Here is a 57671-nt window from a genome sequence, read left to right on the forward strand (position 1 = left end):
GCGTTGGGCAATGATGCCATCTAATGCATTATTATGTTTTTCTGTGGGTTTTGTTGTGTTTTCCATAAAAGCCTCTATGAAAAAAGCCGCCGCAATCTGCGCGGCGGCTTTAATAAATCTAGTTCCCTTTTGCAAGTAAATCAACTTACTTTTTGTGATAAAAAATTCCGGGACTAGGATTCGAACCTAGAATTAATGTTCCAGAGACATTCGTGTTACCATTACACCATCCCGGATTAACATGTACATTCTACCATTTGTAGAGGAGAGGTGCAAGGGGCATTGTTTTTTTAGCCAAGCTAATGCGTAATTTGTTATAATAAAGTTAGTTAAGCGCCTATAGCTCAATTGGTTAGAGCAGCCGACTCATAATCGGCCGGTTTCAGGTTCAAGTCCTGATGGGCGCATTTTTTTTTAGAAATTTTACGGGGCATGGCCCAATGGTAGGGCGTCCGCTTTGGGAGCGGAAGGTTCCGAGTTCGAGTCTCGGTGCCCCGATTTTTAGTATTAGGTTTTGAGATGAATTGTGCAGCAGTCAAACTGCCATACCTTACCTTTTCTCACCGTCCGTGCCGCGGTTATGAACTGAGCGGGGACGGGGCGGAACATATCATCTTGTCTCCTGTTTTAGAATCCCCTGTTTCCTTTTCTTCTCTTGTTTTATCGGTAGATTTTGTCGCTAAGGGCCAAGACTGGCTGATGAGTGAGGTGCAGATTTGCCAAAATGAACAGTGGAGCCCTTTTTACAAATTGGCTATCTATTCCCAAAAATTAAATCATAGTTTTGATGAACAAGAAGACGAATTTGCCAAAGTATGTGTAGACGTTTTGCAACTTAAACAACCGGCTCAAGCCTATCGCTTTCGTTTGACGATTGGGGGGGAGGCTTCTTTGCCTAAAGTGACGGTATGCTTGACCGATGCACAAGCGCGATATGATGTTTGCGATGCTTTGCTGCCGGAAGGGAAAAAAGAAATAGAAGTTAAGCCCATTTCTCAAATGCGTTTAAACGTGACAGAAAATGATAGAGTGCGTTTGTGTAGCCCAACTTCTTTGACGATGGCTTTAAACACGTTGGGCATTGCAGCTGACCCTTTGCAAACGGCGGAGTCAGTGTATGATGAAAAAGCCGCTATTTATGGGAATTGGACTTTTAATACTGCTTATGCTTGCCAAAAAGGGGCAGATGCTTTTGTGACACGTTTTCAGCGGTTGAGTCAATTAAAGGAATTTGTAAATAAAAACAGTTTAGTGTTGGCTAGTATTGCTTTTAAGAGAGGAGAATTACAAGGCTCGGCCGTACGGCAAACTCCCGGACATTTGGTGTTAATTTGTGGTTGGAATGACGGTAAAATACGGGTAGCCGATCCGGCGGCTTCTTTGACCAAAGAAGTAATCCGCTACTACAATGCGGAAGAATTTGCCCGCGCGTGGCTGGTGCGCAAGCGCGGCTTAGCATATATTGTGAGGAAAAAATGAAAAAAGTATTAATCGTAGTATTAGGGTTATTTTGTTTGCAGGCATGCCAAAAGCAAGATGATAAGCAGACGCTTGTGGTGGCACATACCGGAGAAATGCAATCTTTAGATCCGGTATATTCTTATGACGGTGTCACGCAAGGCATGATGATTAATGTATATGATACTTTGCTTAAGTTTAACGGTAGTTCCATGACGGACTTTTTGCCTTCCGTATCTGAAAAAGTGCCTTCAGTGGAGAACGGACTCATTTCCAAAGATGGGTTAACGTATACATTCCCTATAAGAAAAGGAATTAAATTTCATGATGGAACGGAACTTACCCCCGAAGATGTGCGTTATTCTCTTTTGCGTTTTATGATTTCGGATATTTCCGGCGGGCCGTCTAGTTTGTTGTTGGAGCCAATTTTGGGCATTACTTCTACGCGTAATGAAAAAGGGGAAATAATTCTGGATTTTAAAAAAGCCGAAAAAGCCATAGAAATAAAAGAGAATAATGTAATTATTCATTTACAACAGCCTTTTGCCCCTTTTTTGGGAGTGATTGCCCGTTGGGGGTATATCGTGCCGAAAAAATGGGTCGTGCGAAACGGCGGTTGGGACGGAACAGAAGAAACATGGAAAAATTTTAACAATTTTGAAAAGCAAAACTCTTATCTTTTTGATCACATGAACGGCAGTGGTCCTTTTAAATTGGTTCGTTGGGATAATTCCGCTCGCCGTTTGCAGTTGGCTGCCCATGAGGATTATTTTGAAGGGGCTGCCTCCATTAAAAATATTCATATGATGACAGTGACCGAAGCCAGCATGCTGCGCTTAATGCTGGAAACGGGCGATGTTGATATTTCTGAGATTCAGCCTCAATTTGCCGATCAACTTCGCGGCAAAGAAGGGGTGATAGTGTACGACAATTTGCCCCGTTTACGCACCGATCCGGTGATTTTCTTTACGTTGGATATTAATACAAAAGCAAACCCGGACGTAGGCTCCGGTAAGTTGGACGGTGCAGGCATTCCGGCTGATTTCTTTAGCGATGAAGATGTGCGAAAGGGGTTTTCTTATGCCTTTGATTATGATTCTTTCTTAGATGAAAGTTTAAACGGCAGAGGGACGCGTGCCTATGGCCCAGCACCGGAAGGCTTGCTTCATTATGATGATGCCGACCCTCATTATGAATTTGATTTGAAAAAAGCCGAAGAACATTTGCGAAAAGCCTGGGGTGGGCAAGTGTGGGAAAAAGGTTTTGTATTTACCATTACCTACAATAACGGCAGTACACAACGGCAAATTGCTGCTGAAATGTTGAAAAGAAATATAGAAAAGTTAAACCCCAAATTTAAAGTAGATGTGCGCGGTGTAATGTGGGCTTCTTTCTTGGAGAAAACTATCTCTCGTCAAATGCCGGTATGGGTGCGCGGTTGGGTGGCAGATTATGCAGATGCGCATAATTTTTACTTTGCCTTTATGCATGGGGACGGCCGCTATGCTATTTCTCAAGGATATAAAAATCCGAAAGCAGAAGATTTAGTCAAAAAAGCCGTTGTACAAACTAATCCGGAGAAACGTGTGGCGCTCTACAAGCAGTTGCACCGTATCGCTTATGAAGATGCTATGCAAATCTATACCATTCACCCTACGGGCTTGTGGGCGATGAGAGATCGGGTAAAAGGTTTTGTAGATAATCCGGTGTATATGGGGCTATACTTCTACCCCATGTATAAATAAAGCAGAAAGGATTGTTCGGTTATTAATATTTTGCATCTACAGGGTAAAACTTTCCGTTTTGCCCTGTGTTGCTTTTGTACTCAAGCATTTTCCGAATTTAAGTCCTTTGCCGTTTCTTTGTATTTATATATCTGGCACTACAGCACGCTTATACTTGCGTTTTCTCATTGCCCAGAAAAAAGCAGAGTTTAGCTAAATCTTTTTTGCTACAATTTTGGGGTCGAGCCGGATAGTCTGATATTAAAATTTGTTTGATTAGTCTTAAATACGTTTAAAAGGAGATAAAAATGAAAAGAGGTTTTACTTTGATAGAACTGTTAGTCGTAGTGTTGATTATAGGTATTTTGTCTGCGGTAGCACTGCCAAAATATACTATAGCGGTAGAAAAATCACGCGTGGCAGAAGCATTGACCATGCTGAAGTATATGCAAAAACAACAAATAATAAATTTTATGGAAGGGGGAAACGGTCTCGGAGAAGAGATTATGGACCTTTCCGGCGGGGAGTGGAATGAGAATGGTGTAGAATATTGCACTAAAAACTTTCTCTACGTAAATGATGAACTACAGTCCGTAGGCGCATATCGTACAAAAAATTGTAGTACAGAAAGTGCAGAATATGAAATTTCCTTATTCACTCCTTTTGATGGAGAAGGTTGGGAAGATGGAACTTGCAATGCAAGAGAAACAGAGATAGGCGAAAAAATATGCAAGGGTTTGCAAGCACAAGGGTTTCGTTTTGAGAATTATCTATAGTTTGTTTGTTATGTAAGGCGGAAAACTAAAATTTGCAACACTTGCACACTATTTGCTATAATAAAGTGCGGGGTAGAGAAGCCTGGTATCTCGCAAGGCCCATAACCTTGAGATCACTGGTTCAAATCCAGTCCCCGCAATAGATTTTATAACCGCCCGCCAGGGGGCGGTTTTTTTATATATAAATTCTTTGCTACAATTTATATAAATAATTTTCAATAGCATCAAACAGCAGGGAGACGATTATGAAGTATGTGGTATATGTTGGACATCATAAAACTTTTTCGGGACTTCGGTTAGGGGTTCGTTTGGCCCAAAATTTGGCTTGGAACGGAAACGACGTGATTTTGGCCGGTCCTAAGGGGAAATTGCCTGATTATACAGGGCTGAAAACAATTGAATTTGCCCCTACCGCCACCACTAAAAAAATGGCGGAAATGCTGAAAAAAGAAGAAACGGAAAAAGTGCTTTCAATAGCTGCTTTACCTATTTGCGAAGCGGCTATATTAAACAAAGTGCCTTTTGTATATTGTGAGCCGGAAAACTTTAAAGAAGAAAAAGCCGTAAAGAATAAAAAAACTATTTTGAAGAAAGCCAAAAAGGTGGTTGTGTTAGCACAAACGGAAAAACCGTTGGATAAAAAAATCTACGGTTCCAATGCCGTACGTGTCATCAATCCTGCCGTTTGGGTGGAACACTTAAATCATAGCAGACCGTCCTGTTTTAAGAAAGAAAACAACATCTTGGCTTCCGGTAAATTGACCAAAACGGGCGGTTTTGATGTGTTGATAAAAGCCTGGGCGCGTTTATCGGTGGGGCACCCCTCTTGGCATTTAACAATTGTCGGCGACGGCCCGAGCAAAACCTCTCTCAAAAAATTTATTGAAAAAAATAATCTCTCTGCCGGTACGGAAATTATTGCCGCCGGAAGTGACTTGTATAGTCTTATGCGCAGTGCCGATATTTATGTAAATCCGGCTCGCGAAGCGGAAGATGTGAACGAACTTTTAGATGCGATGGCCAGCAAATTGCCGGTTATTTCTACCCAAGTTGCAGGGGCGGATGTCTTGATAAAAGATGCAAGAAACGGTTTGTTGGTGCAGGCAAAAGAAGACGAAATGGCCGCTGCTTTAGATCTTTTGATGATTGATTGGGGAAAAAGGGTTTCTCTGGCAGTGGAGGCTTCCCGTTTGAAAGAGCGGTATCCGTTTGAAGCCTTTATGGCCTTTTTTGAACAAGATTAATTATGCACTATCACAGCGAGCAAACGCGGCTTTCTTTACTCAGAATGCAATCTGCCGTAGAAATGTATGGTAGAGATTGCCGCGTGGTTCGTTGGGCATATATATATCGTCGATTACGTAATAAAATTTGGTGGCAGTATCGCCGTCAGTTCTTATCTTTGTTTACCAAAGGACCGGTGCAAGATAATCGCTTACACGTTTTTTGGCATTTGCGCGGTGGCGTAGGCGATGTGGCAGCGGCACGTTTGGCGGTGTTGGCGATGCGTCAGCAATTACCGCACGCAGTATTTTATTATCATGCCGATTCCGCACAGGCTTGTTCGGCTGTATTTGTGCAAGATGAAAAAAATATATTTTTACCCTCAGGTGAACCTTTGTGGTATAAATATGATATTGCCTTTGAGTTGTGTCAAAGTTTCCAACTGGTCCATATCAAACAGAAACGAGTGGAAGTTTTGGCTCCGGATTTTTTGCCGATATTGGAAAAAATCCAACAACGCCAAAAGGATTTTTCTTTCTTTTTAAAAGATAGTTATTTGTTGGAAGATTTGTTAGGACAATGGATGTGGAATCAAGGGCTAAAACGATTGGATTTGCACAGTTATTTGAGCGGTTTGGATTTTGATGTGGAGGCCACACCTGCTTTACCTGCCGGACTTATTCATCAAGAAATCCTTAAAAAATACAACCTGTCGGGAAAAAAATACATTACACTTCATGATGGGATTGATGCTGGTTTTCAGTTAAACGGTGCACGCGCACTAAAATGTTGGAGTATTGAAAATTGGAGAGATTTGGCCCGTCTTATTAAAGCCGCTTATCCGGATTTTCTATTGGTACAATTAGGGGGGAAAAACAGCCCTAAATTTGATTTTGCAGATATTTGCCTGGTGGGGAAAACGGCTTTGGCGGATTTGCCATCTTTGTTAAACAGTTCTTCCCTGCATATAGACGGAGAAAGCGGGTTGGTGCAGTTATCTCGTTATTTACAAAATAAGTGTCTGGTTTTGTTTGGCCCTACGGATAAACCGTACTTTCAAATCTCTAAAAATATAAATGTAAAAGAAAATGCCTGCCAAAGTTGCATGTGGTTGTTTGGTCCTCAATGGCATACCCAGTGTGTACTAGGACATGAAACCTGCCTTAATATGAAAGCCCTTACCTCTTCCCATGTTTTTCAATTTGTGAAAGATGTTTTAAAATAGATTTTTCGCAATTTTGGAAATTTCCGTAGATTTAAGGAAAAGTTCCAAATCTCTACTCTTGTAAGAAATTAAAAGCAAGACAGTCATGTATAAAGAACCGCAGAAAAGTAAAGTCCAAAAATAATTCATCTCCGGCAATAAAATCCGCAGAATTGCCGCCGGTACGAGCGAAATAATATTAATGGCGAGCAATCTTAGCAACTCCCAGAAAGAGCGGAAATAATTTACAAATGGAAAGTGTTTGCGAAACAAGAAATAATTAAGCAAAAAACCAAATATGGTGCTTGCCAATAAAATATAAGGATAACTGAAGGCCCCCCATTTCGGAAGTAAAAACCAAACGGCTCCCGTTAAAGCTAATGAGGATACAATTGCATAAGGGAAACTTTCTTTCATTTTTAACCAAGCGGCAATCGTGTTGTTTTGCAAATAAGCCGGCACTAATAAAATAAGCATAAAAATCATGGGCCGCAAAAAGCGAACGGTATTTTGCGCATCTTGAAGGTTAAAAGCGCCCCTTTCAAAGAAAAGACCTACAATATCCAATGCAAAGTAAGAACTAAATACAGCTACAGGGGTCAGTAAAAACAGCAAGAGATGATTAGTGGATAAAAAGTTTTTATTAAACACATTTACTTGCCCTTTAGAGGCATTTTCCGTTAGTTCTATTTTAGATACATTGGCTACGCGGATAGTGATAATTTCTGTCGGGGAATCGCTGAGTTGCTTGCAGTAGCTTAAAGCGCTTACAATCCCATACCCCATACCGCTGATTAAGAAAACCGGTAAAAGATTGTTTATGATGTCTATAATGGCTAATGTTTGTCCGGTGATCATGTTTTTTTGAGCGCGCGGATGAATGGAGCAGGGACGGGGCGTAAAATCCCAATGCAAATGTTTGTGCATCAACCACATCAGCAACCCGATCTGAAGAATATTTGCCGCCAAAAAGCCATAAATCATACAAATAATACCAACCGTTTTTCCCAACAATAATAGACTGATAAGCGGAAAAATAGCATTTAGAGGGCCCAATAAAGATGTGGCAAAAAATTTATGCATTTCGGCAACGGCCAACAAGTAATAGTAAATCATGTGAGTGGCAAAGAGGAAAAAAGCAGCACAGATTAAAAACTGTTCGGACTTCAGTAAAGCCGGATCAAACCGAGAAAAAGCCCCCACCAATCCCACCGGAAATAATAATCCCAGCACGCACAATCCCAGCGCCAAAAGTACATAAAAATAAAAAATCATGGTTAAAAAGCGGCGGCTTGTTTGTTCGTTTTCTTCTGCCAAGAACATAGCCTCCGGAATCAAAACACTTCCGTTCAATTTAAGCATGAACGTAATCCCGAAACCGATTAGCATGAGAAGATAAAAATAAACGTCCGTATCCGCGCTGGCCCCGAAATAAAGGGCCACCAAAATACTGCTGGCCAGAGAAGCCAATTTCCAAAAACCCGTAGCTACCACCGCTAAGGCAGCACCCGCTTTGTAAGAAGTAGTCTTAAAAATAGATAACATATTTGATATTATAGTATTTTAGGAGATAAAGCCAAGTGACTACACAATTTGAACCCGTTATCGGACTTGAAATACACGTACAACTGGCAAGCAAAACTAAAATGTTTTGTTCTTGTCCCAACGGCATGGACGAAAGTTCCGGCCCGAATAGTGAAATTTGCCCCCGCTGCAGCGGTCAGCCCGGCACTTTGCCCGTTATCAATTTAGGAGCGGTGCGTTTGGGGGTGAGGGCAGGTTTGGCCTTGAGTTGCCAAATCAATGAAATTTCTTCTTTTGAGCGCAAGCATTATTTTTATCCGGATTTGCCCAAAGGATATCAAATTACCCAAAATCTTCACCCCATCAACGGACGGGGAGAAATAGAAATTACCTTCGGTCCTAAAGAAAATTTGCAGAAAAAGAAAATTGGCATCCATCATGCCCATTTGGAAGAAGACGCTGCCAAATCTTCTCACTGTGCCGACTATTCTTTGGTAGATTACAATCGTTCCGGTTGTCCGTTGTTGGAAATTGTATCCATGCCGGATTTGCGCTCAGCCGATGAAGCTTATGCTTATTTGACGGAGATTAAACGTTTGATGCAGTGGGTGGATGCTTCTAACTGTGATATGGAAAAAGGCGAACTGCGCGTAGATGTAAACGTTTCTTTGCGTCCTGTAGGGCAAGAGACTTTCGGCACTCGTACCGAAATCAAAAACTTAAATTCCTTTAAAGCAGTTCGCGATGCGATTAACTTTGAAATCAATCGCCAAACAGAAGTATTGAATAAAGGTGAAAAAGTGGTGCAACAGACGTTGCTATGGGATAAGGAAAATAATATTACCAAACCTATGCGTTCTAAAGAAGATGCATTAGACTATCGTTATTTTCCGGAACCGGACCTGCCTGCTTTGATCCTGCCGAAAGAACGCTTGGAAACGTTGCGTGCGGAAATGCCTGAGTTGCCCGCCTCCAAAGAGGCCAAATTTGTCGGGTTAGGATTATCTGCTTACGATGCAGGCGTATTAACTATTAGCCGTTCTATTTCAGAATATTTTGAATCGGTACTGCAAGCCGGTGTTCCGGCAAAAGCCGCCGCCAATTGGATTACTACTGACTTGATGGGGCTTTTAAATGCCGATAAAAAAGATATTGCTCAAAGTCCTGTAGCAGCGGAAAATTTGGCTGAGTTGATTGGATTAGTGGAAAGTGGAAAAATTTCCAGGAACCAAGCCAAAACCGTCTTTGAACAAATGTATAAAACAAAGGAAAAAGCCTCCGTATTGGTGGAAAAATTGGGTCTTTCTCAGGTGAGTGATGAAGGGCAGCTTTTTGCTTGGGCGCAAGAAGCCATCAATGAATCCCCCAAAGCAGTGGCTGATTTTAAAAAAGGAAACCGCGCCGCAGTGGGTGCGTTGGTGGGTGCTGTAATGCGTAAGAGCAAAGGCAAAGCCAACCCTAAGAGAATGAATGAAATTTTGGTGGAACTGTTGAGTAAGTAAAAGTGAGTTTTTCATCAATTTCACAAAGCACAAGATAACCTCTTGTGCTTTGTTTTTCTAATCTAAAAAAGAACTGTCAAAAAATGAAACGATATGATATAGAATAATTAGACACATAAATAAATGGGGAAAAAGAAAAGGGGGGATTTGTCGCCGATAAAGAGCGGTTGACCCAAAACCTAAAAGTCTGCTATTATTTATGTGTAGAAATAAATCTATAAATGCAACAATGGAGACACACAAATGAAGAACTTGTTGAAACTGACCTTTGTGCTCGCTTTGGCCGCCGGCTTAACCGCCTGTAGCAAAAACGTCAAAGACGATGCCAATGCCGATGCCACCTTGCCGGCTGATACCACCACTGAAATGGTGTTAGAAGAAACCACGGTGACGGAAGCTATTCCTGCCCAAGTAGCTTTGGGTGTGGTGCACTTCGCGCTGGACAAATCCACTTTGACCGCCGAAGCTCGCAAAATTGTAGAAGCCAACGCTAAAGCCATCAAAGCTGTGGGAGACAACTACAGCGTAGTGGTAGAAGGCAACTGCGATGACAGAGGCACCATTGCTTACAACATTGCTTTGGGTGAAAAAAGAGCCAACGAAGTAAAAGCTTACTACGTTCGCTTGGGTATCCCCGCCGAGAAAATCAGCACCGTTTCTTACGGTAAAGAAAAACCGGTTTGCTATGAAGCCACGCAATCCTGCTGGGCTAAAAACCGCCGCGCTGATACCGTCTTGACGGCCAACTAATTGTTTTGAAAAAGGGGCCCGAACTGTTATGAACAGAAATATAAAAATCTTTTGTTTAGGCGGTTTGGGCCTTTTGTTGTCCGGCTGCATCGCCAGCGAGCGTGATATGGGTACGCTCAAATTGCAGCTGAAAGAATTAAGCGAAACGATTGCTGTTATGCAGGTTAACCAAGCAGAGCTTGCCAGCAAAATGGAAGAACTTAATCAGAATTTATCAGTGTCTAACGAGAATCTTTCCCAATTAGATGCGCAAATTTTTAATTTATCTGCCAAATTAGATGATATTAATGTTGCCGTAAAATCCGGCCAAAGCGGTGCGGAAAGTACGGCTGAGCAAAAAGTCTTGCTTCCTTCCGATATCTTTAACGAAGCCAAAAATCACTTAAACAAACAATCCTATGATTTAGCGGTGACGGGTTTTAAACTTTACATTGATCAATATCCGGAAGGAGAAAATATTGAGCAAGCCTATATTTATATGGGGGATGCTTATTTTGCTCTAGAACAAGCTAAGCCTGCGGCTATTGCGTATGCCACTGTGCTACAAAAATTTCCTGAAAGTAAAATTATTCCTACCGCGCGTTTAAAATATGCGCGCAGTATTATCCCATTAGGCAAGACGGAAGAAGCAAAACGCTATTTTAGTTCCGTCGTGCAGGACTTCGGCTCTAGTCCGGAGGCCCGTCTGGCCAAAGAAGAACTGGCTAAATTGAAATAAATTATCATGAAAAAAACTGTTAAATTGGTGCTGACCGCCTTGTTGGGTTTGTGTGGCGCGGGTGCTTTGTTTGCGGCTGCGCAGACGGACGTTTATATTGGTATTACGTCTTCCGGAGGAAAAAAACTCCCTACGATTGCTATGCCTGCTTTTGTTGCGCCGGAAACGGCCCAAAATGCAGCCCAAAAGGTACACGATGTACTACGTGCCGATATTTTGTACGGACGTTATTTTGACGTATCTGAAGACGGGCCTGTGTTTGATTCGAAAAATTTAAAAGACACGTTGAAAGGTTGGTCCCAAAAAAGAGCCAACTATATGATTGGTGGCAATATTTCCTATGAAGATCCCTATTATACAATTCGGCTATATGTATATGATGTGGCCACGCAATCGCCTGTATTTGCCAAAGCCTTCAAAGGAAATGAATCCAGCTTGCGTCGTTTAGCGCATATCGCCTCAGACCAAATTATCCAAACTTTGACGGGTCGGCGCGGTATTGCCGATACCAAAATTGCTTTTGCCAACAACTCTACCAAACATAAAGAAATCTATGTGGTGGATTATGATGGTCAAAATTTGAAAAAATTAACCAATGACCGCAGTATTTCTTTGCTTCCGCGTTGGAGCAAAGACGGGCGTATTTATTATACGACGTATCGTTATAAAAATCCGGACATTTTTGCCATTGATTTGAAAGCCGGCAAAATCGCCCCTGTTATTATTCGCGGTGGGTTGTCTTTGATTGGTGGTGTATCTCCGGATGGAAAAGCGTTGGTTTTTACTAGTTCTAAGGGAGCCAACCCCAGCATTTATATTTATAATTTGGAAACGGGTGAGAAAAAACAAATTACCAATCGTCACTCGGTAGATGGTTCTCCGTCTTATTCTCCGGATGGTAAATTTATTACTTTTGTGTCCAATCGTGCCGGAAATCCTCAAATTTATGTGATGGAGTTGGCTACCGGGCAAACTCGTCCGTTGACTAAAACGTTCAACTGGTCCGATAGTCCGCAGTGGTCTCCTACCGGAGAGTGGATTGTATTTGCAGGTCGTGAATCGCCATACCATCCGTTCGATATTTTTCTGGTGGACTTGACGGGTACGCAACTTCGTCGTTTGACCACTGATGCCGGATCTAATGAAGACCCGACATGGTCTCCCGATGGGCGGTTTATTGCCTTTACCAGCACGCGAGACGGAGGCCGCCGCAAACTATATGTGATGGATTCTGACGGAAGTGCACCGCATTTAGTGGCCGATTTGAAGGGAGATAGTTTTACACCGCATTGGTCTTTTTAATAACTCTTTAGTAATAAATATTTTTATACACAGGAGAAAATACAGCGTTTTCTCCTGTGTTGTTTTTATCAAGAAAATCTGAAAAATGAACAATTAATTTTTAGTGGTTAAAAAGAAATACCTATACGGCCATGTTGTTTTTTCTTGTCAAAGAAAACAATCATTAACTTTTTTTGCCAAAATTCTTTAGAGGGGAAATTAATAGAAGCGGTAGTTTTTGCTATTATATGGATTAAAACGAACTTGCAAAAAACCCCCACCGATTTGGTGGGGGTTTTTAGTTAATGCTAAAATTTACTCACAAACAGGTACGGATATATTTTGACAATTCTCTCCGGGATAAATTTCACAACATACCTCTCCGTCCGGTTTGGGTAAATGTAGAACGTAGGCTTCTGCTGCTTCATCTTGGAATAATGCCCAATAGCCCGCTTCATCTTGAAAGAAAGTCACTTCATTTTGGATAATAGGCTCTGTTAAGGGTTCCTGATCCTGTGCCAAAACAGGAAGAACAGAACGGGCAATTTGGCTTTTCAATAAAGTAGGATTAGCCATTTTGCTAAGAACCGTTAAAGAAAATATTGCAAATACGAAAGCCAAAACCGCTACAATGGTGAAAAATATTCCCAAACGGTTGGGGGTATCGGGCAGAGGGTCCCCCGTTTGAAAACTGGCTTTTACAACATGAGTTTGTGCAATATAATCGTGTAAGGCTTTTTTTCGATTGCTAAAAGGAGCCATCAAAAAGCCCAAAGTAAAAATAAAATAAGACAAGGTTTTTGAGAACGTTCTTCCGGTGGCATGAGCAAAACCGATAGAAAACCCCTTTTCGTTAATGACTTTTATTTTCATCAAACGTTTACCAAAGGTTGCTTGATGTTTGCCGCCTTCTTGAAGGGCAAAATAAAGCCAAAAGGAAATGGCACCCAATATATTCCATGCCAAATAGGTAGAAAGAATGGCAAGGCTATATCCACTGGGATCTTGACCCATTTGTTCGCTAAGAGCGGCTTTATTGCCCAAAAATAACATGATAGGGAAACATATCAAAGCCGGAATAATAGCAGAGAACAAGACGTCTAGCAGAAATGCTATGGCTCTGCGGAAAAATCCTGCATAAGGGATAGAAGCGAGTTGCTGGCTTTCTTCCGGCAAGACCTCTTCTGTCCAAGGAGTTGCTAAAGTATTTTCTTGGTTCATTTTGCTTTTCTCTCTTTTGGTTTTCGGTAGCAGCGACGGCAACGAGCTTGGTAAGCATCGGTCGTTCCTACTACAATGCGCTTGGTATCTTTGGTCATGCGCTGGGTAAAAGTGGCAGGGTTGCCGCATTTGGTGCAAACGGCATGGTTTTTCATTACAAATTCTGCTTTAGCCATCAAAGCGGCGGTCACTTCAAAGGGTTCTGCTCGATAGTCCGTATCCAATCCGGCCACGATGACGCGTTTGCCTTGATTGGCCAACTTTTCGCATACTTCCACAATCCCTTTATCAAAAAAGTTTACTTCGTCGATGGCAATTACTTGGGTGTCTTTTTCTACAAGCGGTAAAATTTCGGTTGAATTTTTAACGCAGCAAGCATCCACTTTATTTTGGTTATGGCTGATAATACTGCCAATTCCGTAGCGCGTATCCAAACGGGAATTAAACAGTTGAACCTTTTGTTTTGCAATCAGTGCGGTACGCACGCGGCGAATAAGTTCTTCGGTTTTGCCGGAAAACATACAACCGCAAATTACTTCAATCCAGCCTTGTTTTTTAAACATTAGGTTCGGGGTCATAAATCATCCTCTCTTTCTACAATCTTTAAATTTTACATGTCACGCAGGTCATTTTCACTGCGCCACGGATACCAGTAAGCCTCTTGCTCGTTTTGTTTTTCTTCTTTGCGTCCGTCTTTACCACACAATACAGAGATGCGGAAAGCAAAAGACAAATTGTCATTGCGGTCCCGTACGGTTAACTCACCGATAGCATCATGAAACCGTTTGGTAAAGCGGATCAACTTATTAAAAGAGTCAAAAGATCCACTTTGGATTTGAAAATCCGTTCCTAAATCCAAAGACCAAGTGGCATTTGGTAAACGCAAGCCAAAATTAGTGGTAAAGGTATAAGCATCGGAAATATTTTTATACAGTGCATAGTCACTGCTTTCGGTAGTATCGTAGTTTGTTAAGCCGATGCCTAAATGCTGTCCTTTGATAATAAAATTGGTTTGCGCGATAAATGCTTGGTTCTTTTCTATTAAATCATATAAATTCTGCGCAAACAAGTTTATTTTTCCATCGGGGGAGTTGTATCCTGCTTCCAATAAAATAGGCTCTACACGGTGTTTAAGGTGTTGCCAGGAGTTATTTTGGATATCGTGATTGGCCAAACTAAAACCGGTAGCTAAGCGCACATAGGTATTAAAAGTAGGGCGATAATAATTTTCCAAATACAAGCGGTTTCTTTCTTCCCCGCGATCTAAAGAGGAAGTATCGGTTTTTAACGTGCCGGTAGAGAGGCGTTTAGTATACTGATAACCAAAATCTAATGTGCCGATAGGCGTATCAGTCTGCAAGTTTAAGTCCGTACCCACACGCCCGACCCAAGCGGTTTTATCATTATAGTCATCATCATCTAAAGAAACATGCTGATCATAAAAAACGCTGGGCAAAAAGGTAAGCCCTTTTGTTAAACGAATAGATTTTTCGGTGGTCCAACGTGCCGAGCCTTGTTTTTTCCACTCTTCTTCCATATGAGACGTATTATTAAAATTCACTTCCATGCGGTGCGTTAAGCCTAACAACGGGTCTTTGAATGGAAGTAATGTATAATCAAGCTGTGGCATATTTCGCTCTTTGGCAATAAAATCACCGCGTTGCCAATCAAAAATATCCATTTGCGTATAACTTAAACGCAAGGTGGAGCGGCGGCTTTGGCGGGAAAGAGAAAAATTGGTTTCCTGATCCGGAGTAAAAATATAAGGATTTCCGCGGAAGAAAGAATCGTTAAAATATGGGTCTGATACCATGCGGAACTGGGTCTGAAATTGATACAAAGCCCCTTTGTCATTGTTGAAATGATTAGAACTGTCGTACATTTCCCACCAATATCCGCCACGCATACCCCAGCGTTTGGTATCTTGGAGTTGGAAGGGGTGCCCGTCTAAGGTATATTCTTCGTCTGAGCTGGAGCGGTCATTAATATAATATACTTCACCCGTACCGCGTAAAGTTTCGCTCTCTACGGCCATTAATTCCAACCCTAATCCTACGCCGGATTTGGTGTAATAATCTAAATTTACTTTCGGGCGGAAACCGGCTACTTCTCTAAAAACATTGGAAGTTAAAATACCAAAACCGGTATTGCCACTTTGAGTAAAATCTACATGCGTGGTCCACGGTTTTTGACTGTCTAAAGAACGCCAAAAAACAGGGAGCCACAATACGGGAAAACCGTCTAATTTAAATACGGCATTGGTACCAAAAACTCGTTTTTCCGCAGAGACCTTCAAATTGCCCAAAGTGATGGTATAGTGCGGCTCCGGATTACCACAGCAGGTCAATACGGCCCCTTTTAAACGCTCCGTACCGTCTTTCATAGAAATTTCTTTGGCAGAAATTACGCGCAGAGGGGGGTACTCTGTTTGGATATCCTCTGCGTAGAAGTCTTTGGTTTTGTAATTAACGGAAACATTATTTCCGCTGACGGTAGCTCCCATCCCTTCCACTGTCATGGGCCCTACGGAGGAAATAGTGGTGTTTACTTGGTCAAAGGTAATATCTTCCCCTTTGGCGGTGCGAATTTCCCCTTCTTGGGTTTGCTGAACCAGTGTGACATTTCCTTTTAAATTAATTTTTTTGGCTGCAGGGTCCGCTGTTGCCTCATCTGCGGTAAAGAAAACAAACCCTTTCTCCGCTTGCGGTGAGGGCAGCACATTCTGCTCTGCCCAAAGACAGAGAGAAGTGAAAGTAAGTAAAAGAAAAAGAAGTGATTGTCTTTTCATTATTTCTTCAACTCTTGGTGAATGGCATACATCGCTGCACCGACTCCACCGATGTTAGGGTCCTGAGAAACCATCAGTTTTAATTTCTTAAACGGTGTTTGAATTTGCTGATGATGCAGCACTTTTTCTGTAGCCGGCAAGAAATATTTGGCTGCACCGGATACTCCGCCGGTCAAAACAACAGTATCTACATCTAACACTAAGCAAATATTAGAAATACCTATGCCTAAGAAAAAGCCGGTATCTTCCCATATTTTTAGTGCTAAGGGGCATCCTCGCTCAGCGGCGCGAGATACAAGCTCTATTTTGAAATTTTTTTCTTCTTCCACCATTTTTGCCAAGATGGACTGCGGATGTTGCAAAACACTTTCCATTACTCTGCGGCGAATGCCAATAGTGCCTACGAACGCTTCTAAGCAACCACGCGCACCACAACCGCACTGAGGGCCGGTTTGCGTGTTGGCTATTTTGGTGTGGCCCACTTCACCGGCAGTGCCGTTGGAGCCTTGATAAAGTTCTTTATTGATAATCAGCCCACCACCAACACCGGTGCCTAATGTCACTACCAAAACATTATTGGCTTGGCGGTTCAAAGTGCTTTCATATACTCCCCAAGCGGCCATAGTGGCATCGTTGGCTACGTGTGGGCGGATACCCGTTAACTTTTCTAAAATATCGGCAATTGGCCAATCATCTACATCTTTAAATTTCAAATTGGGGTTATAGCGCAAAACACCGGCTTGATTATCTACATCTCCGGGAGCGCCTACACCTACAGCTATTTTATGATCGGAAAATTCTGCTTTAATTTGATTAATAAATCCAGCAATCTGCTGCAAAAAGGCCTCCGCCCCATTCTCATAATTGGTTTCTACTTTCTCTTTACGGATAATTTTTCCGCTTTCGCTCATTACATACAACTTTACAAAAGTACCGCCAATATCTACACCAATACCGATCATGGTTTTAACTCCTTATTTTTGGGGTGTGCTTGCTGATACACACTTTTTAGTTTGTCCAACGACACATGGGTATATACCTGCGTGGCAGCCAGTGTCTTATGGCCCAACATTTCTTGCAAACTACGTAAATCACAGCCATTATTAAGCAAATGTGTTGCAAATGAATGGCGTAAACTGTGAGGACTTACTTTTCTTGCAATATGGGATTGTATCGCCAATTGCTTAAACAGATAGGCCAGTCCGTCTCCCGTTAAAGCGGTGCCATTTTTGTTTAAAAACAAAGGGTCCGTAGGTAAAGGTGTGGGTCTGCAAGCCAAATAATTTTTAATTGCCTGCAGGGCTTCGTCCGTGACGGGAACATATCTTTCTTTATTTCCTTTTCCCAATACCTTTACGACACCGTTAAAAAAATCTACATCCGCTATTTTTAATTTTGTCACTTCGCTTCTGCGCAGTCCGCTGGAATAAATCAACTCAAACAGGGCTTTGTTGCGCAAGGCATAGCGTCCTTTATTTTCGGCGGTATCTATTAAACGGGCACTTTCTTCAACGGTTAAAAACTTAGGCAAAAGTTTTTCCCGTTTGGGTGCCGGCAAAAGTTTAAACGGGTTTTGCTCTATTTGCCCTTGCGCTAATAAATAACCGGCAAAACTGCGCAAAGTGGCAATCTTGCGCAAAATTGTATTTCTGCTGGGTTCTTTTTGCGTTAAAGCTGCTAAAAAAGAACGAATAAAACCGAGTGTAAAATCTTGCGGTTTTGTTTTGTTGCGCAAGTTGCAAAAATCAACCCATTCCTGCAAATCTTCTCCATAACTTTTGATAGTCATGGCAGAATAATTTTTATTCTTTAATTGCAATAAAAATCCTTGCACCAAGTCCTTCATAGTTTTCTCTCAACTAAGCGGCTTGTTTTTCATGTGCGGTCTTAATTTTTTCTATTTCCTCATTGGATATCGTGACGATATTTTTGCATTTCGGATATCCGCCACAACCCAAGAAATAACCGCGCTTAGAGTTGCGCAAGACCATTTTTTTACCGCATTTATCGCATACGTGTTCCGTGACGATAGGACCGGAGGAAGCCACCTTATTTCCTTCTTCGTCTATGGAATAAGTATTTTTACAGTTAGGATAAGCAGAGCAGGCCATAAACTTACCTCTGCGTCCTGTGCGTATAACCATCGGGGCACCGCATTTATCACACACTTCGTTGGTAGTTTGCGGTTGCACTTTTTCGCCCTCTTTATTTAAATTTATTTTTCCTTTACAGGTACTGTCCGAGCAAGATAAATACTGCCCGAAACGGCTGGTTTTTAAAAGCATCGCTTTGCCGCAAAGAGGACATTTTTCATCGGTTTCTCTGGCGGCAGGGCGAAGCATACTTTTATCTGCTTGGTCTAATTCTTGTTTAAAAGAGGTATAAAACTGACCCAAAAGATCCACCCACTTTTGGCCGCCTTCGGCCACTTCGTCCAATTGTTCCTCTACGCCGGCTGTATAGGAAAGAGCCATAATTTCTTTAAAAAATTCTTTTAAACTTTCCGTGACGGTAATGCCCAATTCGGTAGCGACCAATTTGTTGGATTTGGGTTGGCGCGCAATATATTTGCGGTCCAAAATATTTTTAATGGTCGGTGCATAAGTGGAAGGGCGGCCGATACCGTGTTTTTCCAAAGTCTTAATCAAACTGGCCTCGTTATAATACGGAGGGGGAGTGGTTTTATGATCTTTGGTGGTGATTTCTTTAAGAGTTAACTGATCACCCTGTGCAAGTTCGGGTAAAAGAGCGGTTTCTTCATTTTCATTTTCAGTTTCGTCTTCGTCTTTGTAAATGGATAAATATCCCGAAAATTTAACGGTTCTTCCTCCTGCACGCAAAATACAATCTTTCTTTTCGCCGGCGGCAATATCTACCGTGACGGTATTAAATACCGCTTCAGTCATTTGGCTGGCCACAAAGCGCAACCAAATCAGTTCGTAAAGTTTGTATTGATCTGCCGTTAAAAACGGTTTCATGCTTTGCGGTGTGCGGTTTACGTCAGTAGGGTGAATAGATTCGTGGGCTTCTTGGGCGCCTTTAACCTTACTTTTATATATGTTTGGCGTTTTTGGCACGAAGTCTTCACCATATTTCCCGGCAATAAATTTTTTGGTTTGTTCTTGCAAAAGTTTAGAAACGTTAAAAGAGTCCGTTCTCATATAGGTAATCAAACCTACGGTTTGGCCGGCAATTTCAATACCTTCGTATAAGTGTTGAGCCGTCATCATGGTTTTTTGAGAAGGGAAACCCAATTTGTTGTAAGCATCTTGTTGCATGGAGCTGGTGATAAAAGGCGGTTTAGGTTTTTGTTTAACCGCTTTTTTCTCGATTTTTTCTACCGTACAGGGTCCTTGCCTCAATAGTGCATTAACCGGAGCCAATTTTTCCGGTGCATCAAAAACGGTATTTTTTACCTTATAATCTTCCGCAAAAAGATGATAGGTAGTGGTTTGTTCTACATTTTTGCCTTCCCATTTCAACAAACGTGCCCAAAAAAGCGGTTGTGCATTAGGTTTTTCAAACTGCGCTTTCATGCTCCAATAAGGTTTTTCGGTAAATTCGGCAATTTCTTTGGCACGTTCCGCCAACAGGCGTACCGTCACCGACTGTACACGTCCGGCAGAAAGACCGGAGGTGATTTTGCGTGACAATAACGGTGAAAGTTTGTAGCCTACAATGCGGTCTAAGATACGGCGAGCCTGCTGAGCATTGACCAAATTTTCATCGATTTTACGCGCATGATCAAAAGATTCTTTGATGGCGGCGGGGGTAATTTCGTGAAAGAAAATACGATGGTATCTTTCTTTGGGAAGTTTTAAAAGTTCTACCAAGTGCCACGCGATGGCTTCGCCCTCGCGGTCAGGGTCAGTGGCCAAGTAAATTTCGGGAGCATTTTTAGCAACGACTTCCAAATCTTTGATTAAACGTTTGGCTCTTTCCACAGGCTGATAGGTGGGTTTAAACTGATTATCAATATCTACCCCTAAATCGCGAGAAGGCAAATCCCTCACGTGCCCAAAGGAGCTTCGAACCAAAAAATCTGATCCTAAAATTTTACTAATCGTTTTTTGTTTGGTGGGAGACTCTACAATAACGAGTTTTTTCCCTTTAAAATTGTTTGTTGTTGCCATATCATTTCCCTACTTTAAAAATTAAAATTTGCTTTTACTGTACAGCCCTGCCTTGCAGCAGAGCAGTCCTTTGACTTCCAACTCAAACAAAGCCCCAGCCGCTTCTTGTACCGAAAGCCCCGTCGCTTCTACTATTTGGTCGGTGGATACTTCCGCCGTTGAGATGAAATGCATAATCTTTTGTTGCTCAGGCGGCAAAGCATCATCTACCGGTTGGGCTTGTTGGCTCTGTTGCAACAACTGCAAATCAAAAAGTTGTGGGCTCGGTATATAGTCTATTATATCTTTTACTGAGGTGACAACACCTGCCCCATCTTTTATCAGATTATTAGGACCGGCACTTTGCGGGCTATCTATCGGGCCGGGTACAGCCAAAACATCTTTGCCCATTTCCAAAGCCAGTTTAGCCGTAATCAGTGCGCCGGATTTTACTTCACCCTCTACTACGACTAGCAACTCTGACAAAGCAGCAATAATACGGTTTCTGCGCGGAAAGTGAAAAGCGTGGGGAGGTTTGTTAAAAGGCAATTCTGAAACAAGGGCTCCTCCATGTTGTAAAATAGCTCGAGCCAAGTCTCTATTTTCCGCAGGATAGCATCTTCCAATGCCTGTGCCGATGACAGCAATCGTCGGTTTTTGAAGGCGAACGGCGGCTGCGTGACATTCACTGTCTATTCCGCGTGCCAAACCGCTGACGACAACGGCTCCGGCTTGTGTTAAATCTGTAGAAAGTGTATTGGCTACCCTGCGCCCGTAAGCCGTAATTTTACGAGTACCCACCATACCGATATAGGCTTTATGAGTAGGCAAATCCCCTAAAACATATAAAGCAATGGGGGCTTCTTTACAATCGCGCAAACTTTGCGGATATTCTTCGTCTTCCGGTACTAAAATCCGTCCCCCGTATTTTTCGGTTTTTTCCAGTTCTTCTTCCGGATTAATAGAAAAAGCTTCTTTAAGAAAGTGAGCGGCGGTGGAAGGGTTCATTTGGGCTTGTTCTGCCAAAGAATGTGCATCTTGTTTTAAAATTTCTTGAGCAGAGCCAAAAATATCAATGAGTCTTTTTAACCAATCGGCCCGAAAATACAGAAAAGCATTTATACGAATGCGTGCTAAGCGCTCTTGCGTGGAGATGCTCATAAGTCAGGCACCCCCTTTCTGTCTAAGGGTCTGTATTGCAGAACTTCAATTAAATGTTGATTTTCTATATTTTCTTTTCCTTCCAAATCGGCAATGGTGCGGGCGGTTTTGAGCACTTTATCCAAACTGCGTGCGCTAAGGCCAAATTTACGCATTGCCGTTTCCAAAATACGGTCCGCTCCTGCCGGCAAGGGGCAAAATTCTTTAATTTGCTTTTGTGTCATAAAAGCATTGGCGGTGGTAGAGGTGCCTTGAAACCGCTTCTGTTGTATTTTTCGGGCCACTATTACACGAGAGCGAATTTGAGCGGTGGTTTCTCCTTCGCTGGGTTTGTTCCAATCTCCGTATTGAACGGGGTTTAAATTAACTGTTAAATCAATACGGTCCAATAAAGGCCCAGAAATTTTGGATTGATAGCGGTTGATTTGCACCGGTGAACAAGTGCAGGGCTTGTATGGATTTCCCAAATTACCGCAAGGGCAAGGGTTCATGGCAGCTATCAGTGTAAAACGTGCCGGATAAGAGACCGTTTCTTTGGCGCGAGAAATAGTGACACTTCCATTTTCCAGAGGTTGGCGCAGCACCTCTAATGTGGTGCGGGAAAACTCTGCAAATTCGTCTAAAAACAAAACGCCGTTATGGGCCAATGACACTTCGCCGGGTTTAGGGCTGCTTCCTCCGCCGATAAGGGCCACGTCGGAAATGGTATGATGCGGATCTCTGAAAGGGCGTTGGGTTAATTTTTTTGTTTTCCCGATTAAATTGCAAACGGAATAAATTTTGGTAATTTCTAAAATTTCTTCTTCACAAAGAGGAGGTAAAATGCCCGGAAATCTCTTGGCCAGCATACTTTTCCCTGTTCCGGGTAAACCGATCATCAGCACATTATGTCCGCCGGCAGCTGCTATTTCCAAGGCTCGTTTGGCTACGGCTTGGCCTTTAACGTCACAAAAATCCAATGAAGAGCAAAAGGCTTCTTCTTGTTGCGGTATAAAAGATATTTTAACGCTTTCGTCCTCTTTTTTTTCTTCCAGCCAATCGGCCAAATCTCGCAGAGTGCGCGGTGTGATAAAAGAAACAGTGGAAGTTTGGGCTTCTAAAATATTGGCGGGGGGAACTACTACGGTTTTGCCCGTATTTTTAGCAGATATAAGCATGGGCAGCACCCCTGCGCAAGGGCGCAAAGAGCCGTCCAGCGCCAACTCCCCCAAAAAGAGCAGTTGTTTAGCCTTTTCTACCGCTTTTTCTGATAAAGATTGCGAAGCTGCCAAAATACCGACGGCAATGGCTAAATCAAACTGAGTACCGCTTTTACGAAGTTCAGCAGGGCTTAAATTAACTGTAATTCTTTTTAAAGGAAAATCAAAGCCACTGTTGCGGATAGCCGCAATTACGCGGTCTTTGCTTTCTTTTACTTCCGCATCCGGCAATCCTACCACGGAGAAGGTGGGCATTCCCGAAGAAATGTCCACCTCTGCCGTCACTTCAAATCCGTCTATGCCTTTTAAGGCGCATGTTTGGATGCTGGCTAACATATTAAATAAAGTTTAATACGATTTTCTGCGGGGAAATGCCCATCACCGTAAAATTTACATTATAATTTCTGATGATTTTAGCGGTTAATTCTTCTCCGGAAGAAACATTGGCTGCTATTTCAAAATGCGCATCGGAATTAGTGTATTGAGTTAAGTTATAGTCCTCAATTTCGCGCATTTCTTTGAAAATATCTTGGATTTGTTTCAAGCGTTCAATGGTTTTGACATTTTGTACCACTACATTAAATTTGGTGGCGGAATTGATGGCCGCATTAATGGGTTCTACCAACTGTTTGGCTGCCGCTTCACAAGCGGCGGAAATGGATTTTTGTGCGGCGATTTCTTCCATTGGGTCCAAACCGCTGACTTGGTCTGCTCCTTCGGCTACCACTTGATAATTTTTGGTAGAAGCCACCTTTAAATTGGCTCTGGCGCGATAAGTCTTAAATGCAGAAGTGATGCCCGGCAAGGCTTGCAAAGGCGCCGTTTGTACGTCTGCTATGATGATAAAGCGTGCCCCATCTTGGCGAGCTTTATCAATAAGGGGGGTGGGATTGTCTAAGTTGTTTTGGCTCAAATTATCTCCATTTACCAAAGCATAAGGTTGGGTTTTTAAGGCGCGGTAAATGGCTTGTTTACAATCTTGTTTTAAAGAGAGGTCTTCTCCTACCGCTTCCCGGGAGGTGACTAAAATGGTTGTTTTTTTGGCAAAGGCTTCGGCTTCAGATTGCTTAATAATTTCACCTACGTCTTTAACCAAGACCATCACCCGCATGCGAGTGTACCATTGGTCTGCTTTTCTATAGGCTTTTTGCACATAGCCTCTACGGATAAAACCGGCTGTTTTGGAAGTAATTTTTTCTTCCACCAATTGGGCTTGTTCGACAGTGGAAGTGGAGGAAATAAAAATGCCGGCCACTTTTTCTACAGCTGCTTTTTGAGCCGCCAATTCTCCTTCTTTCTTCATAGCGGAAAGATTGTTTTCGTCATAAGGGACTAAAGATTCCGCCACTACATATTCCCCTTCTCCTTTTGGGCCAATGTGTAGCGCACGACATGCGCCCAAAGCAAAAGTGGCAATAAGAACAATGAATAAAAGTTTTTTCATAGTTTTCTCCAAAGGGTGAGTTATTGCAGTTTTTCTTTGCTTACACGCATAATGACGGTGCAAGCGCCATCTTCTAAATATTCGGTGGATACTAATTCCATATAACTAAGTACCCCCGCAGCAGAAGTGTGGATGGTAGATCCTTCGGAAACAGCATCTACAATCTGCACATTGCTTTGCAAATTTGCTCCATAAATAACTTCGGTAGCTCTTTGATAAGCATGTGCGATGGCGGCTTCTCTGGATAAGATGCGGCGTTGAGAGTCAGATTTGTGGTTGGGGTTTGCTGCCCCAAATCCACGCACCCAAAGATAATCTTCGTCCAGTAAAGTGTCATTAAAAGAGGGTGCTATCGCACCGTCTTTGACGGCACTATTTAACCCGCCGCACGCGGCAAAACAAAAAAGACCCGTTAATAAAAGAACTAACTTTTTCATCTTAACAACTCCGATATGATTTTGACATACGTGCTGGGGGCATTAACGTTTTCATAATTGATGACTCCACAACGAATGAGCATAATTTCTAACATATGCGTCAAAATATCATAGAAGTTTTCTCTGACAGAAGATTCGCAGATGCCCAATTCCGGCCCTAAAATAACGGCTCCTTTTAATTTTTTATTGTCACAGAGATTGGCAATTTTAAAAGCGGAGGAAATGATGCTGTCTGTGGAATAAGAAGAACGCACAGACAGTTCCGGTCCTCCCGGAATGCCTAGTTCCTTAGCACGTTGTTGCAAGGCAAAGAGCATCCAATTCATCATATTGGAATTGTTTTGCGGATAGAAAAAGCCAATCCGGCCCCATTCCCCATTTCCTTCTACGGCTGTGTTTCCAATTTCAGAAATGTCGCGAATGGCAACCTGGCTGGATCGGTCCTCTCCGGTGGTGGCCAATAATTGGTCAAAAATATTTTTGGAAGAACGTTGCTCCGGAGCAAGTTGTGGAAATATTAAACGTTCCAAAACGCGTACGCGACGAATGGCCCTGTTGACCGTACCTAAGGACATATTTGGCTTACCAAAGAAACGGGTGGATTCTTCGTCGGTGATATTGATGTTATTGGATAATAACATTTTTTGAATAATTTGAGAACGGGTCTTGCCGGCAGCATCTTTTAATTCGGAAATCCAGCCGGAATCTAATTTGAAGTTTAATAATTCTTCCAACTTGGCCAAACTTTCCGGCGGATATTTAGAAGTGACGACAATTTGTTTGTGTTGCGCTCTAAAATCGTTCAGCAATTTGGAAAGGTGAGCCCGGTTTTGCTCATTGACGGCAATCAAGTGAATATCGTCAATCAAAATGGCTTTGGCATTGTTGGTAAATTCTTCAAACTTAGCAATATTGCCTTCCATGATATAACGTTGAATGCCGCGCGATAAGCGAACACCGTTGGTGATAAAAATGTTTTCCTGCCCGAATTTTTTGGACAAAGCATAACCGATAGCATGCAGAAAATGCGTTTTACCGGTGCCGCTGGCTCCGTGCAAGACAAGCGGGTTGTACAGATGACCCGGATTATCAATGACAGAAATAGCCGTAGCATGGGCAAAGCGATTGACCGATATCGTCATATTTTCCAATGTATAAGTAGGAATCAAAGGAACCTCTAAGGGCCAATTATGCTTTTTAAGTTCAGAAAGGGGCAACTCAATAGAGTGGTCAATCGTTCTGGTCTTTTCTAAAATAGTGCTTGCGCTGGGGCGACGTCTACGCAAGACCGTATGATGCTTTTCCTCTTGAGGAGCAGGGGCCGGCGCAGCCGTTTGAACAGGAGCCGGAGGCACCGCCTCTACAGGCGCAACAACAGGGGGAACCGGTTTGGCAACAGGCGCCTCAGGCGCGGTCGGTGCTTTGGGAGCCGCAGGAGCCGGCGGTAAAGGAGCCGCAGGAGCCGGAGGTACCGGTGCTTGTACTTTTGGTTTAATGCGTAAAATTGGTTTTTTATCCCCTGTATTTTCTGACATAGTTTTTTTCTCCATAATGGGTGCAGCCGGGGGCGGGATAACCCTATTTTCCCGCTCCGTTTGACCGGATAAATCCGGTTGAGGCAAAGGTTCCTGCACAGAGACATCTTGTTTGTCTTCTTGAGGAACCGTAGAATGTCCATCTATATCTGATGCAGGAAAAACTCTTTGCACAGGGGGTTCCTGTGGGGTTTGGTCCTGCAAAATCGGTTGTTCTTGTGGCAATTCGTTTGACGTTGCCTGACTGTCTTCTTCTTTTTGGGCCGCAGAAGCCAATAATTGCTCAAAAGGATCCAGCACTTCTTCCTTTTTATCTTTTTGATGTTCAAAGCGACTAAAAGGTATTGGTACGGAAAGAGTCGGCTTTGGCGGGAGAGGAATATGTCTTTGCTCCTCAGGTTTCTCAGCCTCTGAAACTATTTCCACCGCTTTATCCGGTTGTGTGCTATCTAAATGGGCATGCTCTACAAACCCCAAATCCTTTTGCGTAATACGCTCTGTAATTTGTTTTACGTCTTCTAAATCAACGAAACAAGTTTGATCTTTTATTTTTTGGTCAAAGATATTGAAGGAATTATTTTCCGTATCCATTTCCGCTGCGCTCGCGTCTTGTGCGGGGAAAGTTTGTTTTTGCAAGGATAATTCTTCTTGTTTCTTTTGTTCTTCTTGTTTAACTTGAGTGGACTGTTGGTTATCCTCAGAAGACAATTTGCTCAAATCTAAGAACATATCGTATTTGGTCTCTGCCGAAAAAATATCTTCCAACGGTTGTTCTAAAACAGAACTTTCCATGTCTGCATTTAGCATATCATCGTTGGTAATAGGCATTTCTTGAGCCTCCAAATCCTCTTGTATTTCCGGTTGCGTTTCCGGTTCTGAGATAGGAGATGAAACAACGGAAGGAAGTTTTTCTGTCGGTAGTTTTTCTGCATTACCATCGTCTAAAGAAAAAGAATCTGTTTCCTGCGGTTTTTCTTCGGTTTTAGGTTGGTCAAGGTCAATTTCTTTGACTACACTTACAGGATCTGCCATCGGTTCAGAAGATGGTGTAATTTCGGGTAATACAATCGGTTCTTCTTTCGTTTTTTCTTCAGAAAAATCTCTTTCCGTTATTTCCGGAGCCGACTGAGCCAACTCTACCGTAGGTATATCAGTGCTTCGGATGGTATCTAAATTAATCTGCCTGTGTTGAAAACCGTCCAACTCTTCTACATCTAAATTCACCGAAGCAATTTCTTCAGAAGTAGACGGTTGGAAAAAACTGGCAGATGGATCTAACGTCAAAAAAGTAGGGAAGGCCTTGTCTTCTTTAGAAACATTTTCATTAAACAAAGTATTTCCAAAAGAACCGCCCGGCACAAATTCATTTACTTTTTTGGCTTGTTCGATGCCTTCTCGTACGGCAGTACGTATTTTTTCTAGGGTATCTTCATCTAAATCATTAGGCAAAGAAAAACTATATACATAAGGGGCTAAAGCCGGTGTCGGCGCTTGTGCATAGCCTTGTAATTTTTTGGCAATCAAGCGCGCATCATGCTCCGTCCCATCAATAAGCAAAGTGTATAAGATGGAATTATCTTTAGCACTGATATTAGAGATGATATCCCACTGAGTAATCATTTTTCCTCTACGATTTTAACTCCGGCACTGGCTCCGATGCGGGTGGCACCGGCGGCTACCATTTTGTCAAAATCTTCCCGCGTGCGCACACCACCGGAGGCTTTGACCTGCATATCGGCGGAGATATTTTCTTTCATGAGTTTTACGTCTTCTGCCGTAGCACCGCCACCGGTAAAACCGGTAGAGGTTTTTACAAAATCAACCTTGGCCTGCGTACATAACTGGCAAAGTTTTACCTTTTCTTCTTCCGTTAAAACGGAAGTTTCAATAATGACTTTTAAAGTGAAATTTTCACCGGCGTGGCGCAAGGCCTCTATATCGGCCAAAACGGTTTGCCAATCTTGGCTTTTAACGGCGCCGAGATTGACTACCATGTCTAATTCATCGGCGCCATTTTTCAAAGCGTCCTTAGCTTCTAATACTTTGACTTCGGTTGTATTGGCCCCTAGCGGAAAACCGATTACCGTACATACTTTTACATCGCTTCCTTTGAGTTGTTCTTTGCAGAAAGAAACCCAATACGGATTGACACAAACACTGAAAAAGCCATATTGGCGTGCTTCTTCGCACAGGGCTTTGATTTCGGATTGTGAAGCTTGCGGTTTGAGTAAGGTGTGGTCAATGTATTTGGCTAAGTTCATAAAAACTCCTTAGTTAAAGTTAATGATACGAGCGAATTTATCAGCCAACAAGGCTTGCCCGCCTACTAAAGCACCGTCTACGTCCGGTTGGGCCATAATTTCGTCCACATTGCTGTCTTTTACGCTGCCACCGTATAAAATGCGGGTAGCATCAGCATATTCTTGTCCATATTTGTCGGCCAAAAATTGGCGAATGGCGGCATGTACTTCTTGGGCTTGTTGCGGTGTGGCGGTTTTGCCGGTACCGATGGCCCATACGGGTTCATAAGCAATGATTAAACCTTTTAAGTCTTCAGCACTATAGCCTTTTAAACCATTTTCTAATTGACCGTTAATAACGGCGATGGTTTCATTGGCTTCGCGTTCTTGCAAAGTTTCGCCTACGCAGAAGATGATGGTTAAACCATGACGCAAAGCAGCGGCTACTTTTTTGTTCAAAATTTCATCTGTATCTCCAAATACGCTACGGCGTTCGCTATGTCCTAAAATGGCATGGGTAGCACCGGCATCTTTGGCTTGTACGGGGGAAACGGCGCTAGTGAAAGCACCTTTATCTTCCCAATGTACGTCTTGGCAAGAAACTTGAATGTGAGAGCCTTTGGCTAATTCAGCCACTTTGGCTAAAGAGGTGAAAGACGGAGCGACGATTACTTCGGCTTCATTTTTGTTGCCAGCTGTTTTTAAGGCTTCAATCAAAGCGGCAGATTCAGCTAATGTATTGTGCATTTTCCAGTTTCCGGCAATAATGGGGGTTCTTTTTGTCATAGTAATTCCTCGTGAATTAAGTATAAAAAACAACCACCGTCCTTTGCTACAAGGCGGCCTATATAGATGGTACCATAAAAAAGAAGGTTTTAAAAGAGGGGAAATAAATATATTTTAAGAAAAAGCAAAATAAAAAACCCCGCCTTGTAAAAAGCGGGGTTTTGAAGAAAAATATTTCTTAGTTGACGCCATGCATCCAACTTTTGATTTTTCCGGAAAACAACCAAACCAACAAACCAAAAACCATCAAGGTAATGGCCGGAATGGTAAAGAAGGTGGTAATGGATTTTAATTCTGCAGACAAAGTAGCAAAATATCCACCCATCAAGTTTCCGAAGAAAGAGGAGGCCAACCACACACCCATTAACATGGACATGAATTTGGCAGGGGCCAACTTGGTCACCATAGACAATCCTACCGGTGACAAGCAGAGCTCACCGCAGGTGTGAATGATGTACAAAGCAACCAACCACATCATATTGATTTGATGTTCGGGGGTTAAGAAAGTGGAGCCGATGGCCAATACTAAGAAACCAAAACCCGTCAAAAATACGCCTAAAGCGAATTTTATGGGGATAGAGGGTTCTTTGCCTTTGGTGCCCAATTTAATCCACATTTTGGCAAACAACGGAGCCAAAATAACTACGGCAATAGGGTTAATGGATTGGAACCAAGATGCCTTGATTTCCAAACTCCAACCAAAAAGGTTGAAAGTGGGCAAAGCAACAGAGGTTTGGGCAAATTTGCTCAAAGAAGAACCGGCCTGCTCAAAGAAAGCAAAGAAGAAAATGGCAATAAAGGTAAAGGTAAATACGGCTTTGATTTTATCTTTATCTTCAGCGGTTAAGGGCTTATCTTCTTCAGCTGCTTTGGCAGTTTTGTGTTGAGATACGGGGTAAAGACCGATTTCACCCAAGAATCTGTTTTGTTGGGCTAAGTACCAAATTAAACCGATTACCATACCCACGCCGGCAGCTACGAAACCCCATCTCCAATCTACCCAAGCGGGGGAAGTGGTGGTCACTTCGCCTACATAACCGGTGACAAACGGAGCGATAAAAGCACCCACGTTGATACCCATGTAGAAAATGGTGAAGCCGGCATCTCTGCGCGGATCATTGGGCTGGTAAAGTTCACCCACGATGCTGGAAATATTCGGTTTGAAAAAACCATTACCGATGATGATTAATGCCAAACCGGCAAACAACGCTGTTCTGGCCGGCATAAACCCATAAGAGGCCAAAGTAAATTGACCTAAAGCCATCAAAATAGCACCTATGGTGATAGAACGTCTTTTTCCGATATAATTATCGGCAATCCAACCGCCAATTACAGGGGTAAGGTATACCAAAGCAGTAAACCAACCATAGATTTTGTAGGCTTGAGGATCGGAAAAACCGATCACAGCGCTTGTCATAAAATATACGAGCAGCGCTCTCATACCGTAGTAGTTAAAACGTTCCCACATTTCAACCATAAAGAGCATGTACAAGCCTTTAGGATGACCTTGTTGGGGGACGTTGTTTTGTACTTCTTCTTTCGTCATGTGTGTCTCCTTACATTTATTGAAAACAAACGTACTCCATATTTTACCAAAAAAAGATAAAAAAATGGGAAATAAATCCTGTGCTATATCATTAAGGAAAGAGTTTGCTTAAACAATAGATAAGATTGGTACAATGCGTAAAAAAGGTACGTAGAAACTAAACCAATTCCCACAGTCCAAAGAATTTTGGCTTTAAGATTGAGTTTTTGTGATAGCCACAAAGGAAACAAAGAAAGAGGGCCAGCTATTAAAGTACATAGCAAAATTCCGCCGTGATCATACCAAAACCCCATATACGGGCGAAGTGCTTTCCCACAATGGCGACAATAGCAATCCGTTTCATCAATCGTTTGTTGACAACGTGTACAACGACTATGGTATTTTTTAAGTACCTGTTGCATCAAAAGTTGTTCTTGCTCAGTCAGTTCCATGTTGGAATGCGGCATTAGATTTCCTCTCCATGATTTCTTAAATAACGTTTGATGCGGCTGCGAGCATTGGCCGTTTTGGCAAATTCCAACCAATCTCGTTTCGGTTCAGCATTTTTCTTGGTAATGATTTCACAAACATCACCGGTTTTAAATACATAATCCATACGCACCATACGGTTGTTGACTTTGGCTCCCATATAGCGGTCTCCAATGTCTGTATGAATAGCATAGGCAAAATCTATGGGGGTGGCCCCGTCCGGCAGTGGCTTTACGTCTGCTTGCGGTGTGAATACAAATACTTGCTGTAAGTTAATGTCGGTTTGAAACCCTTCCAAAAATTCACGAGGGGCGGTAAGGTCTCTTTGCCATTCAATCCATTGGCGAATCCAGTTGATTTTTTCGTCAAAGTTTTTGTCTTTTTTACCGCCTAGTTTGTACCTCCAGTGGGCCGCGATACCATATTCACAGGTGCGGTGCATTTCTTCTGTGCGAATTTGTATCTCTACAATATCGCCCGTCGGCACCAAGACGGTGGTGTGGATACTTTGGTACATGTTGGCTTTGGGGGTGGCAATATAGTCGGTAAAAGTGCCTGCTAAGGGTTTGAAATGGGAGTGAACGATTCCTAATGCTTTATAACAGTCTTGTAAATTTTTGGTAATGATACGTACACCCAAAGAATCTTGAATTTCGGCAAAAGAGAGGTTTTGCTTTTGCATTTTTCTGTAAATGGAATAATAATTTTTGGCGCGGGAAAGCAAACGATAGTCCAAATTTTCTTCCTTCAAGGCGGGCTCTAATAAACGTTTGAACTCACTTAGCGCAAATTCACGGTCTGCGGTACGTTTTTCTACTTGGGCCACCAAATCTACAAAATCTTGCGGATGCAAGTATTTAAAAGCCAAATCTTCCAATTCTGTTTTGATGGTAAACATACCCAAACGTTGGGCCAACGGAGCATATAAAGTAATCGTTTCGTAAGATTTGAATTTTTGTTTTTCCGGTGGCATAACATCCATAGTGCGCATATTATGGGTGCGGTCTGCCAATTTAATCAAAATCACGCGCACATCTTCCGCTACGGCAATCAGCATCTTGCGCCAGTTTTCCACCGTTTCTTCATCAGTGGAAGAAAATTTTAAATCGCTGATTTTGGTGACCCCTTGCACCATATGTGCAATATCTTTGTTAAACTCTCTTTTTAAATCTTCCGTCGTGACACCGGTATCTTCCACTGTATCATGCAACAGTCCCGCACACACCGTTTCTTCGTCCATTTTAAAATCCAATAAAATTTGGGCTACGGCTGCGCAATGGTTGAAGTAGGGTTCTCCGGTTTCTCTTTTTTGCTCTTTATGTGCCTTGTAGGCAAAAGAGTAGGCCTTCTCTAACAAAGAAGTGTCTGCATTAGGATTATATTCTTTAAATTGGACGATAAGATCTTTTAGTTGCATGAGTTAGTATTTTCCTATATCTTCCAAAATCTCTTTGGCCGCACGATGAGCGACCCCTTTTTCTCCCAAGCTGGCCCGTAATTTTAAAAGTTCATCTCTTTGGGCTTGCAGATTAGCAGGGTTTTGGAACATAGATATGGTTTCTTGAGCAAGCGCTTCGGGGCTGGCCTTGTCTTGAATGAGTTCTTTGACCACTTCTTTCTGTGCCAAGATATTGACCAAAGAAATATGTTTTACTTTAATCACCATTTTGGCAATTTGATAAGTGGGCCAGAACATTTTGTACGCCACGACCATCGGCACACCCAAGAGGGCATTTTCCAACGTGGCCGTACCGGAACAAGCCAACAAGAAATCCATTCTGCTTCTTAATTCATAATTTTTATCTTTTATGATATGAAAATTGGGGTGGGGTTCTTCGCCCAATAAGGCTAAAAACTTCTTTTCATCAGCATCGGGCAAAGCAAACAAATAAGCCTGTGTATTGGGAAACTCTTTGAGGATCAATTTAAATGCTTGATAGAAAGCCGGCGTAAGGCGCGAAATTTCGCTATTGCGGCTTCCTGGTAAAAGACCTAGTTTCCACTCTTTATGCTTTACATCTTCAGCCGAATAGATGTGTTCTGTCGGCTCCGGCATAATGTCTAACAAGGGGTTTCCTCTAAACACAGCATTTCCGCCAAATTTTTTATGAAAGTTCGGCTCAAAGGGATAAATGACAAACATTTTTTGGGTAAGGCGTGCTAATTGTTTGGCCCGATACTGCCGGCTGGCCCATACTTGCGGTGCCACATAATAAAAAACGGGGATTTGCAATTCAGAAGCGATGTTTAACACTTGATGATTAAAGCCGTAAAAATCCACCGCAATCACAGCGCAGGGTTTTTGTTCGGTCATATATTGGCGGATTTGCTTTAACAAATTTAACCATAACGGCATTTTTTTAAGAGGCTCAACAAAACCGGTTGCTCCTTGTGCTGCTAAGTCAAACAGGAAAGAATCTGCCTCTTGTTTCATGAGTCTTCCGCCAATAGCAGTGATATTTATTTGAGGGCGTAAAGTTTTTATTTCTCGGATTAAATTGGCAGCGTGCAAATCTCCGGAAACATCTCCGGCTACAATTAAAATATTTTCTGCCAATGAATGGTTTGTATTTGTCATAGAGAAATCCTTCTGTTGTTCATTTTATTATATCATAACTACGCGCGTAAGGAACGAAGAACTAGTAAAGCTTTTTTAGGTATAATATGCTTATGGAACAAACACTTATTTTAATCAAGCCCGATGCCATTGAAAAAAGACTGACGGGCATTATTTTAAGCCGCTTTGAAGCGCTGGGGTTAGAGATTGCCGGTGCCAAAGTGGTATGCGCGACCGAAGAACTTTTGCGGGAGCATTATGCTAATTTACAAGGCAGTCCCTTTTTAGACGGAGTATTGAAGTTTATGATGGGGCAGTATAATAATTTGCCCGATCACCGCATTCATGCTTTTGTCTTGCGCGGAGAAAATGCGGTAGCACGCGTACGCGCCGCTTTGGGTGCCACTAATCCGGAAAAAGCGGAACCATATACATTGCGTGGTCAGTTCGGTTGCATTAAAAATGGCGTCATGCAAAATGCCGTCCATGCTTCCGGCACGCCGGAAGAAGCCCAACGCGAAATTAATTTGTGGTTTAAACCGGAAGAAGTATTGAAATGAAAAAAATAGGCTTGTGGGTGATGGCTGCTTTGATGGCTATGCCCGTATTTGCTCAAGAAGAAATGAAAGGCCGTCCGGCGGGGTTTCAAACGCAGGACGGTTGGGCTATTTCTGCTTTGTATCAGCCGGCAGAAGAAAATCAAAAAACGTTGCTTTTGTTGCATGACGTGGGCAAAAGTTATGTGGATTTTGCCACTTTTTCCGCTAAGTTAACGGAGAAGGGGTTTGGTTATTTGGCTTTGGATTTGCGCGGTCATGGCAAAAGCATCGGCAAAGGGGTTTACAGTTCGTTTGCCAAAGAAGGTGTAGATAATGACTATAATAAAATGACCCGAGATGTGAATGCCGCTATGGATTATTTGAAAGGGAAAGGAGTGCCTGAAGAAGACGTTTTCTTAGTCGGGGCCGGTATGGGGGCTAATGTGGCGGCGAAGTCTGCTAGCTTGTGGCCTAATGTGGCCGGTGTGGCTTTGTTAACTCCGGTGACGAATTTTCGCGATGTGCTGCCTATTTCGGCTTTACGTGTGTATAAAGGCAATGTTTTTATTGCTTCTGCAGCCGATGATAAAAAGAATTTCTTAGAAGCCAGCGTTATGCGCAATGTATCTTTTCTTTCCAGCGGTGAAGGTAAAGTGACCTTCGCTACCGCCTATCATTTAAAAGGGCATGAAATGCTGGATAAATGGGTGACGGAGGAACTTATACAATGGTTGCAAACTCCGCAAAAGCCGCAGATCAGACCCGATGTGATAGAAACGTCCGAAGACTCTTATGAGGGAGATTATGAAGATATACCTGCTTCCTCAACGGAAGAAGCCCTATTTCCTTCTATATTGCAATAAGGAGAATTTATGAAACCCACCCGTATAGTTTTTCCCGGTTTTTGGTTTGGACAAAGTGATATAAACCTTGCTAAAGAGCAGGCAAAGCGCGGAGTGGGTGGCTTTTGTGTATATGGGGCAACGGCCGCTCAAACGAAAAATTTTATTGATACGGTAAGGGAGGCCTCCCCCTATGACCACCTTTTAATTTGTGCTGACATAGAGGAAGATTTGTCTGAAGTAGTGACCGATGCCCCCACCCTTCCCAGCAATGCTGAGTTGGGGAAAAATGCCGATACGGAGGGCGCCTACCGCAAAGGGCTTATTAGTGCGCGTATGGCTCGTAGTATAGGGATAGATTGGCTTTTAGCTCCGGTTGTGGACGTAGGATATCAAAGCCCCGCTTTTTGTGAAACACCGATGTTGGTGGCTCGTATGTCAGGCGATTATGTGGCCGGCGTATCCAATGGCGGTTTGCTAAATTGTGTGAAATACTTTCCGGGTGTTAGCGGATTTTTAAAAACATTGGCCCAAATGGAAGATGCGGAATTTGTGCCGTATAAGCATATGTTTAGGCGTGCAGATGCCGTAATGCCCTCTGATATGGTTTTTGCTAATATTGACCCGGCCAATAGAGCCATGATGTCTGAAAACATTATCAAAGATCTTTTGAAAAAACGTTTAAATTACAAAGGATGTGTAATCGGGGCGCCGTTGTATAAGAGCCGTATTAAAAATGAATCCGCCGCCGCGCTTAAGATGATTAACTGTGGTGTGGAGATGATTATGGCCCCGCGTGAGGCCAATGCCATATTGGAGATGGTGGAAAGAGAATTTGATAAGGGCACGATTGTTGATGCGGTGATACGTTCTATTTCCAGTTTGGAGATGTTTACCAGCAAAGTGACCAGTTTTGCCATGACGGCTTTTTCTCAACAAGAAACTTTTGAACAGGCTAAAAACTTTAGAAAACAAAAATAAATTGAACCTAAAAAACGCAAGGCTTTGGCCTTGCGTTTTTCATTAGATTCAATTTTAAACTAAATAGCCATTAAACACAGATGATGTTGATTAGCTAACGCGACAACTTCCTCTAAATCCAAGACCAATGTTTTTTCAGCCTCAAAAGCAAGCACTTTAAAACCTGCCTGTACGACAGATTCTATAGTTCCTTTGCCTACAACGGGTAAATCAAAGCGGTTGTCTTGTGCAGAACGTGCCACTTTTACCACCGCTACGCTGGAACTTTTTTCGGCGGAGTTTTTATACAATTCTCCCGCACGACGGATGCAATTATCCGTCCCTTCCATACCTTCCACGGCAATAACCGCACTCTGACTGACTACACAAGTAAGGCCGATGTCCAAATCGGCGATACCTTTGGCGATCTTATAGCCATATTCAACGGTTTGTAGTTCTTCTTGGCTTGGTTTTCGGTGCGAAAGAAGCCCTTTCTTGGGCATATAATGCTGCAAGTATTGGGCAGAATTGATAAACTCCAATCCTTCTTTTTTAAACTCATCCATGATTTTGGATAAGAGATAGCTGGTTTGCATAGATTTGAGCGAGGCTAAGAACTTGGCCCCACGCAAATCAGGCATTAAATTTTTAAAAATAGTGCTATGTTGCACACGTCCTGCCATAATAATTTGGGTCACCTGATTCTCTTGAAAGAACTTAATGGCAGCCCCCAATTGGCCGATGCGCATTTCTTTGAAAACAGTCGCCGCACCCTGAAAATCTGCTTCTCGGGCGTTTGCTTTAATGGCGAGGACGAAAACTTCTACACCTTTTTCCGTCGCTTCGCGGGCGATATAAACGGGCATCTTGCCTTCGCCGGCAATGATGCCCAGTTTGTTATTCTTCATCAGAGTCACTATTTTTGCATCTCACAGAAGCGATGCCACGCTGGGTGTTTTTGCAGAAATCCAGCATTTCCTGTACAGGAGGAATAGGATTTTCTGCTTCCAATTGGGCAATAGCATCTTTGAGCAACATTTTAGAGCGGAAAAGCGTCTTAAAGGCGCGTTTAACTGCCATAATTTCATCTCTGCTCATGCCGGCTCTGCGCATGCCGATGACGTTTAAACCCACCAAACGGGCACGCTCTCCCTGAGCCGTACAATAGGGCGGAATATCAAGTACGGTCATAGAACCGCCGGAAATCATGGATTGTCTGCCGATACGTACAAATTGGTGCACTCCTACTAAGCCGGAAGCAATGGCTCTATCGGCAATTTGTACGTGACCGGCTACACCGGTACAGTTGCCCAAGATAATATTATTGCCTAGTTGGCAATCATGCGCCACATGGGAATTGGCCATCAACAGACAATTATTCCCAATGCGGGTAGGTACATCTAATTTGGTAGAGCGGTGAATGGTGACGCATTCGCGAATTTTATTGCCATTTCCCATTTCTACCATGCTTTGCATGGAATCGTCGTAGGATAAATCCTGCGGCTTCACGCCGATAGTAGCGTGTCCAATAAGTTCATTGCCATCGCCCATAACTGTATTTTCAATAATACAGAACGGCCCAATGCGGTTGTCCTTTCCGATAGTGACTCTCGGCCCGATAACAGTATACGGACCTATCACAGTGGAAGGATCAATCTTAGCGCTAGGGTCAATGATAGCGGTGGGATGAATGAGGTTGTCAGACATGTAGGTTTTCTCCTAAGATAAACATCAGGTTCGCCTCTACACAGAGCTTTCCGTTGACGTACGCTTGCGCGAAAATACGCGAAAGCTTGCCAAGTCTTAGCACCTGTATGGGCATTTCTAAAGTGTCACCAGGCACGACCATCCCTCTAAATTTAGCGTTTTCAACGCCTAAAAACAAGGGGATTCCTTTACCTGTTTTGTTGACGTGAGGCATCATGGCTCCGCCAAAGGCTTGGGATATGCTTTCCAATACCAATACTCCGGGCATAATTGGCTTTTGCGGAAAATGTCCTTTGAAAAAATATTCTTCTCCCGTCACTTTGTAAATTCCGATACAACTTTTTCCTTCTTCTGATATACGAATTTCATTAACTAAAAGAAAAGGCTCTCTGTGAGGAATATTTTGCTTGATTTCATCAATATCCATGATTCTTTGCACCGGCATAGATAACAACGGCAACAAAGACTTATCTTCTACTTTGCTCATTTAGCCTCCGAGTTTGCTACTAACAACCGTCCGAATAGCACATTATGCTTGTGCCCTCCCATGCGGCACGTAATTTTTAGCGGAGGTAATCGTTTGCCGATTAAACTAAAATCTCCTACTAAATCTAAAATTTTATGGCGGACCAATTCGTTGGCAAAACGCAATTCGTTTAAATATTTTTCTTTGCCAATCACGATGGCATTCTCCAAATTGCCGCCTTTAGCCAAGCCATGTGCTTTTAAGAAAGCCAATTCTTCTTCAAACCCAAAGGTGCGCGCAGAAGCGATTTGTTCCATATAATTTTGGGTATTTAACTCTATGGTATATTCTTGGCGGCCAACCAACGGATGCTTATGTTCATAGACAAACGTGACGGTCAGTTTGTCGGAAGGCTCTGCACTATAGAAAATAGGGCCATAGGAATAGGTGAGAGGTTGTTTAAGAGTGAATGTAGGCAAATCTCCCGCTAATTCGCGGATACCGGCCTGTTGTAAATGTTGGGCATATACATTGGCAGAGCCGTCCGTAATCGGCGGTTCGGGGCCGTCCATTTCTACCAGAACATCGGTAATGCCCAATGCACTTAAGGTGGAAAGGACATGCTCCACCGTCCATACTTCTGCGGTGGAGTTTTTTAAGTTTGTTCCTCGCAGGGTAGATCCTACATGATCTAAATCTGCCTTAATCGGCTCAGAGCCGGCAATATCTATACGGACAAAATGAATGCCGTCTTCAGCCGGTTTAAAAGTCATGGTAGAGGGCGCACCTGTGTGCAAGCCCACTCCTTTTACACTAACAGTATTTAAAATGGTTTTTCTCATAATTATTTTTCCACAGCCTTTTTAATGAGTTTCAAATCTTTGTAAATTTCGGGCAATTTTCCCTCAATGGCCAAAATTTTGAGGGTTTCTTTCATCGGGCGTGCAGGCGTGCCAAAATAAGATTTTCCATCTTCCAAATTATCCATCACGCCGGACTTGGCGCCGATTTGAATGCCACTTCCGATTTTTAAATGGCCCATAATACCCACTTGGCCTGCGGCTATCACACCATTGCCGATGGAAGTGGTACCGGCCACACCTACTTGGGCGCACATAATACAACTTTGCCCCACCTTTACATTATGTGCAATTTGAACTAAGTTGTCCACTTTTGTGTTGGCTCCAACTACTGTATGTGCTAATTTGGCGCGGTCTACACAACTGTTAGCTTGGATTTCTACATCATCTTCCAAAATCACATTGCCGATTTGCGGCACTTTGTGGTGACGCCCTTCGTGGAACATAAATCCGAAGCCGTCATTACCTATTTTGGCACCCGGTTGCAAAATAACATGGTTTTTAAGCACGCAGTCTTCGCGCACAACAACTTGCGGATATAAAATACAATTTTGTCCGATTTGGGTGCGCTTTCCTACATATACTTGCGGAAAAATGACCGTATTATCTGCGATGACTACATCATCTTCAATCACGCTGTAAGCACCTACGGATACATTGTTTCCCAATTTGGCAGATGGGCTGATAACGGCGGTGGGATGAATGCCGGCCGTATGTTTGGGGGTTTGTGCGTCCCAATATTGAACTAATAAATTGAAAGCCCACTCCGGATTTTTGGCAAACAAGAAATTGGTTTTGATAGGTAAAGGCAACCCTTTGGCTGCTTCGGGCAGGATAATGGCGCCGGTGGTAAAATGGGGGGGGACAGCCACTTTCTCAATGCTGACCAAATAGCAAATACCGTCTGCTTGCGGGGCGGTTAAATCGCAAATGTGTCTAATGGTAAAATTTTCATCGCCTACCAACTCTGCTCCGGTAATTTTAGATACTTCTTTAAGTGTGATTTCCATAGATACCTCCGGTTATTTTTTCCGGTATTTTTTAGATTTTTTGAGTCGGTTGACGAAGTCCGTCGTCACGTTTACCGGCTCTTGTCCGTATAAAATTTCGTCTTTGCGTACGATCGCCCCAATGTTGCGTTTTTTGGCAAAAGACTTTATTTCATTATAAATATCTTGCAAAATGGCTTTGACTTCTTGCTCCTCCAGTCTCAAAATTTCTTCACGAGTCTGATACTTATAATTATCAATAAAAAAACTTCTTTCCGCAATGATTTTTTTGTTGGCTCCGATGCGTTCCGTTAAATCATCAAGTCTGGCAGGAGAGTTCAAGGGGGAAGTGGATAATACTTCCGTACCGGAAAAGATAAGACGGTTTAAAGTATTATTTAAAAGCAGTGTATCTGCCGACTCCGGCACTTTGGGCAATAAAATTTGGTCCGTGATGATTCTTTCGTAAAAAGGTTTTAATTCAGCCAGTTGTCTGGAAAGGAGTTTGTTTTCCAATTCTAAGGCATTGATAATATCTTTAGCGTTTTCTACTTCGCGTTGTTTGGATTTGATTTTTAGATCAATTTGTTTCTTGACGGCTTGAGTGCGAGGGTGCTCATTGAAGGCAATATCAATATCAATATAAGCCACCAAAAGGCATTTTTGAGGAGATTTTTCTTCTTGCGTAAGTTCTTGTACCGCTAACTCTTCCGGCAGATCCTCCGTTTGACTTTCTGTTTCAGCGAAGGCATCTTGTTTGGTTTGTTGCGAAAGTTTGATGTCTGTTGGATTAGAGAGTGCTTCCTGCTCCGTTTGTGGTTCTTGTATAGAAGGCTGACTTGTCGTTTGGTTTTTGGCCTTGATAGATTCTATAACGGACAATTCTTCTTGCGTCAATTCTCCTACCGCTTCCTGAGCAGAAAGCGGTAAGGCAAGAATTGTAAGAACAAAAAGCCAAAACAGTTTACGCATAAAATCCTTACATCATGTTAGAAATATTGAAATAAAAGTGGGAGCGATCTTCATTGCTCTTATGGTTTAACCCATAGCCCCAGTCAATGCGAATGGGCAAGGAAGGAGTGGTAAAACGCAAACCCACACCTACACCGGCTTTAAATTGGCTATCTTCAGGACCAAAAGAGAAATCTACATCGTCAAAGTGATTCCACGAGTTTCCAATATCGGCAAACAAAGCAAATTGAGCCATTGTACGGCGGCCTTCGCGAGCCAACGGAAAGCGAAGTTCGGCATTCATTACATAATAAGTGGTGCCTCCGTATTGAGGACCTACTTCGCCGGCGCGTTCATAACCGCGTACGGTATCTGCACCGCCTAAGAAGAATTTTTCATAGGGGGGTACTTCTTTCGTGCGGCCATAAGAACGCACAGAACCTATTTTGTTGGATAACACGAAAACAATCGGATAATTGCCGCCGATATTTAAGACGGTATGGTTAAAAATAGAGCGGGCATTTAAGTACCACAGGTCCAAATCACCGCCAATCGGACCGCCGGCCAAAGATACGCCCAAAGAGTTGCGCCAACCGGAAGTCGGGTCCCAAATATTATCCCGCGTATCTACGGCAATATCTGCGCTGAAGGTGGACATATATTGGTCTCCTTCAGGAATGCATTGGTCACTGGGGACGCCGGCAGCACATTGGAATTCTTCTTCCACGTCATAAATGTCGATATTTTCAAAAGAGTAGCCAAAACTTAACTGGTAAATATCATCGTTAAAGCGCGGCCCTACACGCAAGCGACCACCGACGCGTTTTTCCGTATAAGCTTGGTTTTCGTCGGAAAAAGAACGATAACGACGTGTATTAAATAAATCCGCTCCCAGAGAAATAGGTTTGTCATAAATCCACGGGGTGGACCAGCTGACCGTGTAGTCTAAAATTTCTTCACCGAACAAGGTGCGCAACGATAAACGTTGTGCGCGCCCAAAAAGATTCATGTGATTGATGGATACTTCCCCATACAGACCGTCTAAAGAACTCATGGCAAGACCTGCCGTAAACATGCCGGGTCTTCCCTCGGTCACGTGAAAGCCGAGATCTACTTTTTGTGGGTCGGCGGTAGGCTGAATATCGATTTGTACATCATTAATAAACCCTAAATTAAAAATTTTGGTTTGACTTCGTTGGATTTTTGCCGAATCATACAAATCTCCGGGTTTAATGGAGATTTCCCGCGTGAAAACATATTTTTTAGTATTTTCATAACCTGTCACGTCAATATTATCGATATAGAAAACATTTCCTTCAGAGATATCATAATTAACGTTTAATAGTCCGTTTTCAATGTTTTTCTGCGGTTCTACGCGTACTTGCAAATAGCCTTTGTTGGCATACTGCTGTTGTATGGCGATGACCGTATCATCAAAATCTTTTTGGTTGTAAAGTTTTCCTTCGCGGATATAGACAGATTCCTTTAATTCCTCCGGAGTAAAAACATTGTTGCCGGCAAAAGAAACTGTACCAAAGTTCACTTTTTCTCCTTCCGTCACGTCATAAGAAAGAGTCACTTCTGTTTGGTCGGGGCTAATGTCTATTTTAGGCTCGGTAAGATTAAATTCGCTGAACCCTTCATTGCGTCCGTACAAGACCATTTTTACCCAATCGCGTTGTAAGTTTTGAGGTTTAAATACTTTTCCGGTGCGGTTGGAGGCTTTTTTAATAATTTTTTCAGCCGGTAAAACATTACTGTCAGAAAGGCCGTTTAAATTCAAAGCGGCCACCTTTACGCGAGGGCCTTCATCAATAATTAGATTAACAGTGACGGTATTGGTTTTTTCGTCGGGGATTACTTCGTATTTTACTTGAGCGGAAATATAGCCTTTCTCTGCGTATTTGGCTTTAATGCGCTCCATGTCATTGATGAGTTTGCCTTCGTTGAAAGGATCTTTAAGTTTTAAAGTCATGGCAGAGGTAATGGCACTTTTACCCAATTTTTTCCTGCCCTGATAGGTAATTCGGTCAAAAATCGGTTTTTCTTCTACGATATACGTGATGCGATGGCAGGGGTAGGTTTGGCCCAGCTCGTCTTTGGCAGAGCCTTTGCTGCGGGAGATATCTACCTGTACGCTGTCAAAATTTCCCAACGAAGAAATATCCAAAATATCTTCATTGACGGAATATCTTTCGTACAATTCTCTTTTTTTAGAATGTGCCGCTTTGGTGACGGTGCGTTTGCTGATATTTTTAAGGCCGTCTACGTCGATATCACAAATCATCCACGGCCCGTAAGGATCAACATCTTCGATGTTTTCCTGTGCTGGCAAGGTCAAGGGCAGCAGTAAAAAAGAAAAAGCCCACAAGTACTTATTAAAAAACGTCATATCCACCCCCGATTATGCGTTTAAATAAAAAAGCCCGCGCCAAACTACCAGCGCGGGCTGACTATCAGAAAACAAAAAACAGCGCAAAGCCGGACTTATTTGGCCGGTCTTTTGGCCAGTCCGCTTTTGATGCAATTGGTGCACACGTAGGCCGTTTGCGTTTTGCCTTCCAACACCACTTTTTGTTTTTGCAAGTTGGGGTTGAAGGTACGTTTCGTTCTGAGGTTAGAGTGGCTGTAAGAACCGCCGGAGACGGGGCCTTTGCCACAGATTGCACATTTATACGCCATAAAGTCCTTCCTTATATATAAGTTAAATTCGGTCTTTATATTCTAGTAAATATTGCCGAGTTTGTCCAATTAATTAGCAGTTTCTTTCGGCGGAAAGAATTTGCTGGCTAACATAGATAACACCAAAATGAACACGATAATACCCAAAGAAACAGGTACGGCAATCTTGATAAAGTGGGAAACAATCATCTTGACCCCCACAAAAAATAAAATGACGGAAATGCCATATTTGAGGTACGGGAATTTGCCTGCCATGCCGGAAAGCAAGAAGTATAAAGAGCGTAAACCGATAATGGCAAAAATATTGGAGGAATAAACCAAAAAAGTATCCTGCGTAATACCCAAAATGGCCGGAATAGAGTCAATGGCAAAAATAACATCAGACATTTCAATCACCAAAAGCGCCGCAAACAAAGGAGTGGCAAACCATTTGGCATTTTCTTTGATGAAAAAGTTTTCTCCATGATAATCGGTTTTGATAGGCATGATTTTTTTGAAAACTTTTAAAATAAAAGATTCGCTGGGATTAAATTTGTCGTCTTCTTTTTGTAAGAGCATTTTAAGGGCGGTGAAGATTAATAAGGCTCCAAACACATAAATCATCCATGCAAAGGCGGATATGAGTTGCACTCCGACGAAAATAAATAAAAAGCGCATGGCCACTGCCCCCAAGATACCCCATAAAAGCACTTTGGGTTGTAAATCATTAGGTACAGCAAAGTAGCCGAAAATCATAATAAAGACAAACATATTGTCTATGGAAAGCGAATATTCCAACACATAACCGGTGTAGAATTCCAAGGCATGGCGCGGACCTTCAAACAACCAAATGGCCGCCCCGAAAAGCAGGGCCAAAGAAATCCACGCACTAACCATAATGCCAGCTTCTTTGATAGACACATGGCCTTTATGTTTGTTCATAATGGCTAAATCAATAAACAGGGCCGCCAAAACGATGACCCAAAAAGCAATCCACATCGCAATGGATACGCCGGTGGTGACAGGTTCCATAGAAAATACTCCTTAACTGAAATTGTAGTATAAAAGCCTATTTTAAAGGGTTTGTCGAAAAATCCCAATAAAAAAAGCCGAGGATGGGAGTCGAACCCACAACCTACGGTTTACAAAACCGTTGCTCTGCCAGTTGAGCTACCTCGGCACTACTCATTTATGATATCAAATTTTTGTCTCTCTCACAAATGGAAAAACAAAAAGAGAAAATTACTATAATGAAAATTGGAGGAACTGTATTATGAAGAAAATATTATTGTTTTTCATTCTTTTTACAACCGTAGTCGTACATGCGCAAGAAAATTGTGATTTAACAAATCAACTTCCCTTGCAATTAATGCAACAGGAATTAAAGAGAAATTTTAAAGTACTAAAAAAGCAAAATCCGCCCATTTATTATATGGTCTATACCTATACAAACGGAGAGGAAATTTATATCAATGCCAGCAATGGCGCCATTCAACAAGAAGTGGTCAAACCGGTGTCAGATATAGAGGTGTCACTTCGGGTTGGAAGCCCTCAAACTGACAACACCCACTCTTTAAGAGGGGAGGACAATGTGGCTTATGATCTGGCATTGGAAAAAACAGGTTTGCTCTCTGAAGATAATACGGAAGATTTTCTGCATAGTTTGTGGAGACGTACGCATTACTTGGTCAAAACAGCACAAGAAGATTATATCCGCGTTAAAACAAATGTCCGTTCTCGGGCAGAGAATAAAGACAAGTCTGCTGATTTTGTATTTCCTCCGCAGAGTTTATATTGTCATGAAGAACCTTTGCAAACATTTGATTTAAATAAAATAAAAGCCTTGTTGACAGAGGCCTCTGCTTTAACTCTGCAAGAAGAAACAGTATTAAAATCTTCTTTTGTTTTTTCTGTAGAGCAAGGGCATCGCTATTTTGTTGATAGTCGCGGTAGTCGAATCAAAACGCCTTATTCTTATATTAGACTTATTTATTCTTTGTATGGATTAGGAAAAGACGGAGCAGAAATTGAACGCTTTAAAGATTATAATTTAAAATCTCCTCAGGATATACCCTCTTTTGAGAAGGTAAGCCAAGATATTGCTCGTTCCATTTCTGAATTAAAGGCTTTGTCTAAAGCACCGGAAGGAGAATCTGCCAATGTGCCTGTTATTTTAAAAGGTCGCGCGGCTGCAGTATTTGTGCATGAAGTTATGGGGCATCGTTTGGAGGGAGACCAATTGAAAGATGCTGAAGACGGGCAAACTTTGTCCGGTAAAGTAGGCCAACAAGTGATTTCTCCGCTTATTACCATTACCGCCGATCCTACCCTGAAAGAATTTAATCAAGAACCTTTACGCGGAGCGTACGAATATGATGATGAGGGAGTGAAAAGCAGACCGGTGGTTTTGGTTGAAAAGGGTGTTTTGCGTAATTTTATGATGCGTAGTTCTCCGATAGCAGGTTTTTCAGTTTCCAATGGACATGGAAGAAAAGAAAAAGGATTTAAGGCTGCTGCACGTATGAGTGTACTAAGAACTACGGCTTCGGAAACGGTAAACTATGATGAATTGGAAAAATTGCTTTTAGAGCAAATCCAAAAGCAAAATAAACCCTATGGTTTTATTGTGGAAGATTTGGGCGGCGGTTTTACTTTTACAGGGGCTTCTATGCCACAGAGTTTTAAGTTGGAAACAAAACTGGTGTATAAATTGTTTCCCGACGGAAGAAAGGAAGTGGTGCGCGGTTTAGACGTAATTGGCACACCGTTGGTAAGTTTTAACCGTATTATTGCAGCCGGAAATGACGACGCCATATTTAACGGCAGCTGCGGCAGTATATCCGGTTGGGTGCCTCAAACCAATATTTCTCCTAGCCTATTGTTTGAAAATATGGAGTTTCAAAAAGCACAAAAAAGTGCTTTTAAGCCGCCCGTGCTTCCGGCCCCGAATTTTAAAAAGGAGGGTAAATAAATGAAAAGAGTTATTTTGTTTCTGGCCTTTTTGATTTCCTTATCGCTTTCGGCCCATTCTTTGCCGGAACATGTATATTTTCAGGCGATGAATGATGAACTTATGCGTACCCAAAAACAGTTGCGGGTAAAAGGCAGTGCTTCTCCTTTTTTTATAGCGTACAAATTGAAAGAGGAACATAAACATCAAGTTTCTGCTTCGTTGGGCTCTGCTTTGCCGGAAAATGCCCCTACGAATCATCTATCAGCTTTGGTCTATATGTATACGGGCAAAGCGGCTAAAAACAGCTCCGGCTTTGTGCCGATGTTTCAATTTTCTAATAGCGGGCGGGAGTTTGCGGTAGAATTTGCGAAATATGTGCCTAAAAGTTATGAAGCCATCCGCAGGAAATTGTGGGAGTTAACAGATAAGGCCTATATTTTTGCATCTTCTGCTTATGATAAAAAAGAGGTTTATAAAAAAAGAAAAGGCTTACAGGATGAACTTCCTGATTTTAGTAAAGCACCTGTTTCTGCTTACCGGCAGGAAATACCTGATTTTGAGCCTTTGCCGGCAGATACACAGGCGGTGATTAATCAAATTTCCGCGCAAGGGAAAAAAATTCCTTATTTGGAGCGTTTTGTTGTTAGAAGAGAGCGGGTGCAAAACCGTTATTATTTTATAGATAGCGAAAAAGATTTTGCCCAATATTTTGTACCGCAAGACTACGTGCATGTGCAGGCCTTATTTCGCGGAAAAGAGGGGGATTTTCACAATATCTTTCGCAGTTATAATCTCTCTGATGACCCGCAACAACAAATAAAGCAAATGCAAGAGGCTGCCTCTGAAATATTGGCAGAAGTAGAAGCACAACACCAGGCAGTACGCGCCAAACAACCGTATGTGGGGCCTGTTTTATTTGAAAAGAAAGCAGCGGTGGATTTTTTCTTTTTCTTTTTTTATCCGTCTGCCCGTCACAGTAAGTCTCTTTTAAGAGCAGATGACCGAACAGACAACGAAGCAGGCTACTTCAAAGACCGTTTGGGTATGAGAGTGATGAGTGCTTTTTTTGATGTCTATGATAAGCCTCTTTTGTCTTATAAAGATGGAATTTATTTATCCGGATTTATGCCGGTAGATGATGAAGGAGTAGCTGCGGAAAATATACAACTGGTAAAAGATGGAAAGTTAATTGCTTTACCCACGATGAGAAGCCCCATGAAAGGACAAGAGAAAAACAATGGTCATGCCAGAGCCAATTATCATATGTTTCCCAGAGCCGGCCTGACAAATCTGTTGTTTGAGGCTAAAGAATCTTTATCTCAAGAGCAAATGCAAGAAAGACTGTTGCAGCGTTGTCGGGAATTGGAGTTGGAATATTGTTATATTATCCCCTCCTCTTTTGAATATTGGAGAGGGAAAGGGTTGCCGGAGTTAGTACAACGCATTTATACAAAAGACGGAAGAAAAGAAGCAGTAAACGGTTTAGAAATAGAAGGTCTTTCTGCCCGTAGTTTGAGAAGCATTTTGGCAGCAGGAAAAGAGTCGTATGTATTTGGCGATTTTTCAAAATATGAGATGGACGGAGCCAGCCCTATTTCCATTACTGCCCCTTCTATCTTGGTAGATGAAATAGAATTGGTGCCCGATATGAAAGTGCCCGATACTCCGCCTTCTGTTGATTTGCCATAATAAAACCCCGCCAATCGGCGGGGTTTTTAATTGAGTAAATGTTGGGCTACTCTGCGTGCAAAAGAATCGTTGTTGGAATTTTTGATTCTTTTGAGAAGTTCTAAGGCTTGTTGTTTTTTATTTAACTTCATCAAATTTAGATAAATTGTGAAAAGGGCTAGTTCGTTTTCCGGTTCTAGTTTTAGCACAGTTTGCGCCACTTTAAGAGAATCCTCATATTGTTTTTCTTGATAAAGCCATAATGCTTTAATACTTTTTAGTTCATTGCGCTGAGGAGCCAAAAAAATGGCTATTTCCAAATCCGACAAGGCATCTTGTGGCATAGAGAGGCCTTTGTATGCGCGCGCACTTAATAACCAATAGTCGGCTACAGAAGGTTCCTCCATTTTAGCCATGGTGATATGAATCAAAGCATCATCATAGTTGCGCTGTTTAGAAAAAGTGTATGCATATCTGGCGCGATTGATGGCGGGAGCTTGCGGATCTAGTTCAAAAAAACGGTCATAATATTCGCGTGCTTTGGAGTAAAACCCCATATCAATATAATTTTCCGCTTGGCCCGATAAAGCAATTAAATTATTCGGTTCTATTTTTAGGACTTGGTTATATAAATCAATAGATTGATCTGTTAAATCGGTCCGATGATAAAGTTCGGCGGCAGACAAAAGCAACGGAATATCTTTTTCGTGAAAGGCTAAGGCTTCTTTGTAGGTTTCCAATGCTTTTTCGGGCATGTCTAACTTTTCATAGGTTAAGCCTAGTAGACGATAGGCTCTTGCTTCACGTCGTTTGATGTTTTTTGTTTTATAAATATAGTCGGAAAGCAGAGCAACGGCTTGTTTATAATCTCCTTGATTATAAGTTTCGCGTGCTTGCACAAACTCTTGTCTGTCAGCGGGGCTGATGCCAAACAGTCCCGCTTGTGCAGGGGAAACTACCAAGAAAAAGAAAAAGAATAGATGAAAAAGTTTATTTTTTAAGTACATGGTCTATTGAAAATAACAGAAGATCTTCCTGTAAAATATTTAAATTTTTGTTGGCCGAGCGAATGCCAATCTCTCCGGCTTGATGCAGTTTATCTAATTCCAGCGTGCTGATACCCAATACTCTGTTTTGAATAACAAAATTTGCTTTTTGTGAGGCTTCTTCTATCATGGCGGCACCTCTCACATCTCCAATACGCAACAAATAGGCCGCCACCGTTTTAGGTACTTGAGAAGAAAAATCCAATGGAGTCACAGACGCAATAATATAATCTGCTCCTTTATTTTTTACCAAATTCACCGGCAAATAGTTTACTACCGCGCCGTCTACCAAATAGCGGTGTCTATACTCAACAGGGGCAAAAACACCCGGTAAGTTCATGCTGGCTCTGACGGCAATATCTAACGGACCGGAATCAAAAATCACCTGTTCTCCTGTTTTTACATCCATTGCTGCAGTGGCAAAAGGAATATCCAGATCCTCAAAACGCATGTGACCGATTTGGTTTTGGAAAAAGGATTGTAAATTTTGCGAAGAAGGAAGTTTTTGAAGAAAAAGGAATTTTATAACCCCCATGAGGTTGAAATCGGGTGTTATTTTGTCTATAGTTATATGTTGACCGATATTCCAAAGTTGTTCAGTAGGAAGGCCCGCTGCATACAAAGAGCCAATAACAGCCCCCATAGAAGTACCGGCCATCATATCAATGGGCATACCGGCATTATTAAGCACTTCCAGCACGCCCACATGAGCAAAGCCGCGTACGCCGCCGGCGGAAAGCGCAAGCCCTATTTTGGGCCGTTGGCTGGCAGGGACGGAGATAAATTCCTCCCATAAAAAATCACGCAAAATACCGTCATTTGTCACATCGGGTAATGCCCACAAGGAAGGTGACAAAGAGAAAAAAATCAAAAATAAAAACCAGCGTAATTTTTTCATGAAAAACAGTATTTTATAAATCTCTGCCGATGGCCCATTCCAAAGAAGCCTTAGATGTTAAATTATGCAAAATACTTTGGTAATAATCTTTTCCGCTGTGGAAATAAGCCTCCAACGCTTCCAGCGCGTTTAAATTTACACGAGAGGTTTGTTGATTTTGGGCCAAAAGTTTTTGTACTTCTTGCCAAGTATTTTGATGGATAGGGACTTCTTTTTGCCAAAAGAGAAAATTGGCATAGTTTTCTGCCACTTGTACGCGTATTTTATCTTCTATAGCAGCACGACGAAGGGTGCTTTGTTTTTGCTCAGCTTTTCGTTGAGATGTTTGAGAAGACACGTTGTAGGGGAGCGGTAATTTGACGGCTAAAGAAATTTGTTTGTTTTCATCGTCCAAGTTTTCGGCTCCCAAGCGCTCATAACTGCCGGTTAATACTAAATCCGGATAACGGTGCGATAAAGCCAAATCAATGGCCAAATTATCTAATTCCAACGCATAAATAGCTGTTTTTAATTCCGGTCTAAATTCCATAGACCATAAGTTAAGGGTGGCTAAATCCAATTTCATTTCTATGGGGGAAAAATCGCCCTTTACTTTTACCGGACTATTCAGTTCTTTGTTTAAACTGACCAACATGGACAGTTGGGCTTTTTGCAATTCATTGGTGGCAATATTTTTTAGAGAGAGCAGTTTGGATAAAGCATACTGCGCTTTGATTTTATCCCAAGAAGAAACATTTAATGAACGTGCAAAAGTCTGGGCTTTTAGGTCTACTTGATGAGATAATTCCAAAAGATATTGTGCATATAACAACTGAAAAAAAGATTTTTTAATGTCTAATACAACGGCATTTTTAACGGATTCATATTTGCTTTGAACCTGCTTTAAATTGGCTTCGGCCATTTTTAATGCGCCGCGTATTCGACCACCGGAGTAGAGATATTGTGTGCCGGTCACTCCTACACCAAAAAATTGATGTTTGTCTCCTGTTTCTAATGCGTCATTGTTGGGGATGAGGCGATTGGCCACCGATTCCGGCAAAACCATCGGATAGTCCAAGTCATACCAAGTGGCAGTGCCTTGTAAAGAAAATTGAGGCAAAAAAAGGAACTTGGCTTGTTTTACTTTTTGCTCAGCAACGATTACTTCCTGCTGCGCCAGCAAAAAGTCATTGTTATTTTCTAGTCCGATGCGAATGGCATTTTCCAGCGTTAATTCATCATTAATCAAGCTGGAAAAACGCAAGCCATATTCTTTTTGTGCAACTGCCGGCAAAGCCAAAAGCAGTGCCAAACATAAAAAAGTTAATTTTTTCATAAGTCCCCATTACTTCTTATTTTTATTGATTTCTTCTTCCACGCGGTCCATCATTTTGTTGAAATCGTCTTGCAACTCTGTAAATTGATCTCCTTTGCGCAAGCGGACTCGTTGACTAAAGTCTCCTTTGGCAATGGCTTTGCAGGTTTGTTCAAAACGATAAACAGGGCCGGCCATTCTGTGAGATAAAATGGCGGAAATTAAAATGACAAAAATGACATAGATAATAATTTTATAGATAAATCCGTATGCCAAAGAGGGAAAGTGATCGTATAACGGTTGCAGAAGAACGGGGTGTTGGTCAAAGATATCATTTAACGTAAACACCAATTCGAAGGACATAATCAAAAGTCCGGCCAAGACACTTAAGACAATTAAGGTCATGTAGCGGAATTGAAGATTTTTTTTAATAAAAATGGTTCTTCTTTTAAATTGAGTTTTCTGGGAGGGGGATTGCTGTGTTTGCATGATAGTCCTGAATTAGAAATTGGTGACGTAGCGCAGTTGTAAAATGCGTTCATTGTCGCTTCCTCTGCCGATCCGGCGAACGGCACCGGTTAAGGTTAAAGCCGGAGAAATGAAAATATTGGCACCTATGTTGAAGCGAGAGTCACGAATATTGTTAATATTATCCCATTCTGCCAGGAAAGAAAAATATTCTTTCAAATTCCAAGACATACCGGTGAAGGCGTAAATGTCGTGACGATCAAAATCAGATAAATTGGCCCCCAAAGAAAAATTTAAGCCGGGTGTAAAAAGTTCACGAGTTAAGGTGATATATCCGCCCTTGCGGTCATCTAAATAGTCTTTGGTTTTTTTGTTATAACCATAACGGCGGCCATCATATCCGATAGCAACAGCCGGCAAATACAAACTGCCGTCAAATACTTTCCATTTTACTTGAAAATCAGGATCTAGTACTTTGATATCATCGGAACTGCCCACCAATTCATAAACGGCCAAAGATACACCGATATTAACTTGTGGTATGACCCCAAAATCCAAACTTTCCATAATGGTTCCGTTGGCATAGGAGCGTGTTAACAAAGACGCTTGATATTTATCCAACACATTGGCGGTAGGTACGTCTAAAAGCAAGGTTTCGGGAGATAAAATATCAGACTCTTGTGCAAAAATTCCAAAGGGAAATAATAAACAAACGGCTAAAAGTAAAGATTTTTTCAGCATGTTTTAGTTCTCTCCTATAACCAAATGCGAGGGTCTTTTTGTTCCGGTTTTTGAATATAACGGACATTGTGTAAGAAGATAAATTCTCTGGCGGCCATAAAATCATTGCGGTCGCGAGGGAATTCTAACTCCACAATGCCTTCGTCCATACGGGAGGTGTCATAGACTATCCCTTTTTGCCAGCGATCCAACTTAGCGATGTCTTTGTCTTGTGTGCGCGGATTATGATAATTGCGAAGGACTACTTCCCCTTTGAGTAGTTGTCCGCCGGAAACGGGGGATGTTTTTTCAATAATATCTGAGGAAAAAATAGTTTTTCCTTCGCAAGGTCCGTTTAAAAAGGTCACTTTAAAGCGCGGGTCATTTTGGGTTGGTTTGCGGTTGATGCGAGCCAAAGAATAAGTGGAATAAGGCTTTCCTTCATTGAGACAAGAGGCAAACACATTGTCTCGGAAGTTGCGTTCATAAGAATCGGCACTGCTTTGCCTGTTGTAAGGGGTTTCATCCTTTTTTTCTTGATGACAGGCAACTGTGAAAGCAATTACAAAAAGCAAAGGTAAAATAATTTTTTTCATAAAATCTCCATATCCATACATAGAATAAAAACAACAGGTACAAAGACCCTTATTTTCAGTATAACTGTTTTGCTTCTCTTTTGACAAGATTTTTTAGAACGCGCGGGCGCATTGCGCGCGTGGTCACCAAAACACCCGCCTCTTTCGGGGCGGGTGTTAGACAGTTTAATGAAGGGAGTAATTTGAGGTGATAGTTAGAAGAATTCTTTCCATAAGGCTCCATCTTGTCCGGCGTCTAAAGGGTCTAAAGAGTCTAAAGCAGCTCCCAACAGATCACCGGAAAGGATACTATGCGCTTCTAAGGTTTCAGGTGTGTTTTGTTTGTTTTCATACACTTCTTTCATTCTGCTTAAAATTTGCCGATGAAGCATGTCTCCTCTTGTTTCCAGATCAGTAGATCCGTCGTCATTTAATATTCCATGATTTTCAGTATCATCGTAGACAACGAGGGACGGATTTAATACATCTGACATAGCCACGACCTCTGATACTTGAGGAACAAAATAAACAAATTCCGGTTTTTCAGCATTTTGTTGTTTCAGAGCAAGCATATCTTCTTTATTATAAGGGACATACTTAAAAAATCCTCTCAACTCCTCCTTGCTTTTTTCTACCTGCTTTCCTTCTTGTTCTTTTTGTGCCAGAAATTCATCTATCATCGTGCTGCTATGGCCTAAGGGGTCCCCGTAATATTCCATGCCCGAATATAATACGGTATATTTAAGTTCGGGGTTTCCTCCTAAATCTTTGGCTCCCACCCAATAGCAGGTTTCTCCATTAGAACAACCTTGTCTCTCCAATACAAAGTCAATCATCTCTTGGGTGGTCTCATCGAGAGATTGTTGTTCCAGCAATTTTTGAAACGGGTTATCTTTTGTATGGCCCAACAAAACCATCATATTTAAAGGTTGGGCATCAAAAGCCGCTTCTTTTTCAGGGGTATCTATTTGTAGAGTTTCTTTTAACGCTTGAATTTTCTCTTTGCCTGCTTTTCTAGCATCATCCTCCGTATCAGGAGGCAAACACTGTCCCGTTGTATTTTCTTTTGTTCTGTATAAAGAAGAAGATACATTACCGGAAGATCCATTATCGGAACAAGAGGCATAAATAGTCTTTTCGACTAAATTGTCAAATTCTTTGTCTTGAGCTTTTTCTCTTAACGATTCCCAATTTTTGTCTTCAACTGCTTGTGCTACGCGGTCTTCATTTTGCTGTTGGTAGGCGTTGGCTTTTTCTTCAAAATCTCTTAATTGTTGGCCCGACAAAATTTTTCTGGCGGCTTGGATATAACTATCCTTAACATTTTGAAGGGTAGAACCGGGAGATAAAATGTCAAAGAGAGGGTTTGTGTTCCCTCCGAGTCCAAATTCCCATTCAGAGGTGGAAACATTGGCAGATTTTCCTTTTTTGTAGGTGCTGCCTTGCTTGTGGGTATCTTTTCCTAAGCCGGACGAGGCAGAAGCCAACAGGTAATCTTTTTCCTGCGGGGCAGCTTTCGGAGTAGCGATATCGTCACTTCCTGTAAAAAAGCTCTTAATCGGCTTCCACAAACGAGCCCATTTAGAGTCTGGGATAGCCGGATCAGACGTCTGGGCAGATTTAGCGGCATAGCGTGCGGCCCGCTCTTGGCGGATATGACGTTCGTAGGCATTGTCTCTTAAACTGACTTCGTGCATACCCGGATCGGCAGATTCAGGGACGGTTTGCCGCACTAAAATCCATTCACCGTCTTTATCGATGAAGCCGGTTTCAGTATATTCGTAGTCAGTATCTACTTCGGTGCTGTAGTCGAAATTTTTTCCTTCTTCGCCCTCTTTTAGAAAAGCATATTTTTGTTGTTCTTCTGAAGTTAAAGAGGCCAACATTTCATCATTTACTTCTCTTTGAGGGAGGGGAGCATTTTTTTGTGAATCTCGCTTAAATAAAGCATACACTTTTTTCACCAAACCACTTAAGGGATTAGAGGTGAAAATTTGCGGGGTTGCTTTTTTCCTATTTATGCTTTCAGAAGCAGCGTTATCCAACAAGGGAAGTAGTAAAAAAAGCAAAATAGCAGTGCTTAAAGCGATAATAATGATTTTTCCGGCGGTTTTCGCCTTTTGTTTGTTAAGCATAAAGACCTCTCAACGTGGGAGTTATAAGTAAAGTGTATCCATTTTCCTTATCATAAATCAAGGACCTTTAGACCTATAGTTCAAATAGGACTATTCGTCTTTTTGAAAAGGACGGCACAGAATATTCCATGCTTTGGCAGTATGATTGGAAAATTTATTCCACCAAGAGGTTTCTTTGTTCGTGTCGGTTCCTGCAACGGGGGGAAAATAATTTTTGGCATTTAATAGCTTAATCAAATAGTTGGAAGGCACTGAAAAATTTAAGTTTTGGTTTCCCTCTCCCTTATAGCTGGAAAATGCAACTGAGATTACTGCACCTTCTTTGTTAAATACGGGGCTTCCGCTGGAGCTGGGGGAAATGGGTGCGCTGATTTGATGCCAAATAATACCATCAGATTTTTTGCGCACTTGGCTAATCAGACCGGAGGTGACGGTGTTTTGCAAACGGCGCGGATTACCGATAACGGTGATTTCTTCTCCCGGAAGGACATAATCGGAGTTGCCTAAAGAAACGGTGGGTAAATTTTTGCCTTCTATTTTAATAAGTGCCAAATCCACCTCTCCGGCTTGGACCAATTGTTTGGCTTCGCCCGATATGACACCTGTATTAAAAGTGACATTTAGGTACATGGCTCCTTCCACTACGTGCCGACTGGTGGCGATGACGCCGTCTTGCGTGACAACAAAACCTGTGCCGTTAAAGGTGGTGCCGTCTTTTTTGAGCACGTTTACAGCCACGATGGCAGGGGAGTTTTCCTCCGCTATTTCCACGTGGCTTTTGGCATAAATCGGCATGTATAAGACAATGGCGGTTATTACACAAAAAAGCAATCTCATGTAGTGATTATATAAATTTCATAAAAGATTGTAATGTTTTTATGCGGTTGCTTATTTTGTGCATAAATAGTACACTCTATATCTACAGGAGTGTGTTTTATGGAAAAATATTATGTAAGCCGTAAGAAGTACGAAGAACTTGTGCAGGAACTGAAAAATTTGAAAGATTTAAAAGCATCTCTTTCGGTGGAAATCGGTGAGGCTGCCGCTCAGGGGGATTTAAGAGAAAATGCCGAATATCATGCCGCCAAAGAAAAACAAGCCGAGACTTTGATTCGTATCCAAGAATTAGAAACCAAACTCAGAAATGCGGAAATTACCGATAATTTAGACGTTGACCATAGCGAAGCGCGCATCGGTGCTACTGTCACTATTAAAGATGAAGACGCCGATATTGAGTTTACTTATACTTTGGTAGGTTCTATGGAGTCTAACCCCGACAAAGGTTTGTTATCTGTGAAAAGTCCGTTAGCCTCTGGCGTATTGGGCCATAAAGAAGGTGATGAATTTGAAGCACAGTTGCCGCGCGGACCGAAGAAATATAGACTTGTGAAATTGGAATATAAATAAGTTATCCTTAATTTGACAAACACCCCCGCTTTTCGGCGGGGGTGTTTGTCTATATACTTATTTATACTGATTGAGCACTTTGTCTTTGGCCGCAGAAGAATAGACATTGTAGTCTATTTGCTGGAAGATAGAGTCTCTGGTTTCCAAGTTATAGACGTATCCTTCATCAATGCGGTTGTGTTTCACTTGCTCGTAAAGTTCGTTGAAGCGTTTGATATGGTCTTTAGTACGTTTGGTGGAATATTCTTTAGCCGTACCGGTAGTGACCAAGAACGCCCAGTCCGAAGATTGCATAAGCACCAATTCGCGCGCCATTTGATTTAACGTGCGTTTAAGCAAACCGTCTGCATTGGGGAAGCGGTTGGCATATTCGGTCATGCGTTCGGCGGCTTTGATGAGGTGGCGGTAAATCCAGTCATTGCCGGAGTTAAGCCATACATCATGATAGCCCTTATCGCCCCAAGAAGACATGGAAGGCTGTACCGTTTGGTTGGTGGGGTACATTTCCAAATATTCCATCGGGGTAATGAGTTTAATGTCAGTTTGATCGTAGTGAATTTTCTTAAATAAAAATTCCAAAAATTCAATACCTTCATACCACCAGTGACCGTACAGTTCCGCGTCATACATAGATACTACCAGCGGTTTGCGGTCCATAAGCGTGGACAAATATTCAATTTGTTTTTGGCGGTTGAACATAAAGTTCCCGGCGTGCTGAGCAGCCACTTCACGCGCTTCCTGCGGGTTGTAGGCGGCTTTTTGATTCAAAGGTACTTTGCCGGTAATTTTGCAGTATTTCATGCCGATATTGCGGCGTACGCCGTCGGAATGCAAATACGGTTTGATATAATCATAGTCCAAATCATAGCCTAAATCG

Annotated in this window: 52 protein-coding genes and 5 tRNA genes (2 of these 57 running past the window's edge); 19 read left to right on the forward strand and 38 right to left on the reverse strand. The window is 42.2% G+C overall.

Annotation, left to right across the window (positions count from 1 at the left end; genetic code table 11):
• Together lysS and IKL48_05175 are read right to left on the reverse strand one after the other, a co-directional pair.
• Window positions 1-66, reverse strand: the 5' portion of a protein-coding gene (gene lysS / locus IKL48_05170; protein ID MBR3604045.1) for a lysine--tRNA ligase. Its footprint begins 1467 nt before the window's first position; 66 of the gene's 1533 nt are visible here — the first part of the coding sequence; it begins with the start codon at window positions 64-66; its stop codon lies beyond the left edge, outside the window.
• 99 nt (window positions 67-165) lie between these two features.
• A tRNA-Gln gene (locus IKL48_05175) sits at window positions 166-236 on the reverse strand.
• A 97-nt stretch (window positions 237-333) separates the two neighbouring features.
• Between IKL48_05175 and IKL48_05180 the strand changes: the two genes are divergently transcribed.
• From IKL48_05180 to IKL48_05215, 8 genes are all read left to right on the forward strand, one after another.
• Window positions 334-407, forward strand: a tRNA-Ile gene (locus IKL48_05180).
• Between the two features lie 19 nt (window positions 408-426).
• Window positions 427-498, forward strand: a tRNA-Pro gene (locus tag IKL48_05185).
• A gap of 21 nt (window positions 499-519) precedes the next feature.
• Window positions 520-1479, forward strand: a complete 960-nt coding sequence (locus IKL48_05190; protein ID MBR3604046.1) for a C39 family peptidase — start codon at window positions 520-522, stop codon at window positions 1477-1479.
• Window positions 1476-3203 carry an ABC transporter substrate-binding protein gene (locus IKL48_05195; protein ID MBR3604047.1) on the forward strand — a complete coding sequence of 576 codons (1728 nt, stop codon included), beginning with the start codon at window positions 1476-1478 and terminating at the stop codon, window positions 3201-3203. The genes IKL48_05190 and IKL48_05195 overlap by 4 nt, the downstream gene beginning before the upstream one ends.
• Before the next feature lie 281 nt (window positions 3204-3484).
• Complete coding sequence (locus tag IKL48_05200; protein MBR3604048.1) at window positions 3485-3958, forward strand: prepilin-type N-terminal cleavage/methylation domain-containing protein; 474 nt, start codon at window positions 3485-3487, stop codon at window positions 3956-3958.
• A 66-nt stretch (window positions 3959-4024) separates the two neighbouring features.
• Window positions 4025-4098, forward strand: a tRNA-Met gene (locus IKL48_05205).
• A gap of 105 nt (window positions 4099-4203) precedes the next feature.
• Window positions 4204-5202, forward strand: a complete 999-nt coding sequence (locus tag IKL48_05210) for a glycosyltransferase (protein MBR3604049.1) — start codon at window positions 4204-4206, stop codon at window positions 5200-5202.
• Between the two features lie 2 nt (window positions 5203-5204).
• The gene (locus IKL48_05215; protein MBR3604050.1) at window positions 5205-6407 is read left to right on the forward strand and encodes a hypothetical protein; all 1203 of its coding nucleotides are present in this window, start codon (window positions 5205-5207) and stop codon (window positions 6405-6407) included.
• On the opposite strand, the gene IKL48_05220 is transcribed toward IKL48_05215, so the two are convergent.
• Entirely contained in the window at window positions 6399-7931 is a 1533-nt protein-coding gene (locus tag IKL48_05220; GenBank protein ID MBR3604051.1) for a hypothetical protein, read from the reverse strand. The two genes, IKL48_05215 and IKL48_05220, sit on opposite strands and share 9 nt — an antisense overlap.
• Before the next feature lie 35 nt (window positions 7932-7966).
• On the opposite strand from IKL48_05220, the gene gatB reads away from it, so the two are divergent.
• The 4 genes from gatB to IKL48_05240 all read left to right on the forward strand — a co-directional run bounded on the left by gatB (window position 7967) and on the right by IKL48_05240 (window position 12182).
• Entirely contained in the window at window positions 7967-9412 is a 1446-nt protein-coding gene (gatB, locus tag IKL48_05225; protein MBR3604052.1) for an Asp-tRNA(Asn)/Glu-tRNA(Gln) amidotransferase subunit GatB, read from the forward strand.
• A gap of 243 nt (window positions 9413-9655) precedes the next feature.
• Entirely contained in the window at window positions 9656-10162 is a 507-nt protein-coding gene (locus tag IKL48_05230) for an OmpA family protein (protein ID MBR3604053.1), read from the forward strand.
• 28 nt (window positions 10163-10190) lie between these two features.
• Window positions 10191-10880 carry a tetratricopeptide repeat protein gene (locus IKL48_05235; GenBank protein MBR3604054.1) on the forward strand — a complete coding sequence of 230 codons (690 nt, stop codon included), beginning with the start codon at window positions 10191-10193 and terminating at the stop codon, window positions 10878-10880.
• Between the two features lie 6 nt (window positions 10881-10886).
• Complete coding sequence (locus tag IKL48_05240) at window positions 10887-12182, forward strand: PD40 domain-containing protein (GenBank protein MBR3604055.1); 1296 nt, start codon at window positions 10887-10889, stop codon at window positions 12180-12182.
• A 294-nt stretch (window positions 12183-12476) separates the two neighbouring features.
• On the opposite strand, the gene IKL48_05245 is transcribed toward IKL48_05240, so the two are convergent.
• The 17 genes from IKL48_05245 to lpxB form a co-directional block, all read right to left on the reverse strand.
• Complete coding sequence (locus tag IKL48_05245; protein ID MBR3604056.1) at window positions 12477-13382, reverse strand: RDD family protein; 906 nt, start codon at window positions 13380-13382, stop codon at window positions 12477-12479.
• The gene (locus tag IKL48_05250; protein ID MBR3604057.1) at window positions 13379-13945 is read right to left on the reverse strand and encodes a thymidine kinase; all 567 of its coding nucleotides are present in this window, start codon (window positions 13943-13945) and stop codon (window positions 13379-13381) included. The genes IKL48_05245 and IKL48_05250 overlap by 4 nt, the downstream gene beginning before the upstream one ends.
• A gap of 47 nt (window positions 13946-13992) precedes the next feature.
• Entirely contained in the window at window positions 13993-16170 is a 2178-nt protein-coding gene (gene lptC / locus IKL48_05255) for an LPS export ABC transporter periplasmic protein LptC (GenBank protein MBR3604058.1), read from the reverse strand.
• Window positions 16170-17132, reverse strand: a complete 963-nt coding sequence (locus IKL48_05260; protein MBR3604059.1) for an ROK family protein — start codon at window positions 17130-17132, stop codon at window positions 16170-16172. Before IKL48_05260 ends, lptC begins: the two co-directional genes overlap by 1 nt.
• Entirely contained in the window at window positions 17129-18016 is an 888-nt protein-coding gene (locus IKL48_05265; protein ID MBR3604060.1) for a tyrosine-type recombinase/integrase, read from the reverse strand. Before IKL48_05265 ends, IKL48_05260 begins: the two co-directional genes overlap by 4 nt.
• A 13-nt stretch (window positions 18017-18029) precedes the next feature.
• Window positions 18030-20303 carry a type I DNA topoisomerase gene (topA, locus tag IKL48_05270; GenBank protein MBR3604061.1) on the reverse strand — a complete coding sequence of 758 codons (2274 nt, stop codon included), beginning with the start codon at window positions 20301-20303 and terminating at the stop codon, window positions 18030-18032.
• 21 nt (window positions 20304-20324) lie between these two features.
• Window positions 20325-21443, reverse strand: coding sequence for a DNA-processing protein DprA (dprA, locus tag IKL48_05275; GenBank protein MBR3604062.1), 1119 nt, complete (start codon window positions 21441-21443; stop codon window positions 20325-20327).
• The gene (locus IKL48_05280; protein MBR3604063.1) at window positions 21440-22978 is read right to left on the reverse strand and encodes a YifB family Mg chelatase-like AAA ATPase; all 1539 of its coding nucleotides are present in this window, start codon (window positions 22976-22978) and stop codon (window positions 21440-21442) included. The genes dprA and IKL48_05280 overlap by 4 nt, the downstream gene beginning before the upstream one ends.
• Window position 22979: 1 nt before the next feature.
• Window positions 22980-24086 carry a hypothetical protein gene (locus IKL48_05285; protein ID MBR3604064.1) on the reverse strand — a complete coding sequence of 369 codons (1107 nt, stop codon included), beginning with the start codon at window positions 24084-24086 and terminating at the stop codon, window positions 22980-22982.
• 20 nt (window positions 24087-24106) lie between these two features.
• Complete coding sequence (locus IKL48_05290; protein ID MBR3604065.1) at window positions 24107-24523, reverse strand: hypothetical protein; 417 nt, start codon at window positions 24521-24523, stop codon at window positions 24107-24109.
• Window positions 24520-27678 carry an ATP-binding protein gene (locus tag IKL48_05295; GenBank protein MBR3604066.1) on the reverse strand — a complete coding sequence of 1053 codons (3159 nt, stop codon included), beginning with the start codon at window positions 27676-27678 and terminating at the stop codon, window positions 24520-24522. Before IKL48_05295 ends, IKL48_05290 begins: the two co-directional genes overlap by 4 nt.
• Window positions 27675-28319 carry a deoxyribose-phosphate aldolase gene (gene deoC / locus IKL48_05300; protein ID MBR3604067.1) on the reverse strand — a complete coding sequence of 215 codons (645 nt, stop codon included), beginning with the start codon at window positions 28317-28319 and terminating at the stop codon, window positions 27675-27677. Before deoC ends, IKL48_05295 begins: the two co-directional genes overlap by 4 nt.
• A gap of 9 nt (window positions 28320-28328) precedes the next feature.
• Window positions 28329-29084, reverse strand: coding sequence for a triose-phosphate isomerase (locus tag IKL48_05305; protein MBR3604068.1), 756 nt, complete (start codon window positions 29082-29084; stop codon window positions 28329-28331).
• A 178-nt stretch (window positions 29085-29262) separates the two neighbouring features.
• On the reverse strand, window positions 29263-30630 hold the full coding sequence (locus IKL48_05310; GenBank protein MBR3604069.1) for a peptide MFS transporter: 1368 nt from the start codon (window positions 30628-30630) through the stop codon (window positions 29263-29265).
• An 83-nt stretch (window positions 30631-30713) separates the two neighbouring features.
• Window positions 30714-31076 carry a hypothetical protein gene (locus IKL48_05315; GenBank protein MBR3604070.1) on the reverse strand — a complete coding sequence of 121 codons (363 nt, stop codon included), beginning with the start codon at window positions 31074-31076 and terminating at the stop codon, window positions 30714-30716.
• Window positions 31076-32515, reverse strand: coding sequence for a bifunctional (p)ppGpp synthetase/guanosine-3',5'-bis(diphosphate) 3'-pyrophosphohydrolase (locus IKL48_05320; GenBank protein MBR3604071.1), 1440 nt, complete (start codon window positions 32513-32515; stop codon window positions 31076-31078). Before IKL48_05320 ends, IKL48_05315 begins: the two co-directional genes overlap by 1 nt.
• Before the next feature lie 3 nt (window positions 32516-32518).
• Window positions 32519-33676 (reverse strand): lipid-A-disaccharide synthase, encoded by a 1158-nt coding sequence (gene lpxB / locus IKL48_05325; protein ID MBR3604072.1) that lies wholly within the window; start codon window positions 33674-33676, stop codon window positions 32519-32521.
• A 92-nt stretch (window positions 33677-33768) separates the two neighbouring features.
• Here lpxB and IKL48_05330 point away from each other — a divergent pair, with 92 nt between their 5' ends.
• Genes IKL48_05330 through IKL48_05340 form a run of 3 tightly spaced genes read left to right on the forward strand, consistent with a single transcriptional unit; the run spans window position 33769 to window position 36017 of the window.
• A complete protein-coding gene (locus IKL48_05330) occupies window positions 33769-34215 on the forward strand; it encodes a nucleoside-diphosphate kinase (protein MBR3604073.1) in 447 nt (148 codons plus the stop codon).
• Entirely contained in the window at window positions 34212-35057 is an 846-nt protein-coding gene (locus IKL48_05335) for an alpha/beta fold hydrolase (GenBank protein MBR3604074.1), read from the forward strand. The genes IKL48_05330 and IKL48_05335 overlap by 4 nt, the downstream gene beginning before the upstream one ends.
• A gap of 9 nt (window positions 35058-35066) precedes the next feature.
• The gene (locus tag IKL48_05340) at window positions 35067-36017 is read left to right on the forward strand and encodes a glycoside hydrolase family 3 protein (protein ID MBR3604075.1); all 951 of its coding nucleotides are present in this window, start codon (window positions 35067-35069) and stop codon (window positions 36015-36017) included.
• A 59-nt stretch (window positions 36018-36076) separates the two neighbouring features.
• On the opposite strand, the gene lpxI is transcribed toward IKL48_05340, so the two are convergent.
• From lpxI to IKL48_05390, 10 genes are all read right to left on the reverse strand, one after another.
• On the reverse strand, window positions 36077-36904 hold the full coding sequence (gene lpxI, locus IKL48_05345; protein ID MBR3604076.1) for a UDP-2,3-diacylglucosamine diphosphatase LpxI: 828 nt from the start codon (window positions 36902-36904) through the stop codon (window positions 36077-36079).
• A complete protein-coding gene (gene lpxA / locus IKL48_05350; protein ID MBR3604077.1) occupies window positions 36894-37703 on the reverse strand; it encodes an acyl-ACP--UDP-N-acetylglucosamine O-acyltransferase in 810 nt (269 codons plus the stop codon). The genes lpxI and lpxA overlap by 11 nt, the downstream gene beginning before the upstream one ends.
• Window positions 37696-38190 carry a 3-hydroxyacyl-ACP dehydratase FabZ gene (gene fabZ, locus IKL48_05355; protein MBR3604078.1) on the reverse strand — a complete coding sequence of 165 codons (495 nt, stop codon included), beginning with the start codon at window positions 38188-38190 and terminating at the stop codon, window positions 37696-37698. The genes lpxA and fabZ overlap by 8 nt, the downstream gene beginning before the upstream one ends.
• Window positions 38187-39011: a UDP-3-O-[3-hydroxymyristoyl] N-acetylglucosamine deacetylase gene (gene lpxC, locus IKL48_05360; protein ID MBR3604079.1), complete on the reverse strand. Its 825-nt coding sequence runs from the start codon at window positions 39009-39011 to the stop codon at window positions 38187-38189. Before lpxC ends, fabZ begins: the two co-directional genes overlap by 4 nt.
• Before the next feature lie 2 nt (window positions 39012-39013).
• Window positions 39014-40039: a UDP-3-O-(3-hydroxymyristoyl)glucosamine N-acyltransferase gene (gene lpxD, locus IKL48_05365; protein ID MBR3604080.1), complete on the reverse strand. Its 1026-nt coding sequence runs from the start codon at window positions 40037-40039 to the stop codon at window positions 39014-39016.
• A gap of 12 nt (window positions 40040-40051) precedes the next feature.
• Complete coding sequence (locus tag IKL48_05370) at window positions 40052-40990, reverse strand: hypothetical protein (protein ID MBR3604081.1); 939 nt, start codon at window positions 40988-40990, stop codon at window positions 40052-40054.
• Between the two features lie 7 nt (window positions 40991-40997).
• A complete protein-coding gene (bamA, locus tag IKL48_05375) occupies window positions 40998-43361 on the reverse strand; it encodes an outer membrane protein assembly factor BamA (protein ID MBR3604082.1) in 2364 nt (787 codons plus the stop codon).
• Window positions 43362-43456: 95 nt separating this feature from the next.
• Window positions 43457-43651, reverse strand: a complete 195-nt coding sequence (locus IKL48_05380; protein ID MBR3604083.1) for a 50S ribosomal protein L28 — start codon at window positions 43649-43651, stop codon at window positions 43457-43459.
• 69 nt (window positions 43652-43720) lie between these two features.
• Complete coding sequence (locus tag IKL48_05385; GenBank protein MBR3604084.1) at window positions 43721-44662, reverse strand: TerC family protein; 942 nt, start codon at window positions 44660-44662, stop codon at window positions 43721-43723.
• Window positions 44663-44737: 75 nt separating this feature from the next.
• Window positions 44738-44810: transfer RNA gene (locus IKL48_05390), tRNA-Thr, on the reverse strand.
• A gap of 93 nt (window positions 44811-44903) precedes the next feature.
• Here IKL48_05390 and IKL48_05395 point away from each other — a divergent pair.
• On the forward strand, window positions 44904-46601 hold the full coding sequence (locus IKL48_05395; GenBank protein MBR3604085.1) for a TldD/PmbA family protein: 1698 nt from the start codon (window positions 44904-44906) through the stop codon (window positions 46599-46601).
• The gene (locus IKL48_05400) at window positions 46602-48272 is read left to right on the forward strand and encodes a hypothetical protein (protein MBR3604086.1); all 1671 of its coding nucleotides are present in this window, start codon (window positions 46602-46604) and stop codon (window positions 48270-48272) included. It begins immediately after the preceding gene.
• Between the two features lie 26 nt (window positions 48273-48298).
• Here the strand turns inward: IKL48_05400 and IKL48_05405 are convergent, their stop codons facing one another.
• The 6 genes from IKL48_05405 to IKL48_05430 all read right to left on the reverse strand — a co-directional run bounded on the left by IKL48_05405 (window position 48299) and on the right by IKL48_05430 (window position 53273).
• Window positions 48299-49258, reverse strand: a complete 960-nt coding sequence (locus IKL48_05405) for a tetratricopeptide repeat protein (protein MBR3604087.1) — start codon at window positions 49256-49258, stop codon at window positions 48299-48301.
• Window positions 49242-50195 carry a patatin-like phospholipase family protein gene (locus IKL48_05410; protein ID MBR3604088.1) on the reverse strand — a complete coding sequence of 318 codons (954 nt, stop codon included), beginning with the start codon at window positions 50193-50195 and terminating at the stop codon, window positions 49242-49244. Before IKL48_05410 ends, IKL48_05405 begins: the two co-directional genes overlap by 17 nt.
• A 13-nt stretch (window positions 50196-50208) precedes the next feature.
• Window positions 50209-51510 carry a TolC family protein gene (locus tag IKL48_05415; GenBank protein ID MBR3604089.1) on the reverse strand — a complete coding sequence of 434 codons (1302 nt, stop codon included), beginning with the start codon at window positions 51508-51510 and terminating at the stop codon, window positions 50209-50211.
• Window positions 51511-51519: 9 nt separating this feature from the next.
• The gene (locus IKL48_05420) at window positions 51520-51894 is read right to left on the reverse strand and encodes a HAMP domain-containing protein (GenBank protein ID MBR3604090.1); all 375 of its coding nucleotides are present in this window, start codon (window positions 51892-51894) and stop codon (window positions 51520-51522) included.
• A 96-nt stretch (window positions 51895-51990) separates the two neighbouring features.
• On the reverse strand, window positions 51991-52698 hold the full coding sequence (locus IKL48_05425; GenBank protein ID MBR3604091.1) for a hypothetical protein: 708 nt from the start codon (window positions 52696-52698) through the stop codon (window positions 51991-51993).
• 14 nt (window positions 52699-52712) lie between these two features.
• The gene (locus tag IKL48_05430) at window positions 52713-53273 is read right to left on the reverse strand and encodes a hypothetical protein (protein MBR3604092.1); all 561 of its coding nucleotides are present in this window, start codon (window positions 53271-53273) and stop codon (window positions 52713-52715) included.
• A 491-nt stretch (window positions 53274-53764) separates the two neighbouring features.
• Between IKL48_05430 and IKL48_05435 the strand changes: the two genes are divergently transcribed.
• On the forward strand, window positions 53765-53950 hold the full coding sequence (locus tag IKL48_05435; GenBank protein ID MBR3604093.1) for a hypothetical protein: 186 nt from the start codon (window positions 53765-53767) through the stop codon (window positions 53948-53950).
• 1527 nt (window positions 53951-55477) lie between these two features.
• Here the strand turns inward: IKL48_05435 and IKL48_05440 are convergent.
• Complete coding sequence (locus IKL48_05440; protein MBR3604094.1) at window positions 55478-56224, reverse strand: trypsin-like peptidase domain-containing protein; 747 nt, start codon at window positions 56222-56224, stop codon at window positions 55478-55480.
• A 99-nt stretch (window positions 56225-56323) separates the two neighbouring features.
• On the opposite strand from IKL48_05440, the gene IKL48_05445 reads away from it, so the two are divergent.
• Window positions 56324-56794, forward strand: a complete 471-nt coding sequence (locus IKL48_05445; GenBank protein ID MBR3604095.1) for a transcription elongation factor GreA — start codon at window positions 56324-56326, stop codon at window positions 56792-56794.
• Window positions 56795-56851: 57 nt separating this feature from the next.
• Here the strand turns inward: IKL48_05445 and IKL48_05450 are convergent, their stop codons facing one another.
• On the reverse strand, window positions 56852-57671 hold the 3' portion of the coding sequence (locus IKL48_05450; protein ID MBR3604096.1) for a DUF1957 domain-containing protein. 806 nt of this gene lie beyond the right edge of the window; 820 of the gene's 1626 nt are visible here — the last part of the coding sequence; its start codon lies off the right edge, out of view — the gene reads right to left on this strand; it ends in the stop codon at window positions 56852-56854.

The organism is Elusimicrobiaceae bacterium (assembly GCA_017520185.1).
Classification (GTDB): Bacteria; Elusimicrobiota; Elusimicrobia; order Elusimicrobiales; family Elusimicrobiaceae; genus Avelusimicrobium.

Bases quoted from the DNA above. Each gene is read 5' to 3' on its own strand.
- IKL48_05220 (MBR3604051.1), bottom strand. From the start codon at position 7,931: ATGTTATCTATTTTTAAGACTACTTCTTACAAAGCGGGTGCTGCCTTA.
- IKL48_05395 (MBR3604085.1), top strand. From the start codon at position 44,904: ATGAAGAAAATATTATTGTTTTTCATTCTTTTTACAACCGTAGTCGTA.
- IKL48_05445 (MBR3604095.1), top strand. From the start codon at position 56,324: ATGGAAAAATATTATGTAAGCCGTAAGAAGTACGAAGAACTTGTGCAG.
- IKL48_05410 (MBR3604088.1), bottom strand. From the start codon at position 50,195: ATGAAAAAATTACGCTGGTTTTTATTTTTGATTTTTTTCTCTTTGTCA.
- IKL48_05335 (MBR3604074.1), top strand. From the start codon at position 34,212: ATGAAAAAAATAGGCTTGTGGGTGATGGCTGCTTTGATGGCTATGCCC.
- IKL48_05290 (MBR3604065.1), bottom strand. From the start codon at position 24,523: ATGAAAAAGTTAGTTCTTTTATTAACGGGTCTTTTTTGTTTTGCCGCG.
- IKL48_05215 (MBR3604050.1), top strand. From the start codon at position 5,205: ATGCACTATCACAGCGAGCAAACGCGGCTTTCTTTACTCAGAATGCAA.
- IKL48_05305 (MBR3604068.1), bottom strand. From the start codon at position 29,084: ATGACAAAAAGAACCCCCATTATTGCCGGAAACTGGAAAATGCACAAT.
- IKL48_05315 (MBR3604070.1), bottom strand. From the start codon at position 31,076: ATGCCGCATTCCAACATGGAACTGACTGAGCAAGAACAACTTTTGATG.
- IKL48_05235 (MBR3604054.1), top strand. From the start codon at position 10,191: ATGAACAGAAATATAAAAATCTTTTGTTTAGGCGGTTTGGGCCTTTTG.
- IKL48_05425 (MBR3604091.1), bottom strand. From the start codon at position 52,698: ATGCTGAAAAAATCTTTACTTTTAGCCGTTTGTTTATTATTTCCCTTT.
- IKL48_05415 (MBR3604089.1), bottom strand. From the start codon at position 51,510: ATGAAAAAATTAACTTTTTTATGTTTGGCACTGCTTTTGGCTTTGCCG.
- IKL48_05195 (MBR3604047.1), top strand. From the start codon at position 1,476: ATGAAAAAAGTATTAATCGTAGTATTAGGGTTATTTTGTTTGCAGGCA.
- IKL48_05340 (MBR3604075.1), top strand. From the start codon at position 35,067: ATGAAACCCACCCGTATAGTTTTTCCCGGTTTTTGGTTTGGACAAAGT.
- lpxD (MBR3604080.1), bottom strand. From the start codon at position 40,039: ATGGAAATCACACTTAAAGAAGTATCTAAAATTACCGGAGCAGAGTTG.
- bamA (MBR3604082.1), bottom strand. From the start codon at position 43,361: ATGACGTTTTTTAATAAGTACTTGTGGGCTTTTTCTTTTTTACTGCTG.
- lpxB (MBR3604072.1), bottom strand. From the start codon at position 33,676: ATGACAAATACAAACCATTCATTGGCAGAAAATATTTTAATTGTAGCC.
- IKL48_05400 (MBR3604086.1), top strand. From the start codon at position 46,602: ATGAAAAGAGTTATTTTGTTTCTGGCCTTTTTGATTTCCTTATCGCTT.
- IKL48_05420 (MBR3604090.1), bottom strand. From the start codon at position 51,894: ATGACCTTAATTGTCTTAAGTGTCTTGGCCGGACTTTTGATTATGTCC.
- IKL48_05430 (MBR3604092.1), bottom strand. From the start codon at position 53,273: ATGAAAAAAATTATTTTACCTTTGCTTTTTGTAATTGCTTTCACAGTT.
- IKL48_05230 (MBR3604053.1), top strand. From the start codon at position 9,656: ATGAAGAACTTGTTGAAACTGACCTTTGTGCTCGCTTTGGCCGCCGGC.
- IKL48_05285 (MBR3604064.1), bottom strand. From the start codon at position 24,086: ATGAAAAAACTTTTATTCATTGTTCTTATTGCCACTTTTGCTTTGGGC.
- IKL48_05380 (MBR3604083.1), bottom strand. From the start codon at position 43,651: ATGGCGTATAAATGTGCAATCTGTGGCAAAGGCCCCGTCTCCGGCGGT.
- IKL48_05250 (MBR3604057.1), bottom strand. From the start codon at position 13,945: ATGTTTAAAAAACAAGGCTGGATTGAAGTAATTTGCGGTTGTATGTTT.
- topA (MBR3604061.1), bottom strand. From the start codon at position 20,303: ATGGCAACAACAAACAATTTTAAAGGGAAAAAACTCGTTATTGTAGAG.
- lpxI (MBR3604076.1), bottom strand. From the start codon at position 36,904: ATGAAGAATAACAAACTGGGCATCATTGCCGGCGAAGGCAAGATGCCC.
- IKL48_05370 (MBR3604081.1), bottom strand. From the start codon at position 40,990: ATGCGTAAACTGTTTTGGCTTTTTGTTCTTACAATTCTTGCCTTACCG.
- lptC (MBR3604058.1), bottom strand. From the start codon at position 16,170: ATGAAAAGACAATCACTTCTTTTTCTTTTACTTACTTTCACTTCTCTC.
- IKL48_05245 (MBR3604056.1), bottom strand. From the start codon at position 13,382: ATGAACCAAGAAAATACTTTAGCAACTCCTTGGACAGAAGAGGTCTTG.
- IKL48_05310 (MBR3604069.1), bottom strand. From the start codon at position 30,630: ATGACGAAAGAAGAAGTACAAAACAACGTCCCCCAACAAGGTCATCCT.
- IKL48_05260 (MBR3604059.1), bottom strand. From the start codon at position 17,132: ATGATCGGTATTGGTGTAGATATTGGCGGTACTTTTGTAAAGTTGTAT.
- IKL48_05280 (MBR3604063.1), bottom strand. From the start codon at position 22,978: ATGTTAGCCAGCATCCAAACATGCGCCTTAAAAGGCATAGACGGATTT.
- fabZ (MBR3604078.1), bottom strand. From the start codon at position 38,190: ATGAGCAAAGTAGAAGATAAGTCTTTGTTGCCGTTGTTATCTATGCCG.
- IKL48_05210 (MBR3604049.1), top strand. From the start codon at position 4,204: ATGAAGTATGTGGTATATGTTGGACATCATAAAACTTTTTCGGGACTT.
- IKL48_05330 (MBR3604073.1), top strand. From the start codon at position 33,769: ATGGAACAAACACTTATTTTAATCAAGCCCGATGCCATTGAAAAAAGA.
- dprA (MBR3604062.1), bottom strand. From the start codon at position 21,443: ATGAGCATCTCCACGCAAGAGCGCTTAGCACGCATTCGTATAAATGCT.
- lpxA (MBR3604077.1), bottom strand. From the start codon at position 37,703: ATGTCTGACAACCTCATTCATCCCACCGCTATCATTGACCCTAGCGCT.
- IKL48_05295 (MBR3604066.1), bottom strand. From the start codon at position 27,678: ATGATTACTCAGTGGGATATCATCTCTAATATCAGTGCTAAAGATAAT.
- IKL48_05405 (MBR3604087.1), bottom strand. From the start codon at position 49,258: ATGTACTTAAAAAATAAACTTTTTCATCTATTCTTTTTCTTTTTCTTG.
- IKL48_05240 (MBR3604055.1), top strand. From the start codon at position 10,887: ATGAAAAAAACTGTTAAATTGGTGCTGACCGCCTTGTTGGGTTTGTGT.
- IKL48_05265 (MBR3604060.1), bottom strand. From the start codon at position 18,016: ATGAAGGACTTGGTGCAAGGATTTTTATTGCAATTAAAGAATAAAAAT.
- lpxC (MBR3604079.1), bottom strand. From the start codon at position 39,011: ATGAGAAAAACCATTTTAAATACTGTTAGTGTAAAAGGAGTGGGCTTG.
- deoC (MBR3604067.1), bottom strand. From the start codon at position 28,319: ATGAACTTAGCCAAATACATTGACCACACCTTACTCAAACCGCAAGCT.
- IKL48_05440 (MBR3604094.1), bottom strand. From the start codon at position 56,224: ATGAGATTGCTTTTTTGTGTAATAACCGCCATTGTCTTATACATGCCG.
- IKL48_05385 (MBR3604084.1), bottom strand. From the start codon at position 44,662: ATGGAACCTGTCACCACCGGCGTATCCATTGCGATGTGGATTGCTTTT.
- IKL48_05190 (MBR3604046.1), top strand. From the start codon at position 520: ATGAATTGTGCAGCAGTCAAACTGCCATACCTTACCTTTTCTCACCGT.
- IKL48_05320 (MBR3604071.1), bottom strand. From the start codon at position 32,515: ATGCAACTAAAAGATCTTATCGTCCAATTTAAAGAATATAATCCTAAT.